General features: G+C 48.7%; 58 protein-coding genes and 1 other annotated feature (2 of these 59 only partly in view). Of the genes, 39 read left to right on the top strand and 19 right to left on the bottom strand.

Annotation, left to right across the window (positions count from 1 at the left end):
- Nucleotides 1-479, bottom strand: partial view of a methyl-accepting chemotaxis protein gene (locus HZS85_RS01410; protein ID WP_214852393.1) — the 5' portion only. Its footprint begins 1729 nt before the window's first position; 479 of the gene's 2208 nt are visible here — the first part of the coding sequence; the start codon lies at nt 477-479; its stop codon lies beyond the left edge, outside the window.
- Between the two features lie 170 nt (nt 480-649).
- On the opposite strand from HZS85_RS01410, the gene HZS85_RS01415 reads away from it, so the two are divergent.
- Nucleotides 650-1072 (top strand): CBS domain-containing protein, encoded by a 423-nt coding sequence (locus tag HZS85_RS01415; RefSeq protein WP_023469329.1) that lies wholly within the window; start codon nt 650-652, stop codon nt 1070-1072.
- 138 nt (nt 1073-1210) lie between these two features.
- Nucleotides 1211-3997, top strand: a complete 2787-nt coding sequence (locus HZS85_RS01420; RefSeq protein ID WP_214852399.1) for a putative bifunctional diguanylate cyclase/phosphodiesterase — start codon at nt 1211-1213, stop codon at nt 3995-3997.
- A gap of 290 nt (nt 3998-4287) precedes the next feature.
- On the opposite strand, the gene HZS85_RS01425 is transcribed toward HZS85_RS01420, so the two are convergent.
- Entirely contained in the window at nt 4288-5994 is a 1707-nt protein-coding gene (locus tag HZS85_RS01425; RefSeq protein ID WP_214852401.1) for a M3 family oligoendopeptidase, read from the bottom strand.
- Nucleotides 5995-6169: 175 nt separating this feature from the next.
- On the opposite strand from HZS85_RS01425, the gene HZS85_RS01430 reads away from it, so the two are divergent.
- The 8 genes from HZS85_RS01430 (at nt 6170) to HZS85_RS01465 (ending at nt 14582) form a co-directional block, all read left to right on the top strand.
- Nucleotides 6170-6673, top strand: coding sequence for a PTS sugar transporter subunit IIA (locus HZS85_RS01430; protein WP_035410206.1), 504 nt, complete (start codon nt 6170-6172; stop codon nt 6671-6673).
- Nucleotides 6674-6830: 157 nt separating this feature from the next.
- Nucleotides 6831-7592 (top strand): ABC transporter ATP-binding protein, encoded by a 762-nt coding sequence (locus HZS85_RS01435; protein ID WP_214852402.1) that lies wholly within the window; start codon nt 6831-6833, stop codon nt 7590-7592.
- Nucleotides 7579-9498 carry an ABC transporter permease gene (locus HZS85_RS01440; RefSeq protein WP_214852404.1) on the top strand — a complete coding sequence of 640 codons (1920 nt, stop codon included), beginning with the start codon at nt 7579-7581 and terminating at the stop codon, nt 9496-9498. The genes HZS85_RS01435 and HZS85_RS01440 overlap by 14 nt, the downstream gene beginning before the upstream one ends.
- 94 nt (nt 9499-9592) lie before the next feature.
- The gene (locus tag HZS85_RS01445) at nt 9593-10279 is read left to right on the top strand and encodes a response regulator transcription factor (protein ID WP_035410198.1); all 687 of its coding nucleotides are present in this window, start codon (nt 9593-9595) and stop codon (nt 10277-10279) included.
- A complete protein-coding gene (locus HZS85_RS01450) occupies nt 10276-11268 on the top strand; it encodes a sensor histidine kinase (RefSeq protein ID WP_214852406.1) in 993 nt (330 codons plus the stop codon). The genes HZS85_RS01445 and HZS85_RS01450 overlap by 4 nt, the downstream gene beginning before the upstream one ends.
- Nucleotides 11261-12025 carry an ABC transporter ATP-binding protein gene (locus tag HZS85_RS01455; RefSeq protein WP_050678755.1) on the top strand — a complete coding sequence of 255 codons (765 nt, stop codon included), beginning with the start codon at nt 11261-11263 and terminating at the stop codon, nt 12023-12025. The genes HZS85_RS01450 and HZS85_RS01455 overlap by 8 nt, the downstream gene beginning before the upstream one ends.
- Nucleotides 11991-13922: an ABC transporter permease gene (locus HZS85_RS01460; RefSeq protein WP_214852408.1), complete on the top strand. Its 1932-nt coding sequence runs from the start codon at nt 11991-11993 to the stop codon at nt 13920-13922. The genes HZS85_RS01455 and HZS85_RS01460 overlap by 35 nt, the downstream gene beginning before the upstream one ends.
- A gap of 30 nt (nt 13923-13952) precedes the next feature.
- Nucleotides 13953-14582, top strand: a complete 630-nt coding sequence (locus HZS85_RS01465; protein WP_050678754.1) for a helix-turn-helix domain-containing protein — start codon at nt 13953-13955, stop codon at nt 14580-14582.
- Nucleotides 14583-14630: 48 nt separating this feature from the next.
- On the opposite strand, the gene HZS85_RS01470 is transcribed toward HZS85_RS01465, so the two are convergent.
- From HZS85_RS01470 to HZS85_RS01480, 3 genes are all read right to left on the bottom strand, one after another.
- Nucleotides 14631-15059 carry a hypothetical protein gene (locus tag HZS85_RS01470; protein WP_149427807.1) on the bottom strand — a complete coding sequence of 143 codons (429 nt, stop codon included), beginning with the start codon at nt 15057-15059 and terminating at the stop codon, nt 14631-14633.
- 66 nt (nt 15060-15125) lie between these two features.
- Entirely contained in the window at nt 15126-16325 is a 1200-nt protein-coding gene (locus HZS85_RS01475; protein ID WP_214852410.1) for an ABC transporter permease, read from the bottom strand.
- Nucleotides 16315-17208, bottom strand: a complete 894-nt coding sequence (locus HZS85_RS01480; protein WP_035410178.1) for an ABC transporter ATP-binding protein — start codon at nt 17206-17208, stop codon at nt 16315-16317. Before HZS85_RS01480 ends, HZS85_RS01475 begins: the two co-directional genes overlap by 11 nt.
- A gap of 179 nt (nt 17209-17387) precedes the next feature.
- Between HZS85_RS01480 and HZS85_RS01485 the strand changes: the two genes are divergently transcribed.
- Both HZS85_RS01485 and HZS85_RS01490 read left to right on the top strand, forming a co-directional pair.
- Nucleotides 17388-18326: a VOC family protein gene (locus tag HZS85_RS01485; RefSeq protein WP_214852412.1), complete on the top strand. Its 939-nt coding sequence runs from the start codon at nt 17388-17390 to the stop codon at nt 18324-18326.
- Nucleotides 18323-18919: an alpha/beta hydrolase gene (locus HZS85_RS01490; RefSeq protein WP_214852413.1), complete on the top strand. Its 597-nt coding sequence runs from the start codon at nt 18323-18325 to the stop codon at nt 18917-18919. Before HZS85_RS01485 ends, HZS85_RS01490 begins: the two co-directional genes overlap by 4 nt.
- A 59-nt stretch (nt 18920-18978) precedes the next feature.
- Here the strand turns inward: HZS85_RS01490 and HZS85_RS01495 are convergent, their stop codons facing one another.
- Nucleotides 18979-19446 carry a hypothetical protein gene (locus tag HZS85_RS01495; protein ID WP_214852415.1) on the bottom strand — a complete coding sequence of 156 codons (468 nt, stop codon included), beginning with the start codon at nt 19444-19446 and terminating at the stop codon, nt 18979-18981.
- Between the two features lie 345 nt (nt 19447-19791).
- Complete coding sequence (locus HZS85_RS01500; protein WP_214852417.1) at nt 19792-20532, bottom strand: SGNH/GDSL hydrolase family protein; 741 nt, start codon at nt 20530-20532, stop codon at nt 19792-19794.
- Between the two features lie 42 nt (nt 20533-20574).
- On the opposite strand from HZS85_RS01500, the gene HZS85_RS01505 reads away from it, so the two are divergent.
- Together HZS85_RS01505 and HZS85_RS01510 are read left to right on the top strand one after the other, a co-directional pair.
- Nucleotides 20575-21636, top strand: coding sequence for an acyltransferase family protein (locus HZS85_RS01505; protein WP_214852419.1), 1062 nt, complete (start codon nt 20575-20577; stop codon nt 21634-21636).
- A gap of 56 nt (nt 21637-21692) precedes the next feature.
- Nucleotides 21693-22025, top strand: coding sequence for an Asp23/Gls24 family envelope stress response protein (locus HZS85_RS01510; RefSeq protein WP_029342549.1), 333 nt, complete (start codon nt 21693-21695; stop codon nt 22023-22025).
- Nucleotides 22026-22063: 38 nt separating this feature from the next.
- Here HZS85_RS01510 and HZS85_RS01515 read toward each other — a convergent pair whose 3' ends face one another.
- Both HZS85_RS01515 and secA2 read right to left on the bottom strand, forming a co-directional pair.
- Nucleotides 22064-22825 carry an SLAP domain-containing protein gene (locus HZS85_RS01515; protein WP_214852421.1) on the bottom strand — a complete coding sequence of 254 codons (762 nt, stop codon included), beginning with the start codon at nt 22823-22825 and terminating at the stop codon, nt 22064-22066.
- Nucleotides 22809-25172, bottom strand: a complete 2364-nt coding sequence (gene secA2, locus HZS85_RS01520) for an accessory Sec system translocase SecA2 (protein ID WP_214852428.1) — start codon at nt 25170-25172, stop codon at nt 22809-22811. Before secA2 ends, HZS85_RS01515 begins: the two co-directional genes overlap by 17 nt.
- 278 nt (nt 25173-25450) lie before the next feature.
- Between secA2 and pgmB the strand changes: the two genes are divergently transcribed.
- Nucleotides 25451-26122 carry a beta-phosphoglucomutase gene (gene pgmB / locus HZS85_RS01525; RefSeq protein ID WP_214852430.1) on the top strand — a complete coding sequence of 224 codons (672 nt, stop codon included), beginning with the start codon at nt 25451-25453 and terminating at the stop codon, nt 26120-26122.
- Nucleotides 26123-26215: 93 nt separating this feature from the next.
- On the opposite strand, the gene HZS85_RS01530 is transcribed toward pgmB, so the two are convergent.
- Nucleotides 26216-27700, bottom strand: a complete 1485-nt coding sequence (locus HZS85_RS01530) for an N-acetylmuramoyl-L-alanine amidase family protein (protein WP_214852432.1) — start codon at nt 27698-27700, stop codon at nt 26216-26218.
- A 293-nt stretch (nt 27701-27993) separates the two neighbouring features.
- Between HZS85_RS01530 and HZS85_RS01535 the strand changes: the two genes are divergently transcribed.
- From HZS85_RS01535 to chrA, 4 genes are all read left to right on the top strand, one after another.
- A complete protein-coding gene (locus HZS85_RS01535; RefSeq protein ID WP_035410150.1) occupies nt 27994-28395 on the top strand; it encodes a Rok-like winged helix domain-containing protein in 402 nt (133 codons plus the stop codon).
- A gap of 59 nt (nt 28396-28454) precedes the next feature.
- The gene (locus HZS85_RS01540; protein WP_035410148.1) at nt 28455-29498 is read left to right on the top strand and encodes a glycosyltransferase family 4 protein; all 1044 of its coding nucleotides are present in this window, start codon (nt 28455-28457) and stop codon (nt 29496-29498) included.
- Nucleotides 29499-29776: 278 nt separating this feature from the next.
- Nucleotides 29777-30880 carry a DUF418 domain-containing protein gene (locus HZS85_RS01545; RefSeq protein WP_251137786.1) on the top strand — a complete coding sequence of 368 codons (1104 nt, stop codon included), beginning with the start codon at nt 29777-29779 and terminating at the stop codon, nt 30878-30880.
- A gap of 52 nt (nt 30881-30932) precedes the next feature.
- Nucleotides 30933-32084, top strand: coding sequence for a chromate efflux transporter (gene chrA, locus HZS85_RS01550; RefSeq protein ID WP_214852434.1), 1152 nt, complete (start codon nt 30933-30935; stop codon nt 32082-32084).
- Nucleotides 32085-32147: 63 nt separating this feature from the next.
- Here chrA and HZS85_RS01555 read toward each other — a convergent pair whose 3' ends face one another.
- The 3 genes from HZS85_RS01555 to HZS85_RS01565 form a co-directional block, all read right to left on the bottom strand.
- Nucleotides 32148-32564, bottom strand: a complete 417-nt coding sequence (locus HZS85_RS01555; protein WP_056063092.1) for a GNAT family N-acetyltransferase — start codon at nt 32562-32564, stop codon at nt 32148-32150.
- Complete coding sequence (locus HZS85_RS01560) at nt 32539-33570, bottom strand: LCP family protein (RefSeq protein ID WP_214852436.1); 1032 nt, start codon at nt 33568-33570, stop codon at nt 32539-32541. The genes HZS85_RS01555 and HZS85_RS01560 overlap by 26 nt, the downstream gene beginning before the upstream one ends.
- Before the next feature lie 69 nt (nt 33571-33639).
- On the bottom strand, nt 33640-34281 hold the full coding sequence (locus tag HZS85_RS01565) for a YigZ family protein (RefSeq protein ID WP_214852438.1): 642 nt from the start codon (nt 34279-34281) through the stop codon (nt 33640-33642).
- Between the two features lie 99 nt (nt 34282-34380).
- On the opposite strand from HZS85_RS01565, the gene HZS85_RS01570 reads away from it, so the two are divergent.
- The 14 genes from HZS85_RS01570 to HZS85_RS01635 all read left to right on the top strand — a co-directional run bounded on the left by HZS85_RS01570 (nt 34381) and on the right by HZS85_RS01635 (nt 45295).
- On the top strand, nt 34381-35553 hold the full coding sequence (locus HZS85_RS01570) for a sensor histidine kinase (protein WP_214852439.1): 1173 nt from the start codon (nt 34381-34383) through the stop codon (nt 35551-35553).
- Nucleotides 35550-36242 (top strand): response regulator, encoded by a 693-nt coding sequence (locus tag HZS85_RS01575; protein WP_029342537.1) that lies wholly within the window; start codon nt 35550-35552, stop codon nt 36240-36242. The genes HZS85_RS01570 and HZS85_RS01575 overlap by 4 nt, the downstream gene beginning before the upstream one ends.
- 134 nt (nt 36243-36376) lie before the next feature.
- Nucleotides 36377-37225 (top strand): DegV family protein, encoded by an 849-nt coding sequence (locus HZS85_RS01580; protein ID WP_214852441.1) that lies wholly within the window; start codon nt 36377-36379, stop codon nt 37223-37225.
- Nucleotides 37226-37468: 243 nt separating this feature from the next.
- Nucleotides 37469-38680, top strand: coding sequence for a helicase-related protein (locus tag HZS85_RS01585; protein ID WP_214852443.1), 1212 nt, complete (start codon nt 37469-37471; stop codon nt 38678-38680).
- A gap of 233 nt (nt 38681-38913) precedes the next feature.
- Nucleotides 38914-39318, top strand: a complete 405-nt coding sequence (locus HZS85_RS16685; RefSeq protein ID WP_231496900.1) for a ComF family protein — start codon at nt 38914-38916, stop codon at nt 39316-39318.
- 144 nt (nt 39319-39462) lie between these two features.
- Nucleotides 39463-39741: a hypothetical protein gene (locus HZS85_RS01595; protein ID WP_155960182.1), complete on the top strand. Its 279-nt coding sequence runs from the start codon at nt 39463-39465 to the stop codon at nt 39739-39741.
- A gap of 36 nt (nt 39742-39777) precedes the next feature.
- Nucleotides 39778-40026, top strand: a complete 249-nt coding sequence (gene flgM / locus HZS85_RS01600) for a flagellar biosynthesis anti-sigma factor FlgM (protein WP_035410118.1) — start codon at nt 39778-39780, stop codon at nt 40024-40026.
- Nucleotides 40027-40122: 96 nt separating this feature from the next.
- Nucleotides 40123-40530, top strand: coding sequence for a flagellar protein FlgN (locus HZS85_RS01605; protein WP_214852448.1), 408 nt, complete (start codon nt 40123-40125; stop codon nt 40528-40530).
- Between the two features lie 12 nt (nt 40531-40542).
- Nucleotides 40543-42069 (top strand): flagellar hook-associated protein FlgK, encoded by a 1527-nt coding sequence (gene flgK / locus HZS85_RS01610; RefSeq protein ID WP_214852450.1) that lies wholly within the window; start codon nt 40543-40545, stop codon nt 42067-42069.
- Between the two features lie 7 nt (nt 42070-42076).
- Nucleotides 42077-43015 carry a flagellar hook-associated protein FlgL gene (gene flgL, locus HZS85_RS01615; RefSeq protein ID WP_214852452.1) on the top strand — a complete coding sequence of 313 codons (939 nt, stop codon included), beginning with the start codon at nt 42077-42079 and terminating at the stop codon, nt 43013-43015.
- A gap of 13 nt (nt 43016-43028) precedes the next feature.
- Nucleotides 43029-43607: a DUF6470 family protein gene (locus HZS85_RS01620; RefSeq protein ID WP_214852454.1), complete on the top strand. Its 579-nt coding sequence runs from the start codon at nt 43029-43031 to the stop codon at nt 43605-43607.
- 4 nt (nt 43608-43611) lie between these two features.
- The gene (gene fliW / locus HZS85_RS01625; protein WP_056063060.1) at nt 43612-44052 is read left to right on the top strand and encodes a flagellar assembly protein FliW; all 441 of its coding nucleotides are present in this window, start codon (nt 43612-43614) and stop codon (nt 44050-44052) included.
- Complete coding sequence (gene csrA, locus HZS85_RS01630) at nt 44052-44276, top strand: carbon storage regulator CsrA (protein ID WP_035410102.1); 225 nt, start codon at nt 44052-44054, stop codon at nt 44274-44276. Before fliW ends, csrA begins: the two co-directional genes overlap by 1 nt.
- Before the next feature lie 194 nt (nt 44277-44470).
- Nucleotides 44471-45295 carry a squalene/phytoene synthase family protein gene (locus HZS85_RS01635; RefSeq protein WP_035410098.1) on the top strand — a complete coding sequence of 275 codons (825 nt, stop codon included), beginning with the start codon at nt 44471-44473 and terminating at the stop codon, nt 45293-45295.
- A 49-nt stretch (nt 45296-45344) separates the two neighbouring features.
- Here the strand turns inward: HZS85_RS01635 and HZS85_RS01640 are convergent, their stop codons facing one another.
- The 5 genes from HZS85_RS01640 to HZS85_RS01660 all read right to left on the bottom strand — a co-directional run bounded on the left by HZS85_RS01640 (nt 45345) and on the right by HZS85_RS01660 (nt 51584).
- Nucleotides 45345-45512, bottom strand: a complete 168-nt coding sequence (locus tag HZS85_RS01640) for a hypothetical protein (RefSeq protein WP_214852456.1) — start codon at nt 45510-45512, stop codon at nt 45345-45347.
- 15 nt (nt 45513-45527) lie between these two features.
- Nucleotides 45528-46424, bottom strand: a complete 897-nt coding sequence (locus tag HZS85_RS01645; protein ID WP_214852458.1) for an alpha/beta hydrolase — start codon at nt 46422-46424, stop codon at nt 45528-45530.
- A gap of 23 nt (nt 46425-46447) precedes the next feature.
- The gene (locus HZS85_RS01650; RefSeq protein WP_214852460.1) at nt 46448-47329 is read right to left on the bottom strand and encodes a YitT family protein; all 882 of its coding nucleotides are present in this window, start codon (nt 47327-47329) and stop codon (nt 46448-46450) included.
- 86 nt (nt 47330-47415) lie between these two features.
- On the bottom strand, nt 47416-50241 hold the full coding sequence (locus tag HZS85_RS01655; protein ID WP_214852462.1) for a sensor domain-containing protein: 2826 nt from the start codon (nt 50239-50241) through the stop codon (nt 47416-47418).
- 197 nt (nt 50242-50438) lie between these two features.
- Nucleotides 50439-51584, bottom strand: coding sequence for a hypothetical protein (locus HZS85_RS01660; protein ID WP_214852464.1), 1146 nt, complete (start codon nt 51582-51584; stop codon nt 50439-50441).
- 130 nt (nt 51585-51714) lie between these two features.
- Here HZS85_RS01660 and HZS85_RS01665 point away from each other — a divergent pair, with 130 nt between their 5' ends.
- Both HZS85_RS01665 and HZS85_RS01670 read left to right on the top strand, forming a co-directional pair.
- Nucleotides 51715-52371: a response regulator transcription factor gene (locus HZS85_RS01665; RefSeq protein ID WP_214852466.1), complete on the top strand. Its 657-nt coding sequence runs from the start codon at nt 51715-51717 to the stop codon at nt 52369-52371.
- The gene (locus HZS85_RS01670; RefSeq protein WP_214852467.1) at nt 52368-53633 is read left to right on the top strand and encodes a HAMP domain-containing sensor histidine kinase; all 1266 of its coding nucleotides are present in this window, start codon (nt 52368-52370) and stop codon (nt 53631-53633) included. The genes HZS85_RS01665 and HZS85_RS01670 overlap by 4 nt, the downstream gene beginning before the upstream one ends.
- 258 nt (nt 53634-53891) lie before the next feature.
- Here the strand turns inward: HZS85_RS01670 and HZS85_RS01675 are convergent, their stop codons facing one another.
- Nucleotides 53892-54395, bottom strand: coding sequence for a hypothetical protein (locus HZS85_RS01675; protein WP_023469278.1), 504 nt, complete (start codon nt 54393-54395; stop codon nt 53892-53894).
- A gap of 136 nt (nt 54396-54531) precedes the next feature.
- Here HZS85_RS01675 and HZS85_RS01680 point away from each other — a divergent pair, with 136 nt between their 5' ends.
- From HZS85_RS01680 to HZS85_RS01695, 4 genes are all read left to right on the top strand, one after another.
- Nucleotides 54532-55014, top strand: coding sequence for a hypothetical protein (locus HZS85_RS01680; RefSeq protein ID WP_214852469.1), 483 nt, complete (start codon nt 54532-54534; stop codon nt 55012-55014).
- Between the two features lie 63 nt (nt 55015-55077).
- Nucleotides 55078-55908: a GNAT family N-acetyltransferase gene (locus HZS85_RS01685; RefSeq protein ID WP_214852471.1), complete on the top strand. Its 831-nt coding sequence runs from the start codon at nt 55078-55080 to the stop codon at nt 55906-55908.
- Nucleotides 55909-56190: 282 nt separating this feature from the next.
- On the top strand, nt 56191-56583 hold the full coding sequence (locus HZS85_RS01690; RefSeq protein WP_035410070.1) for a hypothetical protein: 393 nt from the start codon (nt 56191-56193) through the stop codon (nt 56581-56583).
- Between the two features lie 62 nt (nt 56584-56645).
- Nucleotides 56646-56883: a binding site (T-box leader), on the top strand.
- Between the two features lie 95 nt (nt 56884-56978).
- Nucleotides 56979-57671: the 5' portion of a peptide ABC transporter substrate-binding protein gene (locus HZS85_RS01695; protein WP_214852473.1), read on the top strand. Its footprint extends 816 nt past the window's final position; only the first 693 of its 1509 coding nucleotides appear in the window; its start codon is at nt 56979-56981; its stop codon lies beyond the right edge, outside the window.

A 57671-nucleotide genomic window follows, 5' to 3' on the forward strand; every position in this document is an offset into this window, starting at 1 on the left:
ACGATGCTAGAGTTATCGAGTGCTTGTTTGTACCAGTCTTCCTTGCGTGGATCGTACCCAGGTGCTGCCGCTTGTTTTGGCCAGTTGAGATAACCACCAGCGGTATCCGCATACTGAATGAAGGAGTTTTCGATTTTCGATGAACCGTACTTTTCTAGGACGCTATAGATATCGTTCGCTTTTTGCGTCGGAGGAGTAGCCGGATCGGGTTGTTTCGTTTGATCCGTGTAGTTCGGTAAAGCGCCGTCCGCTCGGTTGAACGGAAGACCTGCGAGTAAGGTCGTATCCTTCTTCGTATCATCAATGATTCGTGTAAAGGATTGTTCGAGTTGCTTCAAAGCGGTTTGTGACGTCGAGTCTACAAGCTGATCGACGGTTTGGCTCGTCTGATCATAAGAAAACCAGGTTGAGGCACCGAGAGTGAGAGCGGGCAATAAAATAAGCCCGATGAACAGGCGACGCGTGATCGGGAGGCGCATATGTATTCTCCTAACTAAATAGTCTTTAAATTCTGTCTACTTGGAATATCGGAAGAGTATGACCAAATATGAAGGATTATGTAGAGATTTTCATCATTTGAGAAATGAATCGGAGCAGGGTTCATGATAAAATGAAAAGAGTGTCACAGAGTGGCTAGGGAGGAACAGAAATGAATATTGCTTTTTTCTTATTACCTAAAGATGAGGTGAAATATTTAGATCCTGAGTCAACGGTCAGACAAGCACTAGAAAAGATGAAACATCATCGTTTTACGTCAGTCCCACTCGTTGATAATAAAGGGAAATACGCAGGAACGCTGACAGAAGGCGATGTCTTGTGGGCGCTCGAAGCAAATCTCGAGCATGCCGATTATGACCATGTCTTGCAGACACGTTTAACCGATATCAAACAACGCGTCCGTTATAAACCGGTCTCGATCACAGCGCAAATGGAAGAGATGATTGAAGTCATCACGGATCAAAATTTCGTACCCGTCATCGATGACGGAAAACATTTCATCGGGATTATCCGACGACGTGACATCATCGATTATTTTGCTAAAAAAGTAGCGCGTGAGAACGTCAGTTATTAAAAAAGAATAAAACTAGTAAAAAAAGCACTTATTTTCGCAGAGATGTGGGAAGACGTGCTTTTTATTGACCCAAAACGACTTCAGGAAACGGTATGAGACGACGATATAGAAACATAATGACAATTTAGGGAGGACGATGTGTTGCGACGTTTATCACCAGCCTTCATCGTAGAAGCTTTTCGAAGACGCTCCTACTATAAAACGTTCTCATGGATGATTGCGATCATCGGGTTATTAGCATTGATCGTCGCATGTCAACATTTGATGAAAACACTCGAAGAAGGTTATCGCTTCAAAGCATCAGGAAAAACGATTGCTGAAGTGATACCATTTAATCATGCTGAACAAGAAGTGACACGCTATTATTTTTCATCATTGAATGAGGACACGGATGTTCTACAAGCGTCCAAACAGTCCGATCGTGCATTGGAACAACTAACGGATCGTCTACCGAACATGAAAGCGACCGGGTCGGCACGGGAAGAAGTCTTGGCGGAAGTCAAGAAGCTTCAACGACAAGGATATGAATCGAACCATCGTTTCTTCACGACGATGACGAATTTCAAGAGTGAAATCATCTTCAATCAACTCGTACTGAGCAAAGAGACAGGGTCTTATTATAATGTCTTCTCCAATTTGATTCTGATGGAGGAACAACTTGGGAAATCAGCTGAAATCTTAAAAGATGCCCGTCAAAAGGAAGAACCGAGCTCGATTGATCGATTACGGATTCAGCAGATGCGGATTGATTTACCGATACGCCAGACATCACTCATCAAATCATTGTATGATGTGATTCCTCTTCAGGACGATACGGGACGTCAAGATGTCGCAACAATGCGGGAACAGATGGCTGCCTATACACAAACGCTTGATGATCTATTGCGTGCTCCAGAAGTCGAGACGTACGCTGCTTTGGCAGGACAAGCGGAAGAATATGAATCGAGTATGTATCGTTTGTACGATCAAGAACTCAACCAAGTCGCACAAGAAATGCAGGATCGAGGCCATCATATCATTCGCAATGCCTGGCTTCTCTTTGGTGTAACCAGTGTTTTAATTCTTGGACTGTTGATTTTGACCTTATCGTTATTACGCGCCTTTCGCCAAGATCTCTCCTTACTGAAGGGAGAAGCGAATACCTTTGCGGAAGACCGCCGGCAATCCGGTTATGACGTACCGGAGCGAAATGATTTTCAACCAGTCGTCCAAGCATTTCGGACGATGACGGCCATCATCGCCGGGTTGCTCGATCATAATGATGCGAAAACAAAAGAGATCAAGCAGAAAAAAGCGGAAATCGAGTCGCTCTTTTCACAAAATACAGATCCGATTCTTGCGATGTCATCTGACTATACGATTGTGAACGGAAACGAACGCTTTCGACAATTGACGAAAGCGACGGCGGGATGGACGATCGAAGAACTGATCCATCCGGCTGATTTGAATCGGATACGGCGAGCGTTGAAGCAATCATTGGAAGGCCATAGTCAAACGATTCGTTGCAAGATGTTGTTCGATGAAGAAATCTTAAACATGTTCGTCAACATCGTCCATGTCGCAAACAAAGAAGACGATACAGGCGTTGCACTTTACTTATCCTGTCATGATGAAACGGATCAGTTCCGGCGCGAAGAACGGATCACACAACTCGCACTCTTTGACATGTTGACGGGACTGTTGAACCGAAATGGCTTCGAACAAATGATGACAGATGCGTTGAAAGCACCTCAGCCGGGAGAACTCGTCACCATCAGCGTTCGACAATTCCGGCGAATCAACGATATTTACGGACATGGTGCAGGCGATCAGATTTTGAAAGATCTCGCCAATCGACTCAAACATCATTTCATCGGAACGGGACAAGCCGCACGAATCGGGGGAGACGAATTCGCCGTGTTGGTTGCACAACAGGATATTGTGGATTACGAGAAATTGAAGCAAGTCATCGAACACGTTTATGAGATCGACGGAGAGTATGTCAATGTCAGCATCAGTATGAGTATGGTGCGGTACCCCGATGATGCAGTAGCCGTCACGTCCTTGTTATCTTCGGTTGATATCGCGATGCAGCATGCGAAGCAACAGACAGAAGGCGGACCGGTCTGGTTCGAATCCTGGATGAGTGCCGAGTATCTCGAATCCGTCGTCCTCGAAGGAGAACTGCGGGACGCGATCGAAAAGAACGAGCTACAATTGTTCTATCAACCACAAATCAATCTCGCGACAGGTCAGGTCGATGGTTGTGAAGCGCTTCTGCGCTGGTTCCACCCTGAACGAGGGATGATCAGTCCGGCGATCTTCATTCCGATTGCCGAACGATCCATGTTGATTGAAGAGATCGGGATGTGGGTCGTTGCCGAAACGGTCCGACAAGTCGAAGAGTGGAAGGATACGGAACTCGGAGTACTACGCGTCTCAGCGAACTTATCCGTCAAAGAACTCGTCTCCGGTCGGATCGTCGATTATCTGACTGATGTCCGAGAGGTTCATCCGGGAATCGAACAACGGATGGAACTTGAAATTACGGAATCATTCGGTGTCTTTTCAGATACACGCGTGTTTGATGCGTTACAGAAGTTGCATCAGATGGGGTATCGTCTTGCGATTGATGACTTTGGTACGGGGTATTCTTCCTTGTCGTACTTGAGTCGCTTGCCGATTCAGCGACTGAAAATTGACCGTTCGTTCATCAGTGGTCCGGATGCATGCTCGAACGCACCGCTCATCGAGACGATCATCAAGCTCGCACATACGCTGAAGTATGACGTCGTCGCTGAAGGGATTGAAGAACTTGAACAAGCTGATCATTTGCGAGTGCTTGACTGTGAGTATGCGCAAGGATTCTATTATTCAAGACCGATTCCAGCCGACGAGTTTCGAGTCTGGTACGTGAAGTACCATCAAAAGCTTCTATCTGAATGAAATTAGTCTATTATGATTCATGATTTTAATGTGTATGTGTCTTAAAATGAAAAAAGGTGAGTTTCCAGTCTGGAAACTCACCTTTTTTCATTCGATAAATAGAGAACGTGAATGTTCACCCTCGACTCCTACAGGAAAAGAAAGCACGATTTTCGCTTTCGTCAGGGCTAGATAAGATCCGACAGACCGCATGAAATGCGAGGTGCCGGATCTTATCACCCGCCTGTGGAAAGCGGGGATGACAGAAACGTTCGTTGTAAGCGTGAACTTTAGATTGATGAAAATAATTATTAAACGCGATCGAGTACGAGGTCGTCTGCTTGTTCGAGATACGCTTTGACCGGTGCGACCGCTGCTTCGACCGTACCTGGTGCAAACGGAGACTTTAATCCAGCGCGCTCGACGAGCGTGAGGAAGCTTTCTGATCCACCGGCACGACAGAGATCGAGATATGATGTCCAAGCTGCTTCCCGGTCCTGTTCCATCCAAGCATAGAACTGGAAGGCACAGACTTGAGCGAGCGTGTAATCGATGTAGTAGAAGGGACTTCCGAAGACGTGCCCTTGCTGATGCCACCAGGCACCTGAATCAAGATAATCATTCGCTTCATAATCACGATGCGGCAAATATTTCTTCTCGATCGTCCGCCATGCTTCGCGACGCTCAGCTGGTGTCAATTCCGGTTGGTTGTAGATGACGTGCTGGAACTCATCAATCGCAACGCCGTATGGAAGGAACGTGACGCTTCCTGCGAGGTGATTGAATTTGTATTTCGCCGTCTCTTCACCGAAGAATTCTTCCATCCATGGATAAGCAAAGAACTCCATCGACATCGAATGAATCTCGCACGCTTCATACGTCGGGAAGGCACTCTCTGGAGCAGTCAGGTGACGGCTCTCATAGACTTGGAACGCATGTCCGACTTCGTGTGTCAGGACATCGATGTCGCCTGCCGTTCCATTGAAGTTCGAGAAGATGAACGGGAGTTTTTCGTCTGCGATGTAGGTACAATACCCACCGCCCGCTTTTCCAGGCTTCGCCGTTAAATCGAGTGCTTCCCGGTCGAGCATGTAGTTGAAGAATTCGTTCGTCTCCGGTGACATCTCCGCATACATCTTTTTGCCGCCTTCGATGATGAAGGACTCTTCGCCTTTAGGTGTCGCGTTCCCAGACTTGAAGGCGAATCCTTCATCGTAGTAGTACAAGTGATCGACACCGATGCGTCGTTGCTGGCGTTCTTTAAGTTGTGTCGCGAGCGGGACGATCGTTTCAAGGATCTGTTCGCGATATTGTTCGACCATCGATTGATTGTAATCGACGCGAAGCATCCGTGCGTATCCGAGTTCGACGAACGATGGGAAACCGAGTGTCTTCGCGATGTCTGTCCGGATATGGACGAGTTTATCGTAAATTGTATCGATCGTTTCCCCTTGCTCTTTTAAGTAGCCATAGCGGGCTTCTGAAGCGGCTTTACGAACAGCCCGGTCTGGTGATTGGAGGTAAGGACCGAACTGCGATAAGTTAAGCGTCTTCCCGTCAAACTCGATTTGAGCAGAAGACATCAGTTTCGTATATTCGCTTGAGAGACGGTTCTCTTCTTGGAGCTTTGGAATGATTTCTTCCGAAAACGTCTTCAGGCTCGCTTCCGCAATCAGGAATAACTGTTTGCCTTGCGTCCGTTCGAGTTCATTGCGAAGCGGATGCGTCGTCAACGCTTGATAATAGCTTGAGACATATCCCTGATAGATCGCGCTTGCTTCATCAAAGAACCCTTGTTCCGTCTCATAGAACGTATCGCGTGTATCAATCGTATGACGGATTTCGACGAGCTGGCTTGCCGTTTCAAATTGATTTCTGAGGGTATTAATCTCAGTGATGGCTGCGTTTGCTTCATCTACTTGTGTGGCTTCCGTTAGTCGAGCGATTGCTTGATTCATCGATGTTTCAAGCAAAGCAAGATCAGGACGGACGTATGTAATTTCTGAAAATGTTAACATGTAAGCGCCTCCTTTTGATTTCTAACTATTATCACACAAAAATACTTGCAAAACCAGAGGGACAAACGTATGCTTTTTGTGAGAACGTGAGCGAGCTGTCTAACAGCTTACTCCTATAAAAAATCGAAACTTCCATTCGGAAGAAAAACGATCGAGAAAGTAGAGGGATAGTATCATGGGATTCTTAAAAAAATTGTTTGGTGGTAACGACGCAGGAAACACGAAAATCGCTTCTGCACTTACAGGTAAAATCGTCAACATCGAGAACGTACCCGATCAAGTTTTCTCTCAAAAAATGATGGGCGACGGTGTCGCGATCGAGCCAACAGAAGGTAAAGTCGTCTCACCGATCAACGCAACGGTTGAAACGATTTTCCCAACAAAACACGCAATCGGTCTAAAAGGTGAAGATGGTCTTGAACTCTTGATCCACGTTGGTCTTGATACGGTTAACCTTAAAGGCGAAGGCTTCACGGCTCACGTCCAGTCAGGTGACAAAGTCAAAGCAGGAGACGTCCTCGTCGAGTTCGATCTCGAGTACATCCGTGCAAACGCACCATCGACGATCACACCGATCATCGTGACAAATCACGATCAATTCACGCTTTCAGCTGTACCAGCTGAAGGAACTTCTGTTGTCGCAGGCGACACAGAGCTCTTCAAAGCAACACATAAATAAGATACGACACGCCTCCATCCCTTACGGATGGGGGCTTTTTTGATGTCTCCTCCCTTGTCTTACCGTTTTGTAAGAGAAGTGAAAGTAAAGTCCATTTTGAGAAAAGCATGGAAGGACTAGACTGAGTGTAACGAATCAAACACAGGAGGCATTACAGATGAAAGCAATCTTACGAGCAGAACAGATCACAAAAACCTATTACACGAAAACGGCACGCCACGAAGCACTACGTCCGACGACGCTCAGTGTCCATGAAGGGGAATTCGTCAGTATCATGGGACCGTCCGGTGCCGGGAAATCGACGTTGCTTAATCTGCTGTCGACAATCGATCAGCCGACGGACGGATCGATTTTAATCAATGGAGCAGACGTGACGGCGATGAAGGAAAAACAATTGGCTCGCTTTCGCCGGGAACAACTTGGCTTCATCTTCCAGGATTTCAATCTCCTCGATACAATGACGGTCCGGGAAAACATTGCCTTACCGCTCTCACTCGCGAACATCGATAAAAAGATGATCTTAGAGCGTGTCGATCGTGTGGCGCATCAACTCGGTATCCAGGACCTACTCGATAAACGTCCGGTCGAACTATCGGGAGGACAAAAACAACGGACGGCTGCCGCCCGTGCGATCATTCATGACCCGTCACTCATCTTAGCGGATGAACCGACCGGTGCGCTTGATTCAAAGTCAGCGACAGGATTGCTTGAAGCGATGCAGTCACTAAACGATGAAGGCGCGACGATCTTAATGGTGACACACGACCCGATGACGGCGTCTTATGCAGAACGAATTCTGTTCGTCAAGGATGGAGAGCTGTTCAAGGAAGTCCATCGCTTCGGTTCACAGAAGGATTTTTTCGAGCAGATCATGGAAGTCCAACGCGAACTCGGAGGTGCCGTCCGTGAGTTTGTCTAAACTGGCGTTTCAAAATCTAAAAAACATCCGTCAAAACGTGATGTACCTCGGTGCGGTCACATTCGCGATTCTCATTTACTACACGTTCCTTGCGATTCGATCAAACGAAGCGATGCTTCAGGCGAATGAATTGTACGGAAAATTAGGAACGGTCTTTACTGGAGCAAGTGTGATTCTAGCGCTTTTCTCCGCTATCTTCATCTGGTATTCAAGTGACTTCTTCTTACGCCGCCGTAAGCAGGAAATCGGTCTCTATGCATTGCTCGGTTTAGAGCGGGGACAGATTGCCCGACTGATCTTCCTTGAGACGATGGGGTATGGAGTGATCGGTCTAATCCTCGGGATTGCGATGGGAACAGTCGCATCGAAATATTTCGTACAGTTGCTGGCTTCCGTCATGGCGATGCGAGTCGATGCGACCTTTACGATCAGCGGGGCTTCCGTCATGCAGACGATCGGCGTCTTCCTTTTGATCTTCCTGATCATTGCCTTACGTTCAGCCCGGACGATCTATCGTTTTACATTGATTGAATTGTTCAAGGCAGAGCAACAAGCAGAATCCCTTCCGAAAGTCCATCCGATCCTAGCCGTGCTTTCGGTCGTTTTGATTGGTATCGGTTACTATTTGACGGGACAACCGTTGATGGATCACTTTACGATTGTCGCACCACTCTTGATGCTGTGTGTGATCCTCGGGACATTTGGAACGATGAGTTACTTCACGATCTTCTTATTACGCCTCTTAAGTAATCAAGCGCGACATTTCAAAGGAACGAATTTGATTCTGCACGGACAACTGTTGTCACGAATCAAATCGAACGCTGTCATGCTGTCGACGATCACGGTCATTACTGCCGTGACATTGACGACGGTCGGTACAGCGACATCGATCTATTACTTCATCGATCAGACTGTCGAGGAGCAAGTCCCGTACAGTCTGTCGATTGCGAGTAAACAAGCGGAAGCGGAACAGCTGATTGCAAAGTCCGACCAGAAGATCGACAGCCGGACGATGGTCAACGTCAAGAACGTCGATCACAAGATGACTGAGCTTCCGAATCCTCTGACGTTTACACGTTACTACGCGACGTATGCGTATGAAGACCAGCCGGGACAATTCAGCTACGTCAACTATTCGGACTACGTCAAGCTCGCGAAAGCGAATGGGAAAACGGTCATCAAAGAACCAAAACGAGGCGAAGCAATCGTCCTTGAAACATTTAAAGGAAACGATTTGTTGAAGATGAAAGTCAAATCGCCGGTCGGTGTCAAAATCAAGGATGTCCATGAGTCCTTTCGCATCACCGCTGCGACGAATTTACCAATCGCTCAACTTTATGAGAAACAGCGGCTTGCCTTCGTCGTAAACGACGATGCGTTTGCAAAGATGCCGGAAAAAGGTTTTATGCTGACGAATTATCAGTTTTCGGATGAACGTCATGACGATGGACTGATAAAGCAATTAACGCAACTGTATGGAAAACAAGCGGATACAGAAATGGCAGCGTACTATCCGGTCTATACGATGACGACGGCAACGACCGGCTTACTCGCGTTTGCTGCCGGCTTCCTCGGTCTCGTCTTCTTGCTTGCGACAGGTTCAATCATCTACTTTAAGATGCTCGCGGAAGCAGAAGAATCGAAACAACGGTTTGCGATCATTCAAAAGATTGGTGTCGATGAAAAGGAACAAACGGGTATCATCCGTCGCCTCGTCGGATTCGTCTTCTCTTTACCGTATGTCCTCGGACTCGTTCATAGTCTAGTTGCGATGCAAGTCCTGCAGAAACTGTTGAACTACAATATCGTCCGTCCGACATTACTTGCGATTGTTTGCTATACGATCGTCTATCTGATCTACTATATCGTCACGGTTCGTGCTTACCGCCGCATCGTGACGGGATGAACTAAATACGGATACACAGAACTGGAAACGGAATAATCGTTTCCAGTCCTTTTTGAGTTCGTTATGATAGAAACAGAAGGAGTTGACGTGAACGATGCATACGATTTTATTAGTCGAAGATGATGTGAAGATCGCGACATTATTAAAGGAACTACTCGAACGTTATGATTTTAAGGTCGTCGTCGAGGATGGACGAGGGGATGTCATCGCGACCTATGAGGAAACGAATCCTGATGTCATTTTATTAGACGTTAATTTACCGAAGTTCGACGGTTTCTATTGGTGTCGGCAATTACGGATGAAGACACGGGCACCGATTCTCTTTATCTCGGCACGTGTCGGCGAGATGGATCAAGTCATGGCGCTCGAATATGGTGCGGATGACTATATCGTCAAACCGTTCCAAGGAGCGGTCGTCATCGCGAAGATTAAAAGTCAGATTCGCCGGGCGTATGGCACGTTGTCGAACGAGGCGGATGAGCGGACGGTGACGAAAGAGGGTGTCACACTGTACTTAGACCGTTATATCGTCGAGTACGGGGAACAGTCGATCGAGCTGTCGAAAAAAGAAGGGCTGATCCTTGAGATGCTGCTGACGGCAAGTCCACGAATCGTCAGTCGTGGCGATTTACTCGAACGGATTTGGGATGACGAGGCGTTCGTCGATGAGAATACGTTGAACGTCAATATCACGCGTGTCCGCAAACGGCTTGCCGAGATCGGTGTCGCTGGACTTGAGACGGTGCGAGGCGTCGGTTATAAACTGGTTCTTGAACCATGAAGCTCTTTTTACGGCACGCGATACCAGGCATCATCTTCTTTACCGGACAAATGCTGATTTTATATGCCGTCTTATGGCTCTATGATCTTTATCGCCCAGCAGCATTCTTTTACATCGTCCTCTTGAACAGCATCGGTCTCTTGATTTATCTCAGCTATCGTTTCTTCAGCATGCTTCCATTGCTACGACGGATGCAACAGCCAGTTCAATCGGTCGCAGAACCGATTCGCAGTGATAGTGAAGAACCGATTTCCGTTGCCGTCGAACAATTTTTAGAGCGGCAACAGACATTGTTTCGGAACAGTTTATTCGCTGAGCGACGAAAGGAAAAGGAACGCCATCGGTATGTCGACCAATGGATTCACCAGATGAAGACACCGTTATCCGTCATTGAGCTGATTCTCGAACATCCAGGAGAACAGTATCAAGCTGATTTACGGCAAGAGGTCGATCGGTTGCGTAGTGGACTCGACCAGATGCTCTATTCGTCGCGTTTAGAAGCAATTGAGACGGATTTGAAGGCAGAACGATTGACACTGAAGCCGCTCGTCACGAGCATCATCAATCAAGAAAAACGATTATTCGTTAAAAATCAGGTCTTTCCGAAACTCGATATCGCTGAAGACGTGTATGTTTACACGGATGCGAAGTGGTTTCGTTTCCTCGTCTTACAGCTCGTGACGAACGCCATCAAGTATACGACAGGACATGGTCGAGAAGTCGTTCTGACGGCAGAGGTGACAAAGGGGCAAGTCGTCCTTTCGGTTCAAGACGACGGTGTCGGAATCCCAAGACGAGACGTACCACGTGTCTTTAATGCGTTCTTCACTGGTGAAAACGGACGACGTTACGGGGAATCGACCGGAATGGGATTGTATTTCGTCCAGCGAGTCTGCTTGAAGCTCGGGCATGAGATTGAACTCGAGAGTGAGGAAGGTGTCGGCACGACATGCCGGATTCGATTAGTAGGAGGTCGCGCACATGATTGAGGTCAAGCAATTAGGGAAGGTCTATCCCGGAAAAGTGACGGAGCAACCGTTGACGGATGTGAATTTCCGAGTCGAAGAGGGCGAAATGGTTGCGGTCATGGGACCGTCCGGTAGTGGCAAATCGACGCTGATCAACTTGCTTGCGACACTCGACGAACCAAGTTGGGGATCGATTCTGATTGACGGCGTCGATACGGCGACGTTCAAACGAAAAGAGATGACACGTTTCCGGCGCGAGACGCTCGGCATCATCTTTCAGGAATTCAATTTACTCGATTCCTTGACGCTCGGCGAGAACATGCTCGTCCCCTTAATGCTATCAAGGAAAAAAGCAAAGCTCGCGCGAGATGAGATGGAAGAGTTGGCGCGTCGTCTACAAATTGATGATCTACTTGATAAACAGGTCGATGAGGTCAGTGGTGGACAGCGGCAACGGACAGCGATCGGTCGCGCCCTGATCCATACACCACGTCTGATGCTTGCGGATGAACCGACGGGAGCACTCGATTTCCAAGCAACGAAACACGTCATGGATGTCCTAGCCGAGTTGAACGCGACGGGGATGACGATGGTCATCGTGACACACGATCCACAAGTCGCGTCGTATTGTAATCATGTCTTGTTCCTAAAAGACGGTAGTATTCAAACGGAGTTGTTCCGCGATGAACCGCGCCGTATCTTTTTCCAACGGGTCATCGAATCACTATCGCTGCTAGGAGGGGATGAGCATCAATTATCTGCAATACGCCCTACGTAACATCCGGCGTTATCAGCGGTTGTATTATGGCTATGCCTTGACGATCATCATCGCGATGACGATCGTGACGAGTTATTGGAACTTGTTGACGAATGGATCGTTCCAAAACGTCGCTAAAATCCTCAGTCAATTGAATCAAGTCATCGAGATGACGATTTTCTTCGTCTTCATCGCGGAGCTAATCATCCTATTCTTCAGTGTCCTGTTCATCTATTCGACGACCTATACGATGCTTGAGCACCGTAAGAATGATTTGCGGACGATGCGGACGCTTGGCAGTGGATTGTCACACTTCTTAAAGTATTTCTTAATTGAAGTCTTGATCGTTGGTGGTCTAGCCATCACTGCGGGGATGATTCTAGGTAATGTCTTGACGAAGATGCTGTTGCTGTCCGTTGTCAAGGTCATGTTCTTACCAGCAATCGAATTCGAATTATCCTTTTATGCGATTCTTGCTTTGATCGGTGGCGCTTTCCTTGTTTTGCTGACGGCAACGGTCCTTGCGATCTACCGCTTTCGTCCCGATCGACCGACTCGTTCCCGTTCGCTATTTCGAAAACGAGTCTGGATTCTGACGCAAATCGGAGCGTTACTCCTGTTGATCTATGGTTATGCCTTAGCATTTGTTCGGACGGAAGGATTTTATATATTTTTCCCACTTGTCATCTTCATCGGATCGTTTTTTATTTGTCGATATGTCTTACCATGGTTGACCAAGTTATATCGACCATGTCGCTTGTCGCTGCGGAAGCTGATCGTCTCGGAAATCGCCAATCAATTGCGAACGAATAGTACGCTTATTGCCCTCGGAACGATTCTGACATCGTGTGCGCTAACGGCAGTCGGACTGGTCTTCTTGTTTCAATTGATTGGACTCGACTTATCATCCCAAAATCAATTCGGTCTCGTCTATTACGAAGAATCCGCTCAACCGACGAAACGATTGAAGGATATCAAGCAGACGATGACGGAGGCATTCCCGGATCGCTATCAGCAGGATATCCAAGTGAAGGCAGAAGGAACGCGCGTCCTCCTACCGATCTCGTCGTACAACAAGATGATGCGGCAACTGCATCTTAAGGAGCGGACAGCGACGGGACGCCAAAGTTTCTTTGTACCTGCACGTCCGGTACAACTCGAAGAGAACACACCGACGATGAAAAAAGCGAAACAGGCGATGGAGAAAGCCGACTTTGAATTACTTCCCGCTGCTTCTCACGATTTAGTATTTGGTTACAATTATCAAATCGAGACGATCTTCGTCGTCAGTGATGCCGTCTTTCAAACACTCAAGCAACCCGTCCGCCAAATCGTCGTCTTCGATACGCCAGCCTATCATGATTATGGAACGAAGGACTGGAAACAGTGGATGAAAATCGTCCGCAACATCCAGTCGGCAGCAAAGCTAGATGATAAGCAACCGGTTCCCTATCAGTTAATCAACGAGACGGAAGATGAGATCGACGGGATCCGAATCGTACGACTCGTCACGTTCGTCGTCATCCTCCTGACGATCTGGTTGTTCGTCATCAATGCAAGTTTCCTGCATGTGTGGATGCAGATGACAGCGGAACAAGAACAAAAACGAATGAAGACATTGTTTGCGTTAGGGTTCGGTTCCGGGAATATCCGCTGCTACTTGTTAATGAAGTATGGCGCTGTTTTGCTGATACCATATCTGATTTCTGTCTTTCATGCCTTTTTATTGTTCCAAGTCGTCGTCACACAAGCCGGACTACAGACGGGATCATTTCTTAACTTAGCTGTATTTTGGATCAGTATCGTCACGGTCGGGTACTTCTTAAGTGTCCTACCGATTTGGTTACGTTACCCACGGCATCTGTTTCGGAATTCATCCGAAAGTTCGATGTATCCGACACCGGATTCAAGGGTATGATGATACCATAGGAATAAGGGAGGGAATCGTATGCTAGACCATTCACCATATCGGGGTTACGGTGACCGGATTCGTATTTTACGGGAGCGTGCCGGGATTACGATCGAACAGTTGGCTGAACGACTCGGCGTCGCACCGTACTTCATCCGCCGGACGGAGCTCAGCGAAGTCTATCCAACCAAACCCTACATCGAAGCATTGGCGGACGTCTTGAACATCGACGCTAGTTATTTGGCACGGCATATCTGGACGGGGGAGTCGTTGAAATTCATCATGCAACAGAACACACCGTTCGAAGAGATGAAGCTTGCTTATGAACAGACGCTCGGACAAGACGGAACGTGGGTCGAGGAACAGCTCGAAGAGCGAATGCGCCTGTTTGATTTAATGTATGATGAGGACGTCAAACGGATCGAGCAGACGATGAGTGCGACCGAGCAACGGATCTTCCATGAGCTCGTCGAAGCCGTGATGGAAGCAGGGGAATTGCAACGCGATCAAGCGGAAGAGACGTATGAGTTGTTCGAGGATAAATTACCATCGATGATGCAACTCGATGAATATCTCGATCGCATGACGGACGGTGTTTCTTTATCCAGTTCGACCTATTATGCGGATTACAGCGACCGGAAAAGTCGTTCCCGCTACCATCGTAAATAAAAAAAGTCGCTATCTTCTGATTGACGTTCAGAAGACAGCGACTTTTTATTAACGTTGTGGCATCGGGCGTGGACGACGCGTCTTTTGACGGATCCGACCGATGATGAAACCAATGATCGCATTTGCAATGACAAGTACCCAACCGACATAGCCGAAATTGAGAGTTAAGCTACCGAGCATCGCTTGCCATTTGAAAATCATCATCACATCACCACGCAAGACGAATCGCGCGATACAGACGAGTAAGACAGTCAGTCCAGCGATGAAGACACCGACCCAGCTTCCGTATAAACGAGAAGAGTGGCGGCGCACCGCAACGAAGGACCAGCAAAAGAGGCTAGAGATGAACGCCATGCCTCCATAGGCAAGGACGAGTTCCCATGTCGCACTCGCTTGCGGGAATTTCGTGAACATGACAAGTGACGAGACCATGGCAGCAGCTGTGAAAAGGATCGCTGCCCAAAAACGAGACCGCATAACGTAGTTCCTCCTAAAGGCTTTTTCTCACCTAACGATAGCGGAAACGATTCGTCTTGTAAACTGTTACCGGCGACCGCTTAAGATCCGGCGCAACTGTTTGAGTGGATTCGATCCATAGAACAGAACACCACCCCGATAGAATTTTGTTCCGACGAATAAGGCAAGCGAGATGCTGATCAGCATCAAGATGAGCGAAATTGACACTTGCCATAGCGATACATCGGTCAACATGACGCGCAGGAACATGACCATCGGTGTGAAGAACGGCACGAATGACAGGACGACGACAGCTTGGTTCGTCGGTGCATTCAGACTAAACATCGAAATCATGAAGGCAGCAACGATCAACAAGATGACCGGTAACGTCACTTGCTGCGCATCCTCGACCCGACTGACGAGCGAACCAAGTGCTGCAAGTAACGTGGCATATAGGAAGTATCCAAGCAAGAAGAAGACGAACAGATAAATGATTGTTCGGGCACTTAAGGAGTCGAGTGATAACTGATTGAATAAACTACTGCTTTGAGCACTGTAGTAGCCGACACCGACGAGAATCGACAATTGTACGAGACTGACGGTAGCGATTGAAAGAATCTTCGCGAGCATGTGCTGGATCGGACTCGCCGCAGAGATCAGCAACTCCATGACCCGTGATGATTTTTCATTCGCGATTTCCGTGACGATCATTCCACCGTAGATCGCGATCGTGAAGTACATCAAAAACAACAATACATAGACGAGCGCGGAGGCAGCAAAGAGTTCGTCTTCACTTTTTCCACCTGTCGACGTCAACTCTTGTTTGACGGGAACGGGTTTAGCGAGTGACGCAAGAACGTTCGGGTCAATCTTCGCATCCGTGATGACCGCTTGATCACGGACTTGTTTGACGACCGTCGCGACTTGTGTCTGTAACTCGGATTCAGGACTAGCACTAACGAGCGTCACGTCATAAGAATCTTGGACAATCGCTACGACGTCAAACGTGCCTCGATCGACCGCTTTACGTGCTTCTGCGACCGTATACTCCTTCGGTGTGATGTCTGAGGTGACACCAGCCTTTTTCAAGGCAGGGCGAAGGTCTGTCGATAATTCACTGACGAGGGCGACTTTCGGATCGTCACCCGAGAACCAGTCGAGAATCCGTTCGATATTGCCGAAGCCGACGAGAAACAGGACCATCAGAACAGTTGAGATTAAAAAGCTTTTGGCACGTAATTTCTGTAATAGATTGAAGCGATATAAAGTCAGGAATTTACGGTTCATAACGTTTTCCGACCTCCTCGATGAAGATATCCTGCAAGGATAATTGATCCCAGACGAAACGATCAACATGATGTCCTTCACTGACGATATGTTGGAGAAGTTGGTCAGCGGTTTCTTTTGAAGAAACTTGGACGACATGCCCATTATTGTCCGACTCAACTTGAAGGACACCCGGTAAGCTATCCCATAGGAGTGGTGGGGCATCCGTCGTCAAGAGGACACGGGTCTTCCCATAGCTCGCCTTAATATCAGGAAGATAACCAGCGACGACGGGCTTACCATGATCGAGAATCGCAACATGCTCGCAGAGTTCTTCGACATGATCCATTCGGTGACTCGAGAAGACGATCGTCGTTCCATCGACGGTCAATTTTTTAACGGCACGTTTTAATTGTTCCGCATTGACTGGATCGAGTCCGCTAAATGGTTCATCTAAAATCAGCAGTTCAGGTTTATGTAGGACGGCGGAGATCAACTGGATTTTTTGTTGGTTTCCTTTTGAGAGTTGTTCGACACGCATTTTTTCATATTGAGGAATTTGGAAATACTCGAGCCATTCGGTCAGTGCTCGTTTTGCATCCTTCCGTTTCATATCGCGGAGTTCAGCAAGAAATAAGAGTTGTTCGTCGACTCGGACTTTCGGATACAATCCGCGTTCTTCCGGAAGATATCCAATCTTTGAAGTCGGAATACGCTCTCCATTCCATGTGATCGAACCTTCGGTCGGTTGGAGTAGACCGAGTAGCATCCGGAACGTCGTTGTCTTGCCGGCACCGTTCGCACCAAGCAAACCAAAGATTTGTCCGCGTGGCACTTCGATCGTCAACGCATCAACGGCAGTGAAATCGCCGAAACGCTTCGTGATGTGTTTGATTTCTAACATAAGAACCTCCTCATAAAGATGTCTGTTGCACGACAAGTGTACCATTGTTACATAGTGTCCTACGGTCAAAATTGGGTAAAGGTTCCAGGGGAAATGGAAACAAGTCTAATTAGTTTACTTTTTGTTCATTAGTTACTATTATTGTGTTAACAGTAACGATTGAAGGAGGAACCTGTTTTATGAAAACGCAAGGTATCCATCACATCTCAGCAATGGTCGGCGATCCTCAAGAAAATCTTGATTTTTACGGGACGATTCTCGGACTACGGTTCGTCAAAAAAACGGTCAACTTCGATGATCCAGGGACGTACCATTTTTACTTTGGAAACGAGTCTGGTGCACCCGGAACGATCATCACGTTCTTCCCATTTGAAGGCATGGCGAGAGGACAGGTCGGTGCCGGACAGGTCGGAACGACAGCTTATGCGATTCCGGTCGGTGCATCGGATTTCTGGAAAGCACGGCTGACGCAAAAGAACGTCTCGTTTGAAGAAACAGTTCGTTTCGGAGAGCAACAGATCGCGTTCGAAGATCCACATGGTCTTCAAATCGAGCTCGTCGAACGCAAGGCGGGACGAGGCAGTCGCTATGAAATCGACGGTGTCACGCGTGACGTCGCCATCAAAGGATTTGCGGGAGCGACATTACTGTCGCGAGATCCATCAGACACAGCCAAATTACTGACCGATACATTAGGGCTCACCCTCAGTAAACGGACGGAGACCGTTGACCGGTACATTGCGGAAGGGGAGTTTGGAAATGTCATTGATGTCGTACATGGTCAGATGCCGGTTGGTCGTCCGGGTACGGGAACCGTTCACCACATCGCCTGGCGCGCAACCGATCAAGAGGAACAACTCGACTGGATGAAGGCGATCAACGCATTCGGTTTGCAGACGACTGAAGTAAAAGATCGCAATTATTTCACGTCGATCTATTTCCATGATCGAGGTCGAATATTGCATGAAATCGCAACTGACAATCCAGGGTTCGCGATCGATGAGGACTTCGAGATGCTTGGAGAAGACTTGAAGTTACCGGAACAATTTGAAGCGCATCGCACCGCGATCACGAATCACGTAACACCTATTACAGTACCGAAGGGGAGACTCATATGATTCATTTATATCAAGCACCAAAAACAATGGATGCACCGATCTTTTTACTCTTACACGGCACAGGCGGAACGGAACAAGACCTCGTCGGACTCGTCTCGCTGCTTGATCCGGAAGCCGGTTACTTGTCTGTCCGTGGAGAAGTCTCGGAAAACGGGATGCCACGTTTCTTCAAACGGCTCGCAGAAGGCGTCTTCGATGAAGAAGATCTCGCTTTACGGACAGCACGATTGATTCAATTTTTACAGGAACAAGCAGCGGAACATGACTTCGCACTCGATCGCCTGATTCCGGTCGGTTATTCGAACGGGGCCAACATCGCAGCGAACATGTTGTTTGAAGAAGCGCTATTTAAACAAGCCATCTTACTGCATCCGATGGTACCACGTCGCGGTGTGACGTTACCGGACTTATCAAACGTTCGTGTGTTCATCGGAGCCGGTAGTAATGATCCAATCTGTCCCGCTCAGGAAACAGAAGAGTTGTCAGCACTCTTGAAGGAGGCTGGTGCATCAGTCGATGTCACATGGTCGAACTACGGACACCAACTTGTCATGCCGACGATTGAAGCAGCAACCGATTGGTTAAAACACTAAAAAAGGACTGTCCCATCTGCTTCTCTTCTAGAAGGTAATGGGGCAGTCCTCTTTTCGTTTCAAGCGGGATGACCACTTTTTGGACGGGAGTAGACGATGAGCACGCCACGCTCGACAAGCTGAAGGGCAAGGATCTGTTTCACTTCTTCCGATGCTTTCGTCTGAGCGAGCTGCCGGTAAAGTAGGCGAAGTTCACGACGCATCGTCTTACGGATCAGCCACATGCTATCGATCGTCGTGCACCAACTGGTGACGGTCTCATGTCCGATATAATACTGGGTCTGACGTTCAAGATAATGAATCCACCACTCGTCACGCGCCATTTTTAGTACGATACCTGTGAGCCCAAGTACAAGGATCGCGAGGGGAATGCTTTCATATAAAGGAAGACGACCAAGAACGGTACCAACATTCGTGACGAGGGCAAGCATCACCCATCCTATGCATCCGATGACAAGCCAATATCCAAAGTTGAGAGTACTTCGATGTCGTAACGTCACTTTCGGCGTAAGCAATGAAGTGGCCATCAGAAACACCTCCTTATTAAATAATCGAATTTTCTGACAATTTATAGTTGTCCTTTTACTATAGTTACTTTTTCCCGAATCGTCTAGTCATTAGACATGGAAAATGTGTTTCTTTCTTGACGAAATTCGTGTACGCTAAATGTAGAAGTGAGCGGTTACATAAAGGGGGATATGAAGAAATGATGGATCAGGTTATCTGGATCGCTGTCGGAATCGTTGCTGTTGCTGTTTTCTCAGCATCAAGCGTTGCAGCTTATATGGGTGTTAAAAACCAAGAAGACTAAGAATCGAAAAACGGCTCATCCTGATTGTCGGGATGAGCCGTTTTTTTTAATGCGTCATTGCTTATTTGTTTGCTGTTATGTTTGTTTGCAACGCATAAGGTTTTAAGGCATCACTCCAGCGCAGGTAACCCCCACCGACGAGGTGTAATCCATCATACGTCAAGCGATTCTGAAGATACCCTTGTTTGTTCGTCAAGACAGGTCTCAAGTCGACGAATGGGATTTTAAGCGATTGAGCGAGATTTTGTAAATTTCGGTTCAACGCTTCGACATCACGATTGATTCGGACAGAGTCCGAATATTTTGGAGCCACAGGAACGGTTGACTGGAGGACGACGTCGATGTTATTTTTTCGAAGTGTCGTCACGATCGTCGTCATGTTCTCGGTAATTTGTGGAATCGGCGTATAGTGACGGATGTCATTGATGCCACCCATCAAGAAGACGCGTTTTGGTTTCATCTCGAGAATCAAGTCGAGGCGAGTCAAAAAGCCTTCTGTCGTATCGCCAGGAATCCCGAAATTAATGATTGTCGGATCCTCCATCAAGATGCGCCAATCGGCAAAATTCGTCATCGAGTCACCTAACATGACAGCGTTCGCTGATTTTGGGTATTGATAAGTATGGAATAAACTATTCAAACGGACATAGTTCGGGTTCTTATCGTATTGGAATGTCGTGACTGGAGTCGTACTCTTTGCAGGTAAGACGCTTCCGAAAGTTTCGAGCGGTTTACGTCCCAGTAACAATGCAAGGAGAACGACGTTCAAGACGATGGATAGAATCAGGAGTGTCTTTTTCATAAACATTCGTTCCTTTCGAGGGAGTATAAGGGGTAGTGTAACATGAATCGGAATCCTTGGTTTGATAATATCAAAGGTTTTCTTGTCATTTTCGTCGTCATCGGTCACATGCTGACGGATTTACGGTTTGATTATGATGGAAAGTTGCTCGAGACGGTCTATCTGTTGATTTACTCGTTTCATATGCCATTATTCATTATCTTAAGCGGTTATTTCTTCCGCGAAAATAAATACTTACGTGTCATCCAATTATTTGCCGTCTACTGTGTCTGGCAAATTTTAATTGGTTCTTGGGCGACACTTGGAGAAGGACTACCACTGTTGTCCGGGGAAAATATCGGAACACATCTACTACGTCCGTATTGGGCACTTTGGTATCTGTTCGTTATGGTCGTCTGGTATATCGTAACGCCGTATGTCGTCCGCTTGCGAGGATATGTCTGGTTTGGTCTCGCGTTCGCTTTGTTATATGGGTTCGAGCTTGAGAACACGGGCTTCTTAGCACTTCGCAAGTTGATCATGTTCTATCCGTATTTCTTACTCGGGAACTATCTATCGGAGCACGAGTTCATCCGGATTTTCGAGATGCCGAAGAATTTCAAGCGGCGGATGAACGTCCGTTTGATTGGTGGTATCACGTTCGCAGCCGTCATGGGCTTCCTGTTATTCGAAGCATGGCGTGATACGCCGAAAGAGATCGTCGACTTTGCAAATGCGTTCAAGCATCGATTCCCATATGTCGAACAATATGATAGTGACGCGTTGGTTGGTGTACTCAAGCATAGCGTCATCTACCTCTTATCGATTGCGGCTTCGCTCGGTTTCATGATGTTAATTCCAATGCGTCGTTTGCCGCTCATCACGCGAGCAGGGGAACTCAGTCTCTATGTCTACTTGCTTCACGTCTTCTTCGTCATGGCGTGGCGCCAATACGTAACGGATGCGTTCGTTCCGCAAGCATGGCTTGCCTTACTGATCATGATTGGCGTCGCCTTACTAATCGTTGGCATCATCATACACCCGCTCGTCGTCCGTGTCCTCCGTCCTTTGATTGAGATCGACATTCGTCCGATCGTCGAGAAGCGGGAAGACCTTTCAAAATAAAGCGGAATGCATTACACTTTAGATAGATGGATTACTAGACGAAGGGCGTGGAAGGTATGTCATATAATTTAAATAATGCGGATGGTGTCGTGAACGTCTCGCAACAAGTCATCGAGGTCATCGCAGGTGTAGCCGTTCAAGAAACAGAAGGTATTGCCTTTACAGCAGATGATTCGAAATTACAGGAAAAACAGATGGTCAAACTTGTAAAAGTCGAAGATGTCGGCGGCGACATCACGGTCAGTTTATCTGTGCATATCAAATACGGCATGTCGATCATCAAGACAGCTGGAAAAGTCCAAGAACGAATCGCGCAAGACATGGAAAATATGCTCGCGTTCCAACCAAAAGCAATCAACGTCCGTGTCATCGGACTCTTAAAAGGATAAGGAAAACGTCTCGGCATCTTGTGTGCCGAGACGTTTTTTTATGAAGAAGGTGGGAGATAGCGGAGTCCGAGAGCATCGACGTGCGGGGCGGTGCAGGAAAAACGGAGACGGATCGCTTGTTGACTATAAGCGGGTAAGGATAGTCCGGGATGGGTGACATCTGCGATTGGCGTTTCGTCATCCATTAGTTCAAGCGTTAGCGCCTCGAGTGTCAGCGTCTGATCGCTCGCATTACGGACGAGAACGATTGCTGTCACAGTGTCTAGTTCGCGCATGATTGAAACTGGTAAGAGGGACCAACCGTCTGCGGGTGGTGTCGGATGCGAATAAGCGACTTGGCGGATCATCCGTTGCTCGAGTTCCGTGGAGTCGTCTTCGATGAAGAGCTCCGTCAGAGTCTCGCTTGAGAAGACGAGTTGTAGCGGCTCCGTCAACTGTTCGAGGTCGACGAAACATTCGTCTTCTTCAAACGTCAACCAGAGCGGTAACGTCGCCATCGGAAGGATGACCGGGACCTCCTCGATACTGAGAACTTTACGAGCAACAAGTTCATCACCGGATAAAGCAAGGACGACGAGGTCATTCAGGTGGAACGACCGAGACAACGTGTTTTGGAACAAGGCGATGACATGAAGCGGACAGTGTGATAAGACTTGAAACAGATGGATCGCCATCTGATTGGCTTCTAGATCAGGCAGTTGTTTCGCGACGTGACGAAAGACGTATTCATCTTCCTTGACGATCGGCATGTCCTCCGTGAAATAGAGCGGGGGACGGAACACTTCATTCGACGTGTGCATGGTGCAGTTCTCCTTCGCTATCGTGTGTCTGTTCGGCGCGGCAGATGCCTGAAAGGACCTGTTTCTCGAAACTTGCAATGGCATATTCAAAATAATCCATGCCTTCCCGTTCGAAGATGCGGACCGGTTGTTCTTGTCCGTAACTGCGGAGATGAATCCCTTCTTTTAAAGTGTTCATCGCTGTCAGGTGGCGCGTCCATTGCTCGTCCAGTGCAAGGAGGATGAAACGTTTGACGGTCTCTTTTTCAGCTGTGACATGGGCAACGAGTAGGGCTTCGGTTTCAACAATCAGCGGCTCGAGTTGTCGTTTCATCTCGTCGATCGTCTCCAGTCGTTCTAACGTGACTGGTTGATGTAACAGTTGCTCGAGTTCTGTCATGACGAGAGCCAGTGGCCATTCTTCTGGAACGAGATCGTCAGAGAGGGTTTGGTCGAGGATCGACGGCAAGACACGTCCTGCAAATGGCTGAACGATATCCTCGAGTGACGTCGCATCAACGATTCTATTCCGGAGATGATAGATCGCTTGCCGTTGTTCACTGATGACTTCTTCGAGCTGAACGAGTTCATCCCGAACACTTCGGTTGACAGATTCACATGTCGACTGAGCGAACTGCAATAGATCCCGGACGTCACGCGAAGTGAGCGGACCGGCAGTGTTTCGTACTTTTTGTTGCACACGCTCGAGGCGATCGCGCGCGAAACGGCGTGGCAGTTCATCTTCGAGCGAAAGATAAAACTGCGTCAATCCAGGATCACCCTGGCGACCTGCCCGACCACGCAACTGGTTGTCGATCCGAATCGATTCATGGCGTTCGGTACCGATGACGAACAAGCCGCCTTGTTGTCGTGCCGTTTCATCGAGTAAAATATCCGTTCCGCGACCTGCCATATTGGTCGCGATCGTGATTCGACCAGCTTGTCCGGCAGCCGCAATGATCCGGACTTCCTGATCGACGGTTTTAGCGTTCAGGATCTCGTAGGTGAGTCTATGCGCATCAAGTGTCTTCGCGACGCGCAAAGACTGTTCAATCGATGAAGTCCCGATTAAAACCGGTCGTTCCGTGACGTGTGCCGATTTTGTTGCCAGCGCGATGGCTTCTAGCTTTTCGTCGCGTGTTGCAAAGACGACGTCCTCTGCATCGATCCGAATTTTCGGGCGGTTCGATGGAATCGTCACGACGTCCATGCCGTACGTCTTTTGAAATTCTTCCCGTGACGTCGCCGCCGTACCGGTCATTCCAGCTACCTGATGATAGAGACGGAAATAATGTTGGATCGTGATTTGGGCGGTCGTCCGGTTCTCTTCCGTGACCGGAACCCCTTCTTTTGCTTCAAGGGCTTGGTGTAAACCATCAGATAGACTGCGTCCTTCCATCAGACGACCTGTGAAGAGGTCGACGAGCGCGATTTTTTGATCCTTGATGATATAATCGACATCTCGTTTGAGAACGACATGGGCACGTAAGGCTTGAATGACGTAATGGAAGAGGACGGAATGCTCGGCGACAAACAGATGATCAATCGCAAACGCATCTTCGATCGTCTCAATACCGTGATCGGTCAAGGCGACGGCTTTGATTTCTTCATCAAACGTATAATCCCGCTCGTCTTCAAACGTCTGGACGACATGACGGACGAGTTGTTGTAATCCTTCGTGGACACTGTCTCGTTCCGCCATGATGAGTGGCGTTTTCGCTTCATCGATTAAAATGCTATCGACTTCGTCGATTAAGGCGAAGTGCAGGGGACGTTGCAGACGTTCCGTTGGCTCCATGATTAGATGATCCCGCAGGTAATCGAATCCGAATTCAGTCCCGACACCGTATGTAATATCCGCTGCGTAAGCAATCCGTTTTTCTTCAAAGGTGGCTTCAGCGGAGTTGATTCCGACTAGCAGTCCTAAAAAACGATGGATTTGACCGATTTGTTCAGCATCGCGCCGTGCTAGATATTCATTGACGGTAATGACGTGAACACCTTTTCCATATAACGCTTGGGTGAAGCTCGCGAGTGAAGCAACGAGTGTCTTTCCTTCACCAGTCGCCATCTCAGCGATTTGTCCTTCAAGCAGTGCGAGTCCGCCCATGAGCTGCACGTCGTAATGCCGTAAGCCAAGCGTTCGTTTACTCGCTTCTCGAACAAGCGCAAATGCCATTGGTGAGATCGCATCAATCCGTTCTCCGTTTCGTAGCCGTTCCCGTAACGAAATCGTCAACTCCCGTAACGCTTCATCAGATGTTTGCTCCATTTCTCGTTCTAAGCTATTGATCGTCGTTACGATTTTTTCATAACGATGAATTCTTCGACTTTGATCATTCAACAACTGTTTAACACGTTGAAACATCTTCGTCACTCCCTCATATGCTATGAAGTCATTATAGCAGTTAAAAATTGTAAAACGAATAGTAAAAAACGAAATAAGTAAAACATTCCCTTAAAAATGAAAGCGTTATCAAAATGGACATGTTTTGCGTCTGAAAATAGAAAATCAGAAATATTTGATAACGCTTGCAAAGATTCGGAAGAACCAGTAAAATTATTCATAAGGCAAGTGCAATCGTTTGCGCAAAGTCATTCGATTTCTTGCCTTTCATGGACGATGGAAGAAAGGATGGATGTCGGATGGCACCAACGATCGAAGCGGTCATTTTTGATTTAGACGGCGTAATTACCGATACGGCAGAGTATCACTACTTAGCGTGGAAACAATTAGGAGAGGACTTGGATATCCCGTTCGACCGGGAATTCAATGAGACATTAAAAGGTGTCAGCCGGATGGATTCACTCGAGCGGATCCTTGCGCTCGGGGGAAAACAGAACGCTTTTTCAGCGGAGGAGAAGCTAGCACTCGCCGCGAAGAAAAACGAACACTATGTCACATTGATCCAGCATATCTCTGAACAGGATCTTCTTCCTGGAATCACTGCATTCCTCGATGAAATCCGAAACGCTGGGCTGAAAATCGGAATGGCGTCCGCCTCTAAAAATGCGCTGATGGTCGTTGAGGCATTAAAGGTTCGACACTATTTCGATGACATCGTAGACGCTGCGACTGTTGCACAATCGAAACCACACCCTGAAGTGTTTCTCCGTGCTGCAGAAGCACTCGACGTCGAACCGAGTCATTGCATCGGTGTAGAAGATGCGACAGCTGGCATCACTGCCATTCACGCTGCCGGCATGTATGCCGTCGGAGTAGGACCGGAGTCGGCACTCCATGAGGCAGACTATCGTGTCGATTCGACAGATTTGCTTTCCCTTGAGCAAATCCTCGCTAGTCGCTCCCTTGTCTGAACCATTCCCTGATGGTGAAGGACATTCCTTGAAAGTTATGTGTATACAAAAAGGATCGCTTCCCTGAGCGATCCTTTTTGGTATGCGGTTGATTTAAAGTGAAGCGAGGATACCGTCCGCGATCGCCTGAGCATAGCGGGACTGGTACGTCGGATTCGTCAGTTTCGCACGATCCGCGCTGTTCGAGAGGAAACCGAGCTCCGCTAGAATCGACGGTGCTTGTGTGCCGCGAATGACAGCATAGTTCGCATAGTGAACGCTTCGGTTACGCATGCCAGCATACGAGACGAGACGTTGCTGAACGTTCTGAGCGAGGTTGATCGAAGAAGCACCCTTATAGTAGAAGGTCTCTGCTCCATATGCCTGTGCACTCGTTGAAGCATTGATATGAACACTGACGAAAGCAGTCGTCGCATGACTGTTCGCAAGGGCGCTCCGTTCTCCAAGTGACGGGTAGTAATCGTTTGTATAACGTGACATCGTCACATCGACTTTTCCGGCAAGACGTTCAGCGACTTGTTTCGTGACTGCAAGGACGATGTCACGTTCCGTAACGCCGTAACGAACCGCGCCTGCGTCATGTCCACCATGACCCGGGTCAAGGACAAGCAATGGACGGTTTGATGGTGCCGGTTGGAACAGTGTCAGATACGTCGCATCGACATAACCGCTTTGACCACTCGCTGTCCGGACGGCGACGAAGCCTTTCGTTTGATGCCGCGGATTCGTGACGACGACAGGGGTCCCCCGACCGAGACGGGCGATTTGACCACTGAGCGTTGAAGTATTCGCACGAAGAGCGACACTGTTACCGGACGAGATCAAGACATACATCTTCGAACCACTGTAGTCAACGTTTCCAGTCGTCGAGGCAGGGACGGAAGTCCCTTTCTTCAAGTATGTCCCCATGACATAACCTGTTTTCCCTTGGTACTGCACCGTATGCCAGTTCGATTTAACGGCGAGGGAGCTGACTGCTGTTCCAATCGGAATCGTTGTAAGTACTTTCCCGGACGTCGAAGGGGACGAACGGAAGTTCAAGCGATCGGTCGTCGTATAGACCGTGGTTTTAGCTGGTGCAGCTACTTTCTTCAAATAAGAACCCGAAACATAACCAGTCTTGTTCGCATAGGTCACTTTATACCAATTTCCGCTTTTAAAACTCGATTGTACGCCTGTCCCTTTAGGAATCGTCAACAAGCGATTAGAAGACGTCGTTGCCGCACTACGTAAGGACAACGCATCGGTCGTCTTATAGGACGTCTTCGTAAAGGACGTACCATTCTCAATCTTTTTCAGGTAAGATCCCGTCACATAACCCGTCTTTCCTTTATATGACAACTTATACCAAGAGCCTTTACGGTAGTTTGACGTGACGTTCGTCGTCTTCGGGATCGTCAGTAGTTTCTTCGAAGAGGTCGAATTCGAACTACGTAAATTCAAAGCATCCGTCGTCTGATACGAAGTTTTCGTAAAGGTTGTGCCGGTCGCAGCCGATACAGTAGAAGTAGAAGCGAAGCAACCGGATACCAACGAAAGTACTAAAGCGGTCTGAAATGTTTTAGGTAATTTGCCCATTAAATTTCCAGTCTCCTTTTCGTTAAAATAAGAAAGATATATCTTGTATTAATAGAACTTAAGTATTATTAAAATAGTTAAATCTCGAAATTATATGTTCCGTTTTCATTCCTTTCTGTTAATATGAAGTGTAGCCAATTTATCGGTAAGGATATGAAAATATTACAGGATAATTAAATAATTAAAGAAATTATATATTATCGAGGCAAATTATAGTTTAATATATTTCAAAATACATACAATTGAAACACAAATGAAACATTAATGTATAAAATAGGAAAGAGGGGCAAGGAATGGGGAACAGTGAACACATCTACCGCGAACTAATGGAAATCGAAGAGGAATACCGTCGTCTGCAACGTCGCGCCGAGTATTTGATCTCGGAATTAAGCCGTGGAACGGGAGAACATTCGCAAGAAATCGCCGTCACGCATGAGCGTCCGTTAAAGCAACGTCGCGTCAATCAACGGTATCCACTAGAAGTCTACGTGCACCAAATCAGTGATTTAATGCGCGAGCGTGAATCGATGACAGCTCGTGATATCCAAATGGAACTCGAGTTACGTTATCGCCATCAAATCAGCAATATCTATCAATTGATGGCGAAAGTCGAACAGGCAAACCCTGCCATTAAGAAAGTTGGACGCGGTATCTATACATATGATCCAGCTGCTGAAGTACCGATCTTCATGTAAGAGCCGCTCGTCGGCTCTTTTTTTTTATGATATAATTCGCGCAGGAGCGTGATGTTACTATGTTATGGACTGCGTCCATCGTCTGTTTTATCGCCGCCTTACTGATCACACCCGTCGTGAAACGCTTTGCGATTGCAGTCGGTGCCGTTGACAGTCCAGACGCGCGAAAAGTACATGTCCGAATCATGCCGCGACTTGGCGGACTTGCGATCTATATCGCGTTCATGATCGGTTATTTTATCTTACAACCTTCGAGTCCGTATGCGACGCATATTCTAGTCGGCGGATTCGTTATTATTTTGACAGGTGCCTTTGATGATCGATTCCAGCTCAATGCCCGTTTAAAGCTGATGGGGCAAATCGTTGCCGCCGTCATTGTCCTCAACGGTGGGATTCGGATCGAGTTCATCAATCTACCGTTCGACCAACAATTATATCTCGGGTGGTGGAGTGTTCCGTTGACGTTCCTTTGGGTCATCGGGATCACGAACGCCGTCAACTTGATTGATGGATTAGATGGTTTAGCAGCTGGTGTCTCAAGTATCGTCTTGTTGACATTGATTAGTCTTGCCGTCATCCAAGGAAACGTCTACGTGACGATCGTCGCGATTCTCTTATTGATGAGTACGTTCGGCTTCTTGTTCCATAACTTTTACCCAGCGAAGATTTTCATGGGCGATACGGGTGCTTTGTTCCTCGGGTATATGCTCGGTGTGTTGTCGTTACTTGGATTCAAGAACGTGACGCTGTTCTCGCTTGCCGTCCCGGTCATTTTGCTTGGTATCCCGATTTCCGATACGTTATTTGCGATCGTCCGTCGGGTGTTGCAAGGAAAACCGCCATTCGCACCGGACAAAGCTCATTTGCATCACCGGTTACTTGATCTTGGCTTTACAATGCGCCAAGCGGTCCTTGTCATCTATGGACTCTGTGCAATTTTTGGGATGACGGCAGTTCTCTTTTCTCAGACGAACTCACTTGGGGCACTTGTCTCCCTCGTCATGTTACTGCTTGTCCTCGATATTTTAGTCGAGTCGCTCGGTTTGCTCGGTGAACGCTATCGTCCATTATTGAATTTGTTGGAACGTTTTACATCGAGATAGCGTATGATAAAGGGGCTGACTCAAAAGTCAGTGTCTACAAAGATAAGGGTGGCAGAATGATGATCTGCCACCCTTATCTTTTAACAAAAAGAATGACGCGTTTCGCGCCACTCCTACAGGAACAAGCGCATTTATGCGCTGTCAGAGACGAACAAGACCCGCTTTCCTGCTTCAACGGAGCAGGAAAACTGGCTTGTGTCTCGCCTGAGGAAAGGGCGTGAAAAGACGCGTCATTCTTTTTTTGAGTCAGCCCCTTTTTTTAGGAAGGAAGTGTTAGGTTGGAACAACAGTTGAATCAACGCATCGTTTATTTAGATGTGTTACGGGGTTTTGCATTATGCGGAATCCTATTCGTCAATATGCCAAGTTTTCTTGGGGATCGATCACATGCGATGATGGGGGAAGCGGACCAATGGATTCGTCTGTTTTTTGATCTCTTCATCCAGACGAAATTCTATACGCTGTTTAGTGTCTTGTTCGGAGCAGGATTCTATTTGTTCATCCAGCGTTTGCGACAAAAAGGATTATCGAAGATGATTTTTGCGCGTCGTCTGGGGATTCTTTTTCTCATTGGACTAGTGCATTTATGCTTGTGGCAGGGCGATATTTTACATACGTATGCGTTGACTGGTTTCATCTTGTTATTATTTACGAAAGCAAAGCCGATTACGAAAATGTTAGTTGCAGTCGTCGGTCAAGTGTATACTTTCCTGATTTACATATCGATTTACCAATATGCTAACGAATTCGGAGATGAATCGAGTATCGAAGAGAATGATTTCTTGCAATCGTTGGTCGCTTCCCGGGATATTGTCGGCTTCATTCACGATGAGATAACCGTTCAACTACCGCAATCCTTTCTGAACACCGGTATCATATGGCCGCAAATTCTGTCGCTGTTCTTAATCGGGGCATTGTTGATGGAACGTTTCAGCACACGACCGCCGACGAATCGTTTTCTCTGGTGGACGTTCGGAATCAGCCTGTTGCTGACGGTGCCATCATTCGTAGGAATCATTCATTCACATATGGACGTACCAGACGGTTCATCTAATCTCTTTTATGTCTGGTTATCAGGTCGGACGCTTGCTATCACCTATGCTTGTGCTGTCGCATTACTCGTCCGTGCTGGACGAATGCGGTGGTTTGCTGGACTGGGACGGATGGCATTGACGAACTATTTAATGCACACACTCGTCTTTACATGTTTCATCTTCCTGAGCGGTCAGTTTGAAACGACGCCTTTATGGCAAGGTCTGTTACTTGTATTCCTGCTTTTGATTACGCAAGGTATTGCATCAAACAGATATCTAAAGCATCATGCACAAGGTCCCATGGAGAAATTGTGGCGAAAAGGAACATACGGGAAGAAAAATTATTGAAGTTCACGAGAACTTAACAATTTTTATGTAAAATGAAAGATGGAGGTGAAACATGCATCGTTTAATCGAAATCTTTCTAGTGTCGTTTAAGCTCGGATGGACGTCGTTCGGTGGTCCGGTCGCCCATCTCGGGTATTTTTATGAAGAATATGTCAAACGGAAAAAATGGATCGACGAGAAAGCCTATGCTGACTTAGTCGCGCTCTGTCAATTCTTACCCGGTCCAGCCTCGAGTCAGGTTGGAATGGGCATCGGACTGATCCGTGGTGGGGTAGCAGGAGCAATTATTTCCTTCATCGGCTTCACGTTGCCGTCGAGTATCGCCTTGATTCTGTTCGCGCTTCTTGCGACACGGTTCGACGTTGCAGAAGCTGGATTCATTCATGGTTTGAAGCTCGTAGCAGTTGCGATTGTCGCTGACGCCGTTCTGGGTATGGGAATGAAGCTTGCGACAGGTGCCAAACGCCTGACCTTGATGTTACTGGCGCTCGCAGCCGTGCTCTTGATCGCCCATCCATTGGCGCAAGTCGGAGTCTTGTTACTGGCTGGTCTTATTGCCTTCTTCTGGTTCAAAGAAGGAACGAAGACAGGTGGTTCGTTGTCAATTCGCGTACCACGAATGCTTAGCGTCACCGCACTCGCCTTGTTTTTCGTCTTACTCACCGTCACACCGCTTCTCGCTCAAGCGACAACTGGAACCATCCAGCTGACGAGTATCATGTACAGTGCCGGAGCTCTCGTCTTTGGTGGCGGGCACGTCGTCTTGCCGTTTCTTGAGCAATCGCTCGTACCTGGACTCATGAATACGGATACGTTCCTTGCCGGATATGCAGCGGCACAAGCAGTACCGGGACCTCTCTTCACATTCGCGACGTATCTCGGTACGATCGTCTCTGGTATTTCTGGAGGCATCCTTGCGACGCTTGCGATTTTCTTTCCCGGTTTCTTACTCGTCATCGGTGTTTTGCCGTACTGGGATCGCATCCGAAAAAATCAGTCGGTTGGTCGGATGTTGATCGGGGTCAACGCTGCCGTCGTCGGTATCTTACTCGCGGCATTGTACGATCCGATTTTTACATCGAGTATTAAAAGTGGACTCGACTTCTTGATGGCTTTCGGATTATTTTGTCTGTTACGTTTTTACAAGCAGTCACCGCTTCGCATCGTTCTGATCGGTGCAGTGCTTGGGTTTCTTTTCTTCTAAATAACAAAGCATAATAACAAAGCAGCAGCGGACATTTGTCCACTGCTGCTTTGTTATTAGACGTCACATGCGCGTCAAGAAGACGAGTTCAATCTCATCGCGGAATACGCGTCGAACTTCCGTGAAGCCGAAGCGAGCATAAAGAGCGAGCGCGGGAAGATTACGCGCTCCGGTCATGACATGTTTTGCGTGACTGTGTTCGAATAGATGTTGCAACAAGGATTGTGCAATCCCTTGCCGGAAGTATGCCGGATCAACGACGAGACGGGTGATTGTCAGAGCGTCAACCGTGACGGCACCAGTGATGTTATCGTCGATAACATAAACAAAACCAGTCGGTGCCTCTATGTTGATGTCATCAATCGTTTCTCGCAATGGCGGGAAATCAGCAGTTTCGAGTAATCGTGCTTCAATCTTGTAAGCGCGGCGCTGAACGTCTAATAGTGACGTATGATCAGTTGGTTGAAGTGACCGAATCATCTGCAGCCTCCGTCATAGTGCCGTCCGTTGTCTCATCAGTCGGTAGATTGAGCTGTTCCTTCAACGTCGTTTTTGCATCCGCAAGTGAAGTCAGATCAAGTTGGTAGTAGTAGACGCCGTTGATTTTCGTATCCGTTCCTTTTAAATCAATCCGGTTGACCGAACCGATTTTTTTGATGAATGGTTGCAATTGGAATGCTTCCGTCAACGACATGTTCGTTTTGAAGTTATCACCGGTCGCATCCATCAGACTGTTCAATTTCGTGATGGAACCGAATGAGGTGGATTGATCGACGATCGCTTCGACGATTTGTTGTTGGCGTTTTGTTCGACCGATATCACCTTCAGGATCTTGATAACGCATTCGGGCATAAGCGAGTGCTTCCTCTCCGTTCAACGTTTGTTTCCCCGGCTCCAATTTGACGCCATTGCGCTTATCAGATGAGTCGAGCGTATCGATCGGTAATTTGACGTCGACATCGATGCCACCTAAGGCGTCAACGATCGCGACGACACCGTTGAAGTTGATCGAGGCATAATAGTCGATTGGGATATCGAGCAACGTCTCGACTGTTTCAATCGTTGAATCGATGCCACCAAAGGCATAAGAGTGATTGATTTTATCTTCGTAACCGACAGAAGGGATCTCGACGAGTGAATCACGGGGGATGCTGACCATATCAACGGTCTGATCGTCCTTGTTGAATGTCGCGACAATCATCGTGTCAGCACGTGAGGAAGTGTCACCAGGTCGTTCATCCGTTCCGACGAGCAGAACGGAAAAGTGATCTTTCGTCAAATCAATGGCAGCTTCTCGTTTCTCGGACTTGTCACCGCGTGCTAAATCGACATTTGCATCGTTTGCGGTCTGGAACGTCTTGTACGCGACGTAAGCGAAGGTTGCACCTCCACCTACGAGCACGACCAGAAAACTGATCACGAACACTTTGAACCAAGAACGTTTTTTCTTTATCTTTTTTTTATTGCTTCGGGTTCGCTCTTCCACGTTCATTAACCCCTAACTGTATCTGAATTTTTGAAAAACTTTAAAATTCTTTATAATCAGTATAGCAGTTCAGGAAATAATGTCACGTTCGAGGTAGCGTGTAGAGCCGCTTGACAACTCAGCTTGACCATTCGTCATGTTCGTCATCCAGTCGAGAAAATCCGGAACATCGGCTGTCTTGACGAGGACGTCGATCTGGACTTGATCGAGGTAATGGATCTGATCAATTGGATGGACGCTTGCCCGCAGTTCGTTCTCAAGCTTTCCAAGCCATGTATAATCGACGGTGACGGAGACGACAGTATGTTCGATCCGTTCGACGACACCGACTGCGTTCAGTGCTTCAGAAACGCTCGAACCATAAGCGCGGATCAATCCACCGCCACCGAGCTTGATACCGCCGAAATATCGTGTCACGACAACGACCGTATCGCGCAAGTCTCGCTTTTTCAATACTTCAAGCATCGGAACACCGGCCGTTCCGCTCGGTTCACCGTCATCATTCGCTTTTTGGATCTCATTGCGTTCACCGATGACGTAAGCGGAACAATTATGGTTCGCATCGTGGTGTTTTTTTTTCAGCTCGGAAATGAACGCCTGGGCTTGTTCTTCCGTCGTTGCACGCGCTAAATAGGTGATGAATCGTGACTTTTGGATAATGATTTCGTGGAAACCGTTTTCTTTTACTGTATAATAATTAGATATTGTCATAATCAAAAATGTCCTCCTCGTTAACTAGTTTTCTCTAGCATAACGACGTTCCAAGAGAGAGACAACCGTAGACGACTGGCAAGGAATGGAGGGAGTACCATGACGAATGAGATGAGGGAGCGGCTATCCTTGAATGATATCGTACAGAACATCATCGGCGTCGTAGAAGAGAGTCGGGAAGAAATCGTCCGGATCACGGAAAATTCTCGCGAGCAGTATGCCGAAATTCAGCAAGAACTACGCGACCTGAAGATTCGGGTGCACGACTATATAAAAGAAGCAGAACGACTTGAACGGCATATCAAGGATGCGAAGGCGCGACTCGTCGTCGTCAGTAAGAACTTCGACAGCTACTCGGAACAGGATGTCCGGTCGGCCTATGAGACTGCAAACGCGTTGCAGCTCGAATCGTTCATCAATCAACGAGACGAGATGAATTGCCGAAAACGACGTGATGAGCTCGAGCGCCGACTGATTCAGCTCGATGAGACGATAGAACGAGCAGATCAATTGATTGGACGTGTCTCGGTCGTCTTGAACTTCTTGACGGACGATATGCAGATGATGAATGAAAAATATGAAAAGGCGATGCAAAAGCAGGAGATGGGTCTAAAAGTCTTCCAGTCCGCCGAAAATGAACGCCGCCGGCTGTCGCGCGATATGCATGATGGTCCGGCACAGACGCTTGCCCATGTCTTGATCCGAGCAGATTTGATTGAAAAGATTCACCAGCACAATGGGGCAGAGGCAGCTTTTGAAGAAATTCACCGTTTACGGACGTTGATTCGGGATGGGCTTGCTGATATCCGTCGTATCATATACGATTTACGTCCGATGACGCTTGACGATCTCGGATTCGTTCCGACGCTCGAACGTTATCTTCGTCATATTCAAGAAATTTCGAATATTCCGGTTCACTTCAACTATCTTGGAGGCGGTGAACGAATCGATTCGACGTATGAAGTTGCTGTCTTCCGAATCGTGCAAGAAGCCGTCCAAAATGCAGTTAAGCATTCCAAAGCGAGTGACATTCGTATTATCATAGAACAATATCAACATTCCGTACGAATCCATGTAAAGGATAATGGCGTTGGATTTGATTTTGATTCCATCGTCGCGTCGTGTGACGAGTCATTCGGACTCGTCGGTATGCGTGAGCGGATCGAATTGATCGATGGTGAATTCGAAATCGAGACGCAACCCGGAAAAGGTACGGTCATCAAGGTAAAGATTCCGATCGAGGAATCTGAAGCGAGAGGGGAAACACTGTGAACAACGAGCAAGTGAAAGTAGTCATCGTCGACGATCATCAGTTATTCCGCGAAGGCGTTAAACGAATTCTTGATTTCGAAGAAGAGTTCGTCGTCGTAGCGGAGGGGGAAAGCGGAGCGGAAGTCATCTCGCTCGTCGAAACCCACCAACCGGATATCGTCTTAATGGATATCAACATGCCGCAAGTCAATGGTGTCGAAGCAACAAAACGTCTGATGGAAGTCTATCCGGACGTCCGTGTCATCATCTTATCGATTCATGATGATGAGACGTATGTCATGCACGCACTCGGTGCGGGCGCGGTCGGTTATCTCTTAAAAGAAATGGCAACCGATGAGCTCGTCAATGCGATTCGTTCCGTATACCGCGAAGGTGGCTACGTCCATCCGAAGGTCACACCGAACTTGTTACAGGAATATCGTCGTTTGATGAAGATGAAACAAACGATGGCATCACAGCCTGTTGAAAAACGAGTCGCGGAAGCACCGCTCCACGTTCTAACACGTCGCGAATGCGAAGTCTTACAGTTACTGGCGGACGGCTTCTCAAACCGCGCGATCAGCGATACGTTATACATCAGTGAAAAGACGGTCAAGAACCACGTCTCATCGATCCTTCGGAAGATGAATGTACCGGACCGTACTGGTGCCGTCGTCGAATCAATCCGCCGTGGATGGGTCGTCGTCTAATATCTCGAAAGACAGGAGCCGGGGCTCCCGTCTTTCTTTTTTTATCCAAGGAAAAATGCTACACTTAAAAACGATTGTGGCGTGTCACATTCGGCAGCGTCACGACGGAACTATAAAAGCGAGGAAATTCACGGATGAGCCAGATTGTGATCTTAACGGATAGCACAGCCTATCTGCCAACTACCTATTGTGAAGAACATCAAGTGCACGTCGCACCACTTAGTGTCATCTTCGACGGTGACGCCTATCGAGAAGGGTTTGACATCTCAGTAGCTGAATTTTATGAACGCATCCAGACGGGCAGCCTCCCGACGACATCACAACCGAACATCGGTGATCTCGTTGCGTCGTTCGAGCAATTGCCGGAAGGAACGGATATCATCGGTATCACACTATCGAGTGGGATCAGTGGAACGTATCAAGCGTTACATACGATCAACATGATGGTGGAGCATGTCAACGTCCATCCAATCGATTCACGTATTTCCTGTATGCCGCAAGCGTTTCTCGTCCAAGAAGCCGTTCGTTTGCGAGATGCAGGAGCGACGGCAGAGACGATCGTTGATCGTCTGGAGACATTAAAAAAACAGATTCGAGCCTACTTCGTCGTCGACGATCTAGCCCATCTCCAGCGCGGTGGACGTCTGAGTGTCGCACAGGCATTCGTCGGCTCGTTTCTGAAGATAAAACCGGTCCTTCACTTCATCGACGGGAAAATCGTTCCGTTCGAAAAAATCCGGACGTTCAAGCGAGCGGTCAATCGGATCGAGGAAATGATGAAGGAAGACATCAAAGGAGACGGAGCAGGATATGTCATCGGTGTCATCCATGCTGAGAATTCTATGAAAGCAGAAGCAGAAATTGCCGAACTAACGGCACTTTTCCCGCAGGCGCGCATCGAGATGAGCTTCTTCGGACCCGTCATCGGGACCCACCTCGGACCTGGTGCAATTGGTATCACATGGTATCATGCAGCGGAATGAACAATATATCCGAGAAAACAGATGAGCAACAGGAATTCTCTTACATTGAGAATACCTGTTGCTTTTGTTTTGTCAAAATCCTCGATTTTCATGAATGATTCTACTTACGACAACTTTTAGAGACATAACATACACTATTTTCTTAATTTGACTGAGGAAAAAAGCGATGGAGCAGGAACGAATGCGGACAAGGAGATACCAGGCATATGCGAGAAAGGAACGTCACAGAAAGGAGAGGTCATGATGATGGATCTTCGAGGACGGCTCGTACCTGCTGAATGGATAGATACACCAAACGAAACATATCGATACATGCCAGCCGTGACATGGCGTTGTCAACGGTGTGGCGCACTACCAGTACGAGGTGCCTGTACATGTGGAAAAGCCTGTTATTATTGTCGAAAATGTCTCGCTTATGGCAAATTGCGAAGCTGCGGGAGGCTCGTGACGGATTTGGGAGCGCTTGATCCAGTGATCCCGTCGCAACACGGACCATTGTTGTTGACGCCGGCGCAACTGCGCATCGCACAAGCAATCCAGCAGACCGTCTTGCGTCCGAAACGACTTCTTGTCCATGCCGTGTGTGGTGCCGGAAAAACGCCGATGCTCTTTCCAGGAATCGCCGACGCCCTTACAAACGGACGACGTGTTCTTGTCGCAGCACCTCGGGCGGATGTCGTTCGGGAATTGACAGGGCATTTAAAGCGAGCATTCGCAAATACGTCCATTGTCTCTTTATACGGTGGTTCGTCGGAGCGTCTCGAGTTAGGTGACATCACGGTCAGTACGACACACCAATTGATTCATTACCGGCATTGTTTCGATGTCGTCTTCTTGGATGAGGTCGATGCCTTCCCTTACCGGATGGACCGGACGTTGCACCGGTACGTCAAACGAGCGATGACGAAAGACGCTGCCTTGATTTTATTAAGCGCCACCCCTTCGTTTTGGCATCGACGCTTTCCGATAGTCCGACTGATGCGACGCTATCACGGGCATCCGTTACCGGTACCAAAGCTCGTCGTACCTTATACCGAACAGATCGTATTCGATTGGTTGGCGCGTCATGCTGCTGTACCACGGCTCGTGTTCGTCTCGCGTATTGCGGAGCTTGAGCGATGGCAGAACCGATTCGCAGATGCAGGCTATACCGTCGAGACGGTCCATGCCGCGGATTCAGAACGAGTCGAGAAGGTCCGACGCTTTCGACAATCGACAGGAATCTTACTGACAACGACGATTCTAGAGCGGGGTGTGACGATCGAAAACGTCCAGGTTGCGATTCTTGATGCCGATCACGGATTCAGTACGGCAGCCTTGATTCAAATCAGCGGACGTGTCGGACGATCGTCGGCGTATCCGGATGGTGACATTTTATTTTGCGCGAATGACCGAAGTGATGCGATGTATGAAGCGATCCATCACATTAAAAAAGCGAATGCCGTGCAACCATGAATCGATGTTTATTCTGTCAAGAGGTCTATCTACCTAGTTGGGAACTCGGAAATCTCTGGACTAGGCAAGTGACCTGTCCGACCTGTAAAATAAAGTTTGTAAAAAGAGGGGAATGCGTCGATTGTGGAAAGCCGGGTTCGCCATGCTGTTCAGATTGTACGGCGTGGCGGCAACAAGGGCTGACGCTCCAGACGACACCTCTTTATCTGTACAATGAGGCAGCCAAGGAATTCATGCGTCGGTTCAAGTTTCTCGGAGATACTGCGTTGCTTGAGATGTTTACCGATGACTTGAAGAAGGTAAAAATCAAACAAGCTGTTCTTGTTCCGATACCGTTAAGCACCGAGCGTCTCGCAGACCGTCGTTTCAATCAAGCGGAGTTGATCGCACGCCAGATGCGTGGGAAAATCGCGCCGTATTTGAGTCGTTTGGAGGGTCCTGCCCAAAGTAAGGCAGGACGACAGGCTCGGCTTGCGCGAAGTAATCCGTTTTGCGTGACAAATGACGTCAAAGGGAAGAACATCGTGCTCGTCGATGACGTCTACACGACAGGTGTGACTCTTCGGCAGGCAATGTTTCGACTGAAGGAGGCAGGCGCAAAAGAAATTTCTGCTGTAACTTTATTTCGAAGTGTTTAAGAAAGCGACAATCCTGCCGATACTCTGTATGAGGTGAAAGAAATGGATGTCATCAATTGTAAATCTTGCGGAAAGTTAGTCGTGCGTCAATCTTCAGAACTGTGTATTGATTGCATACGAAAGGATCATACGGATTTTGAGAAGGTGCGCGAATTTCTGCGAGAACGACGAAAAATCCGGACTTCACCTAAAGATGTCGAGATCGGAACGGGTGTCAGTCGAGATACCGTCTTCCGTTACATCAAGGAAGGGCGCTTATTGATCTCCGAGATTTCCCAAATGGAAATCATGTGTGAGAATTGCGGGAAGCCCTCCCGTGAAGGCACGATTTGTGCCGCATGTCGTGATCGTTTACGACGTGACCTCGCCCAGGCGATGCTTGACTCTTCTGACTCTTCGAAACCAAGGACGTATCGGACTTGAACTAAGAATCTTGTAGTCTAGAAAGCAGGTGTTCACATGCGAATTGATTCTACGAAATGGGTGAACATGCCCAAAACGTACGAAAGAACTCAATCAGTAGAAGGAACAAAAAACCAACGCACGAACCGTCCGGACGAAGTCAGTATCTCAACAGAAGCGCGCGCGCGTTTTAATGAGACACAGACGTCACGGACTGAAAAGATTGAATCCCTCAAGCAGGCGATCCAGGATGGAACCTATAAACCGGACGCGAAAAAAATCGCGGAACGTTTCTTGAACCTGTAAGCGGAACATCGTAGAAAATGGAGGCGACTCGGGGCACGGATGCGCGGGTCGTTTTTTATATGAATGGAACCTTTTTAATTCGGAAGGAGAAACCGAATGCAACTCATCAATCAACTCAACGAGGCGCACGCTCAATTGCTCGCGCTCGCAGAAGAAAAGAAGCACGTCTTGATCGCAAACGACATGCGTCGCTTGTCTGAAATCGTCAAGGAAGAACCGGTACATATCAAGCGGATTGAAGCATTAGAGCAAGAGCGACTTGCACTGATGGGTAGCGTGACGATGACCGAATGGATCGAGACGCACCCGGAAGATATCGACTCACTCCGGACATTGTTGCAGGCGATCGGTCAGTTGCGGCAGCTGAATGCACTGAACGCAGAGTTGCTCGAGCAATCGTTGCACTATTTGGATTGGCATCTTCAACTCTTGATTCCAGAAGCAGACGACTTCACATATGGGCAGTCCGCACTGAACCAGACACACTTTAACCGAAACGCGTAAGGAGGAATACGGATGGGATCGACTTTCATGGGGCTTGAGACAGGACGTCGGGCATTAACGACGAACCAGTGGGCCCTGCAATCGACTGGAAATAACATTGCGAACGCCGGTACGGAAGGATTCTCTCGTCAGCGTCTCGTCATGGGAACGACAGAACAGCTTTCGATATCGCTTGGATCTGGCCGAAATGGTCAAGTCGGAACGGGTGTCCGCGGAGAAATGATCGAGCGGATTCGTGACATCATGCTCGATAAGCAATACCGGGATGAAGTGACGAAGGTTTCCTATTACGGCACGAAGGAAGCGGCGTTCGGACGGATGGAAGATATCATCAATGAACCGTCGGATACGGGTCTTGCGAAAGCATTCGACGGGTTCTGGGAATCACTTCAGACCTTGTCGACGAACCCGCAGGACTCGGGTGCGCGCAGTGTCGTCCGGCAAAAAGCAGAGACACTCGCACAGACCTTCAACTACATGTCGAAGGCAATCAATCAAGTCAAATCAGACTTAAAAAGTGAAATCGATGTCTCGACGAAAAAAGTCAACGATCTCTTGCAAAAAATCCATAACATCAATACGGAAATCCATGTCGTCGAACCGCTCGGTACCTTGCCGAACGCGCTCTATGATGAACGTGATCGCTACTTTGATGAACTTGCTCAATATGTCGATTTCGAAAAAGTGACGGTAGACGCTCAGGCGATTGAAACAGGGAAGATGGGGAATGCGTTACGCAATGCAGAAGGACGTATTGACGTCAACATCAAGTTTCCGAATGGGGACAAGCTGCTTGCGGTCGACTCCGACTTACCGAAAGCAGGAACACTAACCTTCACGACGAACGATCAAGGACTATACACAGGCTTCAAATCGGAGACACAAACCTACACGTTCGATCAGTTAGGCGGTTTCTCAACAGGTCGTTTGACAGGATTGATCGAGATGTACGGGCAAGAACGAGACGGTCAAGCTGTCGGTGAATACGTCAAGATGGAGAGTCAACTCGATGAGATGGCGAAGACCTTCGCCGACGCGTTCAACGCCGCGCACGCGACGAACTTGAAAAAAGACGGGACAGCGGGATCGAATGCGTTCTTTGCTTCGACAAGTGGCGACATCACGGCAGCCACGATTTCTGTCGGTACGGACATCAAAGCGAGTCTCGATAACATCGCGACGTCGACGGACGGAAACATCGGTGACAGCCAAGGTGCGCTGAAACTGGCGAAGATGAAGACGGCAAGCATTACGTTCACGAAGTCGAACACGACGACGACGATCGGCTCGTTCTATCAAAACGTCATCGGCAACATGGCGGTCTCGACCGACCAAGTCGCGCGCCTCGGAAAAAGTGCCGCTGTCTTGATGGAGAGTGCGGACCAGCGGCGTATGTCGATGTCTGCCGTCTCGATCGATGAAGAGATGACGATGATGATTCAGTATCAACACGCTTATAATGCAGCAGCACGAAATATTACGACCGTCGATGAGATGATCGATAAAATCATCAACGGTATGGGACTCGTAGGACGGTGATGAATAGATGAGAGTAACACAAACGATGTTGACGAAAACGAATATCGGGCACTTATCCTCTAGCTACCAGCGCTTGAGCACGCTTCAAGAGCAATTGATCAGCGGGAAGAAAATTCAGCGTCCATCCGATGATCCGGTCGTCGCGATGCAGGGCGTGCGTTACCGGACGGAAGTACGAGAAGTCGAACAGTTTAAGAAAAATGCCAGTGAAGCAACGGGCTGGATGGACTTGACGGATTCGGCCCTTAACGAAGTCACGTCGGCGATGAGCCGGATTCGTGAGTTGACGACACAGGCGGCGACGGATACGTATGATGCGACACAGCGTAAAGCGATCCAGAGCGAGGTCGGTCAATTGATCGAACACATCGGGACGCTCGCGAATACGAAATACAATGAAAAAGGGATCTTCAACGGGACGAAGACGGATACGGAATTCGTCTCGATGGACGGATTGCGTGATTACTTAGCAAGTGCTTCAGGTCCTGTTGACGGTGTCTTCACGGATGGCGATCCGACGGGTAAGGAGACGGAGTCGATTCAATATGAAGTCTCTTCCGGTATCGAAGTCCAAGTCAACATCTCGCCGCTTAGCGTCTTTGGACCGGGAACGTTCCAAACGTTGAAAAAAGTCTACGATGCCTTAGGGACGAATGCTGACAATAATGGAGCTGCTTTATCCGGTATGTTGAAGGATATCGATGAGATGGTGAACGGCACGGTCGAGACGCGTGCGGATCTCGGGGCACGGGTTAACCGGATGGATTTGAACACGTCACGGCTCGAGGATCAGGAAATCATCGCAAAGACGGTCATGTCGGATAACGAAGACATCGAGGCGGAAAAAGTCATCATGGAACTGAAGTCGTACGAAACGTTACACCGAGCGGCTCTCAGCGCCGGAGCACGTATCATTCAACCGACGTTACTCGATTTCCTACGATAAGGGGTGAAGGCAGATGAATCTTCCACATCTTGAAATGCGTCAGACGGCAGCACGAATCGGGATGAATATCACACGTCCGCAAATCGAGCAGAAGCAGACACCTGCCTCCCTTTCGATTGAACAGCCCCGCGGGGAACTGTCGATTGAAACCGTCGCGGCACGTCTTGAGATCGATTCGACACAAGCCTGGATCGAGATGGGGCGTGTTCCTGCGCTCGAGTCCGTTCGGCAGTACGCTGCCTACGGTCGACAAAAGGGACAGGAAGCGGTCGCGCAGAGAGCATCGGAAGGGGATCAACTGATGCGGATCGAGCAGGGCGGGGGAACGGTCGCGCGGATTGCAAGAGCTAACGACACACCGCCTGCCGAAGTGACGACACTCGGATTCATCCCGCGGAGTCTCGATCGGGTCAAGACGACCTTTACACCGGCGGAAGTCCGATTGAGCTACACCGCGAATCGTCCGAAGATCGATGTCGAAACGCATCAACCGGAGCTGACCGTAAAAGACGGACAGGTCGAGATTTTCTTACAAGAACAAAATCAATTGAATATGTGGCCGGTTGGTGGCATATTCGACGGGGAAGGATAACGACATGCAAATCGAAACCGATTTTTTTGGAACTATCACGATTGACGAGACGGAAATCATTACTTTCGCGTCCGAATTACCAGGTTTTCCGGACGCAAAGCGCTTCATCCTGCTCCCGTTCGGAGAGGGCGTACCGTTTTGGTCGTTTCAATCGATTGATCAGCCGGAGTGTGCGTTCGTCGTGACGAACCCGTTCTGGATTGATCCGGAATACGTCTTCGAGTTACCGGACGCAGCAAAAGAGCAGCTCGGGATTGAGGATACAGCGCAAGTCGCTGTCTATACGACGGTCACGTTGCGAGATCCGTTCACGACGTCGACGACGAACTTACGGGCACCCTTCGTCATGGAGACGAAACAACGACTCGCGAAACAAATCATCTTAGACGATACATATACGAATCGTCATCTGATCGGCAGCTTGACGGAAGTAGGTGGTCGCTGATGCTCGTACTCAAACGAAAGACGGGAGAAGCGATTCAAATCGGTGACGACATTGAACTGACGATTCTTGCGATTGAAGGCGATCAAATCAAGCTCGGTATCAAGGCACCGCGACAGGTCGATATCCACCGGAAGGAAGTTTACTTGTCGATCCAAGAAGAGAACACGGAAGCCTCCCGTAGCACAGGGTTGATCGGACAACTCTTGAAACAACAGGAAAAATGATTCCATTTGAATGTCATTGGAACGTATTTTTCTTGTGAACGATACGCTTCAAACGAGGATGAAAAGACTCCCTTTGCCTGAATCTAGCGCAAAGGGAGTCTTTCTTATCATGAAACGAATGCTGAAACGCGTTGAATCGTGTATAGTAATGGAGAGAAAAGAAACCTTTTGAGCCAAAGAGGGAGTTGTCAGGAATGAATGAGACGAAGCAGCTGAAAAAAGACGCGAACCGAGTATTGAAAGCGACGAGTCGCACCTTCTATATCCCGATTAGTCGACTATCGCAAGACTTACAGGAAGCGGTCGGTGCTGCTTATCTATGCATGCGCGCCATCGATGAGATTGAAGACCATGAGGACTTGGCGACGGACGTCAAGACGATGTTGCTCCGGGAGACAGCATTGTTGATGCGGGGCACATTTTCCGCTACCGCCTATCTTGAGTTGATTGCGCCGTATACGGCACACCTACCAGAAGTGACCCTTCGTCTACCGGAGTGGATCGCCTATTGTCCGGCTGCGATTCGTCCGAAAGTGCTCGATTCGACGGCTGAGATGGCAGAAGGCATGGCGGTCTGGGCTGAGCGTGACTGGACGGTTGAGACGGAAGCGGATCTTGATGAGTACACATACTATGTCGCGGGACTTGTCGGTGTCATGTTATCCGACATCTGGTACTGGAAGGCTGGTATCGTCACCGATAAACAGCAAGCGATCGGATTCGGTCGTGGTTTGCAAGCCGTCAACATCCTTCGTAACCAACAGGAAGATGCGGAGCGTGGTGTCGGCTACTTCCCACCTGGTTGGACGACGGATACGATGTTCGCCTATGCGCGTGAGAATCTCGCGGAAGCCGATGCGTACCTTGCGTCCATCCCGAAGGAGACGACGATTTATGAATTCTGTCACATTCCACTTGCACTCGCACATGGAACGCTGGATGCCCTTGCAAAAGGGAAAGAAAAACTAAGTCGTCCAGAAGTCTTGAAGATCGTCGGCGCTGCCGTACTAAAACGATAAGCATAAACGAACAGCCGCCCGGTTCCGTCAAGGAAGTGGGCGGCTGTTTTTAACGTAATAGATAAAATGCGAGTCCAATCAAGTCAGAACCCGTCCAAATCAAAGCGATCGTCCGTCCATAGGGCAAACGATAGCCGGCGCGACGGGAGACGAATAGTCCGATCGTCATTACCGTCAACGCGACGAACCAGGTCAAGAATATAGATAGCTGTTGCATGTGTCTCTCCTTCCATCAATGCAAGTCAGACAAATAGGTCAACACTTTATCTTCATACGCCTTCCGGTCATGCGCGTATGACTGGACGTGTCCGCCGTTTTCCGTCACGTAGAGTTCCGAGCGCGGTGCAGCTTTTTGGATTTTCATGCTTTCCGTGACGGGAATCGCATCATCATCCTTCCCGTGAATCAACAGAATCGGGTACTCGATGCGCCGGACCGTTTCGACCGGTTTGACTCGTTCTGGATTAAGACCTGTCAACGGTGGCGTGATCTCAAGGATGATCGGTGTGAACGGGAAGTTCGGTAACCCGCTCCAGACGGGCAGGTTCGTTGCGAGATAATTCTCTAAGTCGCTGAACGGGCTATCGGCGATGACACCGACGACATCCGCTTTCGGTGCCGTTACGAGTGATGTCGCTGCGCCCATCGAGATACCATAGAGGACGACCGGTTTTGAAGAACGTGACTTCGCGTAACGAACAGCTGTCAGTAGATCATCTTGTTCCTTGGCACCGACCGTAACGCGTTTCCCGTCCGATTCACCCGATCCTCGGAAATCGAACGTCAAGACGTTGTATCCGGCATCGTGAAACTTCTTAAATAGCGGGAAGACAGGAACATCATCTTGTTCCCGGTTCTTGCCATAGCCGTGAGCGAAAACGATCGTCAACTTCGCATCTTCGCTTGGCATCCACCAGCCAGACAAACGTGTCCGGTCTTTATAAGAACGGAAGGTGACATCTTCATAGTCAAGTCCTTCTGCTTTTTTGGGTGTCGTCGTCAAGGCTTCGCGTTCCGGTTGCGTCAACGATGATCCGACATAACCGGAAATCCCGATGACAACGATGACAGCGAGCGTCACGATGACGATCACGCCGCCGATGATTTTCTTACGATGTTTTTTCCACACCCGCGTTCCTTCCCTTCGTTCGGTTAATGGATATCTTTTTTCTTGAAGCGACCGCCATGGACATCATGGATGTTGCCGATCGCGATAAAGGCTTGTTCATCGAAGTCACGAACGATGTCCTTCAGTTTAGATTCTTCGAGCCGGCTGATGACACAAAAAATGACTTTTTTGCCGTCACCGGTAAAGGCACCTTCCCCGTTTAAGTACGTCATGCTTCGACCAAGTCGGTCCATGATCGCAAGACCGATCTCTTCGTAATTCTCCGAAATGATCCAGACACTCTTCGATTGATCGAGTCCGTCGATGACGACGTCAATCGTCTTGAAGGCGACGAAATAGGTGATCAACGAGTACATCGCTCGGTCCCAACCGAAAACAAATCCAGCAGCACCGAGAATGAAGACGTTGAAGAACATGACGATCTCACCGACTGAAAACGGTGTCGAGCGGCTGAAAGAGACAGCAAGAATCTCAGTTCCGTCGAGTGATCCACTCGAACGGATGACGATCCCGACGCCGATTCCGAGAATCAAGCCACCGAATACGGTCGCGAGCAGATCAACACTCGTCAATGGACCGATGTGTTCGAGGAGTTTCGTTGCGATCGCCATGACGAAGATCGCATATAACGTTGACAGGGCAAACGTCTTTCCAATCTGCTTATAGCCGAAAAAGATGAACGGGATGTTCAAGAAGAACAGCCACAAAGCGAGCGTCGTATCCGTCACCTTTGAGCCGATGATCGAGATTCCGACGATCCCGCCATCGATGATGTTATTGGGAACAAGGAATCCTTTCAGTCCAAGCGCGAAGATGACGGCGCCGATCGTCAGCATCAGTAATCGTCGAAAAAGCTGAACTTTCGTAGAGCGGCGATGATGTTTCGTAGGTAGTGGTGACTGCATGCCATTACTCCCTTCCATAGTAAAACGCTTTAGGATTACTATAACAAAAAAGCACGAAGACGTGTGTGAACGTCTTCGTGGAGAGGTCAAGGGCGATAACGTAACGACTGGAAGAAACGCATGATCTGTTCTGCTTCGATCGGATTCGTATATTCACCGATGTATTGATGATCTTGTTGTCCGGTGATCGTCACTGTGCAGGAGACGAGTTGAACGTCTTCACTCAAGCGAATCTCAAACGTTGCGTCCGACAACGGTAACAACGTCTTTGACGAAAAATAGAGTGCCCGCGTACTCGTTTGATGCGCTTCAATGTCTGAGAAGGGCAGTTCGAACGACTGGGCATGATGTGTCAGCATGCGAACTTTCCCAGAGACGGAAAAACGGGGAACGGTATCGCTCGACAAGGAACAGGCTTCGATTGGATACAAAATCTCCCGCAGGAGGAACGATACCATGACATCCGCTGGAACCGGGCGACTGAATAGATATCCTTGGATACTCGGACAATTGAGCGTCCGGAACGTATCGAGCTGACGGAGCGTCTCGATGCCTTCGGCGACGACGGTCAGATTGAACTCACCTGCCATGTAGAGAATGCTTTTGACGATCGCTTGGGCTTTGGCGTCATCCGTGATGTGGGTCGCGAACTGCCGATCAATCTTGATGACGTCGATCAGATAGCGCTGCAGGTAGACCATTGAGGAATAGCCTTTCCCGAAGTCGTCGAGTGCGATCCGAACACCGATCCGGCTGACGTATTCGAGTGTCCGACTCGTCATCGGATCATCCATGATTAAAGCCGCTTCCGTGATCTCAAGTTCGAGTAACTCAGGCGCGAGATCGTACGTCGACAGCATCCGCTCGATATGGTGTTCGAAGCCAGGGATCAAGAAGCGTTTCGGTGAGACGTTGACGGAAATTGGAACAAGCTCTGCTCCGGTCGCCTTCCAGTCTTGCATCGAACGGCACGCCGTCTCGACGACCCAGTCTCCGATTGCGACATGTAAGGCACTCTCTTCGGCAAGCGGAATGAAATCGTTCGGTGGAATCCGTCCCCATTCCGGGTGTTGCCAGCGAATCAGTGCTTCTAAACCGACAATCTTTCCTGTCCAGCTGTCGACTTTTGGCTGATATTCGAGGAACAGTTGATCACGTTCGATCGCGTAATGTAAGTCCTGCTCGAGCCGGTAGCGCCGGTAATAATCGATATCGAGATTCGATGCGTAGTGGTGTATCGCACTGTGATTTTCACGACGCGATCGTCGTAAGGCGGTATAGGAATGCTTTAACAATTCGACGGCGTCCGTACTGTCTTCCGGATAGCGACTGACCCCAACGGAAATACGTGCGAACAAGGCGTATGGTTCGATTGAGATCGGTGTTTCCGATAGATCGAGTAGTGCCTCGGCGCATGCCGTCACGTCCTGTTTATCGCTTGTCGGTACGAGCAAGGCATACTCATCACCACCAAGATGTCCGAGAAACGTTCCATCTGACTTTGTTTGTTGTAATAAGGCAGCCGTTCCTTGTAGCCACTGATCACCGGAGCCGTGTCCGAAGGCACTATTGATCTCAGCAATCCGGTTGAAGGAGACGGTGAGGACGAAGAAGGGGTGGTCCTTCTGTTGCCACACATCGATCGTCTCAATCAGTGCTTGCCGGTTCGGCAGATGCGTCACAGCGTCACGTAAAGCGAGCTGTCGCAATCGTTCCTCGTACGCTTTTTGAAGCGTGATATCATGCATGATGCTGTTCGTATAGGCAATCGTACCGTCCAGTTGGAAGACAGGGATTTGTTGGTCCTCAATCCATTTGACGCGACCATCCGGGAAGTGAAGGCGGTACTGAATCGTATCAGCTTGACCGTCCACCAATCGTCCGATGAATTGTTTCATTGCAGCATGATCGCGGGCGTCTAATCGTTTGAACAACCACTCACGACTAAAGATTAAATCTTGCGGCAATTCTTCAAAGATATGGAGGAATCCTTGCGAATGAAACAGGATCCGACCCGAGAATAAGTCGATTTGTGAAATCGCGGCGTTGACGGATTCATAGATTTCACGTGCCTGCGCCCGTTCCGTAACGAGTTGCCGGCGTGCCTCGTCGACTTCCGATAAGTCATAGAGGACGACCGATAGATGATCCGGATGATGGGGACGATGGAAGGCTTTCAAGCGCAACAGCTGATAGGTATCGTCAGCGGTTAGCAGGGAGACTTCCATTTCAAAACGTTCCTTTTCACCTGCAATCAAACGTTCCATCTCGAACCGGAGTGGATCGAAGTCGCGAGGATGAATCCGACTGAATAATTGTGCTTGATCGAGCGTCGTTGCATCGGTTTCCGACAACCCTAAAAAATGGAGGAGTGCGGGGGAGAACTCGATCATTTGTGTGTGGATATCAAAGTGGAAGATGACGAGTTCCGGAATCTGTTCCGTCAGTTCAAGTTGAGAGCGAATGGACGAGACATCTTCTTCGAGTTGTTTCTCACGTGTAATATCACGTGCGATCCCGTAAACGCCGATGACTTGTTCGTCTTGTTCGATCGGCATGTTCGTAATTTTTAACGTAACCCGGTGTTGATCGGCATGGAGTCCTTGTGCCGTATAATGAACGGTCTCACCATGTAGCGCACGATTGAAAAAGGATGTCACCGCTTCGACTTGATCAGGTGGATTGAAGACGGCAAAGTGCTCATAGAGCGTCTCAGCGGAATAGCCGAGCATGTCCCGTAACTGTTCGTTGAAATAGATGATCGTGCCAGAGACATCAAATAAAAAAATTGCATCTGTCTGTTGTTGAAAGAAGGCTTCCGCCGTTTCCGGACGGGATACTTCAAGTCCACCGATATAGAGTGGGGCTGTGTCGGATTGACGAATCCGATTCATCGCTTCATGAAAAGCCATCCACGTCACCTCCTTACGATACTAACGTTCTCTCTACTAGTATCGGGTGTAGGAAATGGAATTTGCAACATTCGTTCAAGGAATAGACTTATTTTTCAAAAAAGTGAACCAGTATATGAAATTCATGATTAAAAGACAATTGTCCTAACGTGAACAAAAAAAGCCGAAGCTCTGATGAAAGAGCCTCGGTCTAATCTTTAAATCGCTAAATCGACGGATGTAGCACTCGCATTCGGATCCGCATCCGGTCCTTGATCCGGTGCGCCCGGCATGTCACCATCCGGACCAGGTCCGTGTCCTCGACCATCGCGTTCTGGTCCTTTTTTCAAATCAGCGTAGCTTGAAACCGCATCCGCTCGTGACTGGATGTGTTCCTTGATCTGTTTCGCTTGTTTTTCTGTCAGCTTGCCATCTTTGACTTGTTGATCGACGGCAGCGTTTTGCGCTGTTAGGACAGCTTTCTCGAAATCCGCGTAAGCAATCTTGTTCGCTTCCGCGAATTCAGGCAATGCTTGATCCGCTGCTTTGAATTTCGCTTCATCGAGTCCAAGTGCTTTTAGAATCGCTGATGTCGCGTCGCCGAAGACACCACCTGGTCCATGGTCACCGCGCTTATCGTGTTCATCGCGATCCGGAAGATCATCATAGCTCTTCGCGTCCTTGTATTCCTCTGTCAGACGAGACTTGATTTCTGTTGCTTGTTTTTTCGTCATCTTCCCGTCTTTGACGAGTTGATTGAGTTCACTCGTCTGAGCTGCAAGCAACGCTTTTTTGTAGTCAGCGAACTTAATCGATTGTGCCTTCGCATAAGCAGCGAGCGATTGATTCGCGGCATCGAATTTTGACTGACTCAGTCCGAGTGCCTTCAAGACGTCAGCGATCAACGATTCGTTGAAGAAGCCGGGTCCGCCGTGACGACCGATCGGCATTTTGTCTTTGAGTTCATCGTAGCTCTTGACGCCACTGAACCGTTCCGTTTGACGCTTCAACATATCGTCTGCTTGCGATTGTGTTAAGTCGCCTGATTTAACGAGACTTGCGAGCTGTTCCTTCGCTGCTGCGAGTTCTGCCTTTTTATAATCAGCGAACGAGATGCCTTTTGCTTTCGCGAGATCGGCGATTGATTGCCCTTTCTCCCGGGCAACATCTGCCTCAGCTTGTGTCAGATTCAATTTTTTCAAGAGTAACGTCATGTCGTGTTTTTTCATACCTTCGAAGTGGTGTCCGTGTTTCGCTTGTTTTGTCGTGCTTGAGTCATCGTTCGTCGCAGCGTATGCTGATGCGCCTCCGACGGTTAATGCGCTAATTGTCAATGCAGTGATCCATTGTTTTTTGAATGTCATGGGATGATCACTCCTTTCACCTTTTATGGTAGAGGGTCACGAAAGAGAAGTTGTGAGGAAGTTGCAAAGAAACTGCGAAGAAAGGAAAATCTGGATAAAAAGGCGCTACACTAGGAGTGGAGGGATGACCATGAATGTACTATTGATTGAAGATGAACAAAAATTAGCGCAGGTGACGGCACGCTTCCTGCGTCACCATGCGTATGAGGTAACGATTGCTGGTTCGTTAGCGGAGGCGAAACAATGTCTGACGGCAGCGTTCGATGCTGTCTTAATCGACGTCCGCTTGCCGGACGGTGACGGTTGGTCGCTCGTACCAAGTATCAAATCACAAGTCCAGCCGCCGGTCGTCTTCATGATGACATCGCGCGGGGAGGCGGATGACCGTGTCTTCGGACTCGAACTCGGTGCCGATGATTATCTCGTCAAACCGGTCGTCCTGAAAGAGTTGACGATCCGGCTCGAACGGGCATTGAAAGTCCGTCCGGTCGCTCGCCATGCGTTCGGTGACTTGACGATCGACGAGAAGGGACGCCAAGTCAAAACAGGTGAGCGGGCAGTCAGTCTCGCGAAGATGGAATTCGAACTATTGCTTTACTTTATCGAACATCTCGGGGAAGCACTGAGCCGGGATCAGATTCTTGATGACGTCTGGGGGTACGCATTCGGAGGCGATACCCGGACCGTCGACACGCACGTCAAACAATTGCGCGATAAGCTACCCGTCATTAAACAACAATTGAAGACGGTGCACCGGGTCGGCTATCGATTGGAGGCGATCGAATGAAACAACGTCCTTTGATCCGAAAATTCTTATACGCCGTCATCGGTCCCTTGCTGGTGATGGGCGTCCTCAGTTTCGTCTTGACGGCGTTCCTCGTCAATCGGTTCGCGGAAGGCGAACGGTACGATCAACTCGCGCGGGAAGCGAACATCATCAAACAGGCGATTGAAGCCGACACGCCAATTCCGCGTGACATTCAAGGTTTTTTGACGACCGATGGATTAACGCAACGGATCGGTGCGCGTGGACCAGCGGGACGGTTACCACTTTTAGATGGGCTGAAGAAAAAAGACGTCATCGAAGTGCAAGGCGAACGGTTGCTGACATATCAGCTGACCGTTGACGGAACGCGGATCACGACGGTCCGGCAAGCGCCATTAGCAAGTAGCGCCCTCGACGGTGTTTACATCGCGATCGGACTCGCGTTACTCGTGACGTTGCTGCTCGCATCACTGCTTGCTTACTACATGGGACGACACTTGACACGACCGATCGTGACGCTCCGGTCCGTCGCCCAAAAGATTGGTGCGGGCGAGACAGACGTCGTCCTGCCGGCACGACCGAAGGATGAAGTCGGGGAGTTGATTGAAGCCGTCGATGAGATGCAGACACAACTCAAACAAAAGGATCATCTGCAAAAGACGTTCATCGCCGGTATCACCCATGACTTGCGGACGCCGCTCGCAATCATTCGAAACGAGACCGAGGCGCTCGCGGCAGGTGTCATTCCCGTCGCCGAACTGCCCGACGTGACGACGAGCATCATCGAGGAGACGGATCGACTCGGTCATCTGATTGACGAGACGTTACTTTATTCGAAGCTTGCCGGTGGACGGATGCCGCTTGAAAAGACGGATGTGGCACTCGATGAACTCGTGCTTGGGACAGTTGAACGTCTGCGTGGAACGTTCATACAGGCAGGACTGACGCTGGCGATGGAGCTACAACCGATGAGGCAATCCCTTGATCCACGGATGTTCGAACGTGTCCTGATCAATTTCTTGATGAACGCCCGCTTTGCTTCACCCGTCGGTGGAACGGTCACCGTTCGTTTAACGCATGACGAATTGACGGTCGAGGATGAAGGAGCGGGAGTCCGAACAGAAGACCGGGCGACGATCTGGGACGTCTACGTCAAACAAGAAGGCAGTGCCGGGCATGGACTCGGTCTTGCGATCAGTCGGATGATTCTCGATAGTCATCAATTCGACTATGGTGTTCGCGACCGAAGTGGTGGGGGAGCGGTGTTCTACGTTCGATTTTGATGGGATAGAATGGTAGGGGATTCTGACGAACGATTCCGTCATCCTTGCTTTCCACAGGCGGGAGTAAGCCGCGGCATCTTGCACTCCGTACCATCTGCCGGGTCTTACTAGTCCCTGACGAAAGTGCTATTGGCACTTTCTTTTCCTGTAGGAGTCGCGGATGAGCTACTTCGTTCTGAAATAGGGACACGAAAAAGGAGAACAGTTTCCGTATCACACAGAAACTGTTCTCCTATTAATGTTGGTAGAAGTTAAAGATCATTCGCCTTCGTTCGCATGAACAAGACTTGGTTTGACGAGGGTGTAGAACTCATCGCTCATTCCGACACGGCTACCCATCTGGCAAGCGAGTTCGAGTGTTTCCTTATAGAAGTTCGCGACAAGATCATGGTTCTTGATGTGCTCATCTTGCATCGCCTTTTTGACCCCGAGGACGACCTTGTCAATTTGCTCATCAGCATCATTACGGACCGGCACGACGTTTTCTGGAAGATCGACTTCCTTATCGTGTCCATTGAAGCGGAACGATGCCCCGAATCCGAGGTGCTCGAGGAAGAAGTGCGGTAACAGTTTACTAGCGAAGAACTGATGCCATTCCGTCTCTTTCATTGCTTCCATGTCACGCTTGAACGACGTCGTTGCGAGTGCGTAACGATCGTGTGTATCCTTCATGAACTTCTCGAGGATCGGAACCTGCATTGCAAACGCATTCTTGAGCAAGTTATCGAGCTGTTCTTGCGTTAATTGTTCTTGTTCAGTCATCGCTTTAACCCCATTTCGTTTCGTTATCCCTATCGTAAGAAATTTAGACAATTCCGTCAAATCTTTTTCGAGAATAGAGTTTACCTATTTCACAAAAGGGAATCCATTACTATCAATCATTTTAGGGGGAGTCAGCATGAAACGAATCGCAATGACAGGAGTCTTACTCGGAGCATGTCTGACTCCGGTGACCGGCTTTGCTGCAAGTAACGTGACATATAGCAAAGGAGTCGTCGCGAACAAGACGTTCGGCTATACGGTCAAGACGACGGACGCGTTGAAAAAGGCGATCCAGCAAGACAAAGTCGAGCTCGTCAAGAACAAGACGGTCAAGTCAAAATACGGTGTCATCACGCGGAGCGGTACGTTCGCGTTGTATTATAAAGTCAAAGGAGCGGATCAGCTGCTCGTCAACTTGAACTACGAGCCGAAGAAGCTCTCGAAAAAACAGTTCGACCGTGAAATCGGATATGGTACATATCTCGGGACGAAAGGTAGCAAAACCTACTACTACGTCTTACCGACGGAAGCCGTCAAAGGGGCTGTCGGCAAAAAAGCGATCGAGAACTTGATCGTCAAGGACGTCCCGCAGATGATGAAGACATTCAAACTGCAATGAGCACTAGCTTTTGCTAGTGCTTCTTTTGTTCGTTCGGTATAGTTGAAAATGAGGTGAATGAATATGGAATGGAACGTCACAGACGTCAAACAAACAACAGATGTATTACAACTCGAAAAATGTGTCAACGATCACGATGGCATTGAATTAAAGGTCGCGGCGGATTGGGTCGGCGAGAACGATTTCGCAATCTATGATGGTGAGCAACTCGTCGGGTACTTACAAGCATTCGCGTACTTACCGACGGAGTGGGAATTGAACGTCTTCGTTGATCCGGATTATCGGAAACAAGGCATATTCACGGCACTCGTTGAAGCAGCACGAGCGCGGGCAACGGAAGCAGGCGTCGAAGCATTCACGTTCGTCATTGACGACGCAAGTCAGTCAGGTCAAGCTGTCCTCGAAGGATTAGGTGCTGAGTACCGGATGACCGAGTACAACATGATTTTGAAAAAGGCGCAGCTGTTCTTAAAAGCAGATCCGGATTTCGAATTACGCGAAGCGACAGCGGACGACCGCCCGTTCATCGTCGAGACGCTCGGCAAATCGTTTGGGAACACGGACGAAGAAGCAGAATCAATTTATCAAGCAATCGAATCCGACGACCGGATCACGTTCATCGGTGTCGCGAGCGGCAAACCGGTCGGTGTCATCCGTGCCTATCTCGCTTCCGATACACAAGCGAGCATCCATGCGTTTGCCGTCCGTCCGGAAGCACAAGGTAATGGTTACGGCAAAAAGATGCTGAAGCTGATGGTTCAAGCGTTGTTCCGGACAGGTCGGACACAACTCGAACTCGACGTCGAGACGGATAATGATCGTGCACTCGATCTCTACAAAGAGGCAGGATTCGTCGTCCATCGTGGCTATCAGTTCCACGTGTTGGCGGTTTAAAATAATGAGCGATTGACGGATATTCCAGTGCATGCTGGATGCTCAAGTTGCTCCACTCCTACAGGAAAAAGCGCATTTGCGCTGTTAGAGACAAACAAGACCCTGCTCTTCGCTTGAAACGAAAGAGTCGCGGCTTGTGTCTCGCCTGAGGAAGGGAGCAAGACTTGAGTACATTCGTCGATCGCTTTTTATTTGTTATTTTACAAACTAAACAAAAACGTTGGAACCTTTTCTGCGATCCGTCGTATACTAGACATATGGAAAAAAAGAGGAGGCGACGTCATGGAGAGTCGACAGGATTCATTGCGGACGTTGAAGTGGGTATCAGGTGGAATGGAAGCGGTGCTCGGGATTCCGCTCTTAGGTGGTTCGATCGTCATTTTCTCAGGTTATAATGCTCTGTGGTTGATGCTCGCGTTTCACATCGTCGTCGTCGTATTGACGGCACGCGCAGGAAATGTCTCAAAAGGGAACATCGTCGGAATCGTCGCATCAACAGTCGGTGTCATTCCAGTCGTCGGGATGTTCTTGCACATGGCAGCAGCGATCACGATTTTGGTCGATGCAGCACTCAGTAACCGCATCGTTACACGAACACATGTCAAACACGTCGAACCGATTCAACCACGACCGGTCCGTCGGGAACAAGAAAAACAAGAAGACCACCCGTTCTGAGTTTTTTTCGTTGACAGCGAAAAACAAGCCGTGTAAAGTAAACAACAAGTTAAGCCATATCAATTACATCGACGACGCGGAGTAAGTATCGTCAACACTGCCGACCAAGCGAGTCAGGAATGGTGAGAGCCTGACACGGTAAGCTGAACGAGAATGGACCGCTGAGAGCCTGTTGAACCTTCGATTAGACAGGACGGTTGCCCCCGTTACCGGGCTAGCTGGTTGTTGGACCAGCGACAAGTGGAGACGATTTTTCGTCTCAATCAGAGGTGGCACCGCGCGGATACAGGCGTCCTCTATGCATTAGCTGTTAGCTATGCGTAGAGGACGCCTTTTGTTGTACGTCAAATGCCGAATCATCCAACGCTCATCATATTTCTCAGGAGGCACTACACATGAAAAAAACATTGATCGCAGCGGCGAGCACGGCAGTTTTACTCGCAGGATGTGCAACGACAGAACCAGCAGAAGATAAAAAAGCGGATAAGAAGGTCCTGCATACGATGGAAAGTTACGATCTCCTGTCGGTCGATCCGGCAGATGCCATCACGTCAAACATCTTCAACCAAATCTACGAAGGACTCTATCGCTTCGATGAGAAGAATGAACTCGTTCCGGCGGCAGCAAAATCACATAACGTGTCAGAGGACGGGAAGGTCTATACGTTCAAGCTTGACCCGAATGCAAAATGGTCAGACGGAAAACCTGTCACAGCGGAGAACTTCCGTTATGCGTTCGAACGTGTCGTAAAAACGAACTCACCGTTTGCTTACTTGCTTGAGCCGGTCGAAAAAACGACGGCAGTCGACAATGAGACACTCCAGATCGAATTGAAACGTCCGACGCCGTACTTCCTCAGCATGACGACGTTCGGCACCTATATGCCGGTCCGCGAAGATATCGTCAAAGCAGAAGGCGACCAGTTCGGAACAGATCCAAAGACGAACGTCTACAACGGACCATTCACGTTTAAGAAATATCAAGCCGAGCAAGGTTATACGCTCGCGAAGAACGCTGAGTATGCAGACCGGAAGAATGTCAAAATCGACGAAGTCGACGTCAAAATCATCAAGGATCCGATGCTTGCG

This window comes from Exiguobacterium sp. s130, from assembly GCF_018619055.1.
GTDB lineage: Bacteria > Bacillota > Bacilli > Exiguobacteriales > Exiguobacteriaceae > Exiguobacterium_A.

What these genes read in the sequence shown, in the direction of transcription:
- HZS85_RS01415 (WP_023469329.1), top strand. Translation starts at nt 650, where the DNA reads ATGAATATTGCTTTTTTCTTATTACCTAAAGATGAGGTGAAATATTTA.
- HZS85_RS01425 (WP_214852401.1), bottom strand. Translation starts at nt 5,994, where the DNA reads ATGTTAACATTTTCAGAAATTACATACGTCCGTCCTGATCTTGCTTTG.
- HZS85_RS01430 (WP_035410206.1), top strand. Translation starts at nt 6,170, where the DNA reads ATGGGATTCTTAAAAAAATTGTTTGGTGGTAACGACGCAGGAAACACG.
- HZS85_RS01435 (WP_214852402.1), top strand. Translation starts at nt 6,831, where the DNA reads ATGAAAGCAATCTTACGAGCAGAACAGATCACAAAAACCTATTACACG.
- HZS85_RS01445 (WP_035410198.1), top strand. Translation starts at nt 9,593, where the DNA reads ATGCATACGATTTTATTAGTCGAAGATGATGTGAAGATCGCGACATTA.
- HZS85_RS01450 (WP_214852406.1), top strand. Translation starts at nt 10,276, where the DNA reads ATGAAGCTCTTTTTACGGCACGCGATACCAGGCATCATCTTCTTTACC.
- HZS85_RS01455 (WP_050678755.1), top strand. Translation starts at nt 11,261, where the DNA reads ATGATTGAGGTCAAGCAATTAGGGAAGGTCTATCCCGGAAAAGTGACG.
- HZS85_RS01460 (WP_214852408.1), top strand. Translation starts at nt 11,991, where the DNA reads ATGAGCATCAATTATCTGCAATACGCCCTACGTAACATCCGGCGTTAT.
- HZS85_RS01465 (WP_050678754.1), top strand. Translation starts at nt 13,953, where the DNA reads ATGCTAGACCATTCACCATATCGGGGTTACGGTGACCGGATTCGTATT.
- HZS85_RS01470 (WP_149427807.1), bottom strand. Translation starts at nt 15,059, where the DNA reads ATGCGGTCTCGTTTTTGGGCAGCGATCCTTTTCACAGCTGCTGCCATG.
- HZS85_RS01475 (WP_214852410.1), bottom strand. Translation starts at nt 16,325, where the DNA reads ATGAACCGTAAATTCCTGACTTTATATCGCTTCAATCTATTACAGAAA.
- HZS85_RS01480 (WP_035410178.1), bottom strand. Translation starts at nt 17,208, where the DNA reads ATGTTAGAAATCAAACACATCACGAAGCGTTTCGGCGATTTCACTGCC.
- HZS85_RS01485 (WP_214852412.1), top strand. Translation starts at nt 17,388, where the DNA reads ATGAAAACGCAAGGTATCCATCACATCTCAGCAATGGTCGGCGATCCT.
- HZS85_RS01490 (WP_214852413.1), top strand. Translation starts at nt 18,323, where the DNA reads ATGATTCATTTATATCAAGCACCAAAAACAATGGATGCACCGATCTTT.
- HZS85_RS01495 (WP_214852415.1), bottom strand. Translation starts at nt 19,446, where the DNA reads ATGGCCACTTCATTGCTTACGCCGAAAGTGACGTTACGACATCGAAGT.
- HZS85_RS01500 (WP_214852417.1), bottom strand. Translation starts at nt 20,532, where the DNA reads ATGAAAAAGACACTCCTGATTCTATCCATCGTCTTGAACGTCGTTCTC.
- HZS85_RS01505 (WP_214852419.1), top strand. Translation starts at nt 20,575, where the DNA reads ATGAATCGGAATCCTTGGTTTGATAATATCAAAGGTTTTCTTGTCATT.
- HZS85_RS01510 (WP_029342549.1), top strand. Translation starts at nt 21,693, where the DNA reads ATGTCATATAATTTAAATAATGCGGATGGTGTCGTGAACGTCTCGCAA.
- HZS85_RS01515 (WP_214852421.1), bottom strand. Translation starts at nt 22,825, where the DNA reads ATGCACACGTCGAATGAAGTGTTCCGTCCCCCGCTCTATTTCACGGAG.
- secA2 (WP_214852428.1), bottom strand. Translation starts at nt 25,172, where the DNA reads ATGTTTCAACGTGTTAAACAGTTGTTGAATGATCAAAGTCGAAGAATT.
- pgmB (WP_214852430.1), top strand. Translation starts at nt 25,451, where the DNA reads ATGGCACCAACGATCGAAGCGGTCATTTTTGATTTAGACGGCGTAATT.
- HZS85_RS01530 (WP_214852432.1), bottom strand. Translation starts at nt 27,700, where the DNA reads ATGGGCAAATTACCTAAAACATTTCAGACCGCTTTAGTACTTTCGTTG.
- HZS85_RS01535 (WP_035410150.1), top strand. Translation starts at nt 27,994, where the DNA reads ATGGGGAACAGTGAACACATCTACCGCGAACTAATGGAAATCGAAGAG.
- HZS85_RS01540 (WP_035410148.1), top strand. Translation starts at nt 28,455, where the DNA reads ATGTTATGGACTGCGTCCATCGTCTGTTTTATCGCCGCCTTACTGATC.
- chrA (WP_214852434.1), top strand. Translation starts at nt 30,933, where the DNA reads ATGCATCGTTTAATCGAAATCTTTCTAGTGTCGTTTAAGCTCGGATGG.
- HZS85_RS01555 (WP_056063092.1), bottom strand. Translation starts at nt 32,564, where the DNA reads ATGATTCGGTCACTTCAACCAACTGATCATACGTCACTATTAGACGTT.
- HZS85_RS01565 (WP_214852438.1), bottom strand. Translation starts at nt 34,281, where the DNA reads ATGACAATATCTAATTATTATACAGTAAAAGAAAACGGTTTCCACGAA.
- HZS85_RS01570 (WP_214852439.1), top strand. Translation starts at nt 34,381, where the DNA reads ATGACGAATGAGATGAGGGAGCGGCTATCCTTGAATGATATCGTACAG.
- HZS85_RS01580 (WP_214852441.1), top strand. Translation starts at nt 36,377, where the DNA reads ATGAGCCAGATTGTGATCTTAACGGATAGCACAGCCTATCTGCCAACT.
- HZS85_RS01585 (WP_214852443.1), top strand. Translation starts at nt 37,469, where the DNA reads ATGATGGATCTTCGAGGACGGCTCGTACCTGCTGAATGGATAGATACA.
- HZS85_RS16685 (WP_231496900.1), top strand. Translation starts at nt 38,914, where the DNA reads ATGCGTCGGTTCAAGTTTCTCGGAGATACTGCGTTGCTTGAGATGTTT.
- flgM (WP_035410118.1), top strand. Translation starts at nt 39,778, where the DNA reads ATGCGAATTGATTCTACGAAATGGGTGAACATGCCCAAAACGTACGAA.
- HZS85_RS01605 (WP_214852448.1), top strand. Translation starts at nt 40,123, where the DNA reads ATGCAACTCATCAATCAACTCAACGAGGCGCACGCTCAATTGCTCGCG.
- flgK (WP_214852450.1), top strand. Translation starts at nt 40,543, where the DNA reads ATGGGATCGACTTTCATGGGGCTTGAGACAGGACGTCGGGCATTAACG.
- flgL (WP_214852452.1), top strand. Translation starts at nt 42,077, where the DNA reads ATGAGAGTAACACAAACGATGTTGACGAAAACGAATATCGGGCACTTA.
- HZS85_RS01620 (WP_214852454.1), top strand. Translation starts at nt 43,029, where the DNA reads ATGAATCTTCCACATCTTGAAATGCGTCAGACGGCAGCACGAATCGGG.
- fliW (WP_056063060.1), top strand. Translation starts at nt 43,612, where the DNA reads ATGCAAATCGAAACCGATTTTTTTGGAACTATCACGATTGACGAGACG.
- csrA (WP_035410102.1), top strand. Translation starts at nt 44,052, where the DNA reads ATGCTCGTACTCAAACGAAAGACGGGAGAAGCGATTCAAATCGGTGAC.
- HZS85_RS01635 (WP_035410098.1), top strand. Translation starts at nt 44,471, where the DNA reads ATGAATGAGACGAAGCAGCTGAAAAAAGACGCGAACCGAGTATTGAAA.
- HZS85_RS01640 (WP_214852456.1), bottom strand. Translation starts at nt 45,512, where the DNA reads ATGCAACAGCTATCTATATTCTTGACCTGGTTCGTCGCGTTGACGGTA.
- HZS85_RS01650 (WP_214852460.1), bottom strand. Translation starts at nt 47,329, where the DNA reads ATGCAGTCACCACTACCTACGAAACATCATCGCCGCTCTACGAAAGTT.
- HZS85_RS01655 (WP_214852462.1), bottom strand. Translation starts at nt 50,241, where the DNA reads ATGGCTTTTCATGAAGCGATGAATCGGATTCGTCAATCCGACACAGCC.
- HZS85_RS01660 (WP_214852464.1), bottom strand. Translation starts at nt 51,584, where the DNA reads ATGACATTCAAAAAACAATGGATCACTGCATTGACAATTAGCGCATTA.
- HZS85_RS01665 (WP_214852466.1), top strand. Translation starts at nt 51,715, where the DNA reads ATGAATGTACTATTGATTGAAGATGAACAAAAATTAGCGCAGGTGACG.
- HZS85_RS01670 (WP_214852467.1), top strand. Translation starts at nt 52,368, where the DNA reads ATGAAACAACGTCCTTTGATCCGAAAATTCTTATACGCCGTCATCGGT.
- HZS85_RS01675 (WP_023469278.1), bottom strand. Translation starts at nt 54,395, where the DNA reads ATGACTGAACAAGAACAATTAACGCAAGAACAGCTCGATAACTTGCTC.
- HZS85_RS01680 (WP_214852469.1), top strand. Translation starts at nt 54,532, where the DNA reads ATGAAACGAATCGCAATGACAGGAGTCTTACTCGGAGCATGTCTGACT.
- HZS85_RS01685 (WP_214852471.1), top strand. Translation starts at nt 55,078, where the DNA reads ATGGAATGGAACGTCACAGACGTCAAACAAACAACAGATGTATTACAA.
- HZS85_RS01690 (WP_035410070.1), top strand. Translation starts at nt 56,191, where the DNA reads ATGGAGAGTCGACAGGATTCATTGCGGACGTTGAAGTGGGTATCAGGT.